General features: G+C 41.4%; 56 protein-coding genes, 1 tRNA gene and 1 pseudogene (1 of these 58 running past the window's edge). 35 read left to right on the forward strand and 23 right to left on the reverse strand.

The genetic code is table 11. The annotated features are described in order from the left end of the window. Positions 1 to 48: 48 nt before the first annotated feature. On the reverse strand, positions 49 to 753 hold the full coding sequence (locus H5180_RS18640) for a 2OG-Fe(II) oxygenase (RefSeq protein WP_145238009.1): 705 nt from the start codon (positions 751 to 753) through the stop codon (positions 49 to 51). A gap of 31 nt (positions 754 to 784) precedes the next feature. Here H5180_RS18640 and H5180_RS18645 point away from each other — a divergent pair, with 31 nt between their 5' ends. Next, the gene (locus tag H5180_RS18645; RefSeq protein WP_145238012.1) at positions 785 to 1,183 is read left to right on the forward strand and encodes a thioesterase family protein; all 399 of its coding nucleotides are present in this window, start codon (positions 785 to 787) and stop codon (positions 1,181 to 1,183) included. A gap of 7 nt (positions 1,184 to 1,190) precedes the next feature. On the opposite strand, the gene glpD is transcribed toward H5180_RS18645, so the two are convergent. The 3 genes and pseudogenes from glpD to H5180_RS18660 form a co-directional block, all read right to left on the reverse strand. Beyond that, positions 1,191 to 2,684, reverse strand: a complete 1,494-nt coding sequence (glpD, locus tag H5180_RS18650; RefSeq protein WP_182758809.1) for a glycerol-3-phosphate dehydrogenase — start codon at positions 2,682 to 2,684, stop codon at positions 1,191 to 1,193. A gap of 47 nt (positions 2,685 to 2,731) precedes the next feature. Next, on the reverse strand, positions 2,732 to 4,234 hold the full coding sequence (gene glpK / locus H5180_RS18655; protein WP_182735544.1) for a glycerol kinase GlpK: 1,503 nt from the start codon (positions 4,232 to 4,234) through the stop codon (positions 2,732 to 2,734). Between the two features lie 175 nt (positions 4,235 to 4,409). Next, a pseudogene (locus H5180_RS18660) lies at positions 4,410 to 4,650 on the reverse strand (YdcH family protein). A 268-nt stretch (positions 4,651 to 4,918) separates the two neighbouring features. Here H5180_RS18660 and H5180_RS18665 point away from each other — a divergent pair. From H5180_RS18665 to H5180_RS18710, 10 genes are all read left to right on the forward strand, one after another. Further along, positions 4,919 to 5,500: an aminodeoxychorismate/anthranilate synthase component II gene (locus H5180_RS18665; RefSeq protein ID WP_145238024.1), complete on the forward strand. Its 582-nt coding sequence runs from the start codon at positions 4,919 to 4,921 to the stop codon at positions 5,498 to 5,500. A 57-nt stretch (positions 5,501 to 5,557) separates the two neighbouring features. Next, positions 5,558 to 6,718, forward strand: a complete 1,161-nt coding sequence (locus tag H5180_RS18670; RefSeq protein WP_145238027.1) for an HDOD domain-containing protein — start codon at positions 5,558 to 5,560, stop codon at positions 6,716 to 6,718. A gap of 649 nt (positions 6,719 to 7,367) precedes the next feature. Beyond that, positions 7,368 to 8,573, forward strand: a complete 1,206-nt coding sequence (locus tag H5180_RS18675; protein WP_145238030.1) for an aspartate aminotransferase family protein — start codon at positions 7,368 to 7,370, stop codon at positions 8,571 to 8,573. A gap of 88 nt (positions 8,574 to 8,661) precedes the next feature. Next, the gene (gene astA / locus H5180_RS18680; RefSeq protein ID WP_145238033.1) at positions 8,662 to 9,678 is read left to right on the forward strand and encodes an arginine N-succinyltransferase; all 1,017 of its coding nucleotides are present in this window, start codon (positions 8,662 to 8,664) and stop codon (positions 9,676 to 9,678) included. Between the two features lie 15 nt (positions 9,679 to 9,693). After that, positions 9,694 to 11,163, forward strand: a complete 1,470-nt coding sequence (gene astD / locus H5180_RS18685) for a succinylglutamate-semialdehyde dehydrogenase (RefSeq protein WP_145238036.1) — start codon at positions 9,694 to 9,696, stop codon at positions 11,161 to 11,163. A 140-nt stretch (positions 11,164 to 11,303) separates the two neighbouring features. Beyond that, a complete protein-coding gene (locus H5180_RS18690; RefSeq protein WP_149980484.1) occupies positions 11,304 to 11,651 on the forward strand; it encodes a DUF3802 family protein in 348 nt (115 codons plus the stop codon). Positions 11,652 to 11,732: 81 nt separating this feature from the next. Then, entirely contained in the window at positions 11,733 to 12,146 is a 414-nt protein-coding gene (locus H5180_RS18695; RefSeq protein ID WP_145238042.1) for an OsmC family protein, read from the forward strand. Between the two features lie 88 nt (positions 12,147 to 12,234). Beyond that, on the forward strand, positions 12,235 to 13,047 hold the full coding sequence (gene speD, locus H5180_RS18700) for an adenosylmethionine decarboxylase (protein WP_145238045.1): 813 nt from the start codon (positions 12,235 to 12,237) through the stop codon (positions 13,045 to 13,047). 220 nt (positions 13,048 to 13,267) lie between these two features. Then, positions 13,268 to 14,758, forward strand: a complete 1,491-nt coding sequence (locus H5180_RS18705; RefSeq protein ID WP_182758810.1) for an NAD(P)H-hydrate dehydratase — start codon at positions 13,268 to 13,270, stop codon at positions 14,756 to 14,758. Between the two features lie 112 nt (positions 14,759 to 14,870). Continuing rightward, positions 14,871 to 16,838 (forward strand): methyl-accepting chemotaxis protein, encoded by a 1,968-nt coding sequence (locus tag H5180_RS18710; RefSeq protein WP_182758811.1) that lies wholly within the window; start codon positions 14,871 to 14,873, stop codon positions 16,836 to 16,838. A gap of 45 nt (positions 16,839 to 16,883) precedes the next feature. Here the strand turns inward: H5180_RS18710 and H5180_RS18715 are convergent, their stop codons facing one another. The 6 genes from H5180_RS18715 to H5180_RS18740 form a co-directional block, all read right to left on the reverse strand. Next, a complete protein-coding gene (locus H5180_RS18715; protein ID WP_182758823.1) occupies positions 16,884 to 17,168 on the reverse strand; it encodes a hypothetical protein in 285 nt (94 codons plus the stop codon). A 928-nt stretch (positions 17,169 to 18,096) separates the two neighbouring features. Next, on the reverse strand, positions 18,097 to 18,243 hold the full coding sequence (locus H5180_RS18720) for an HNH endonuclease (RefSeq protein ID WP_259399592.1): 147 nt from the start codon (positions 18,241 to 18,243) through the stop codon (positions 18,097 to 18,099). 134 nt (positions 18,244 to 18,377) lie between these two features. Further along, entirely contained in the window at positions 18,378 to 18,791 is a 414-nt protein-coding gene (gene rnk / locus H5180_RS18725) for a nucleoside diphosphate kinase regulator (RefSeq protein ID WP_182758812.1), read from the reverse strand. A gap of 178 nt (positions 18,792 to 18,969) precedes the next feature. Further along, entirely contained in the window at positions 18,970 to 20,616 is a 1,647-nt protein-coding gene (gene groL / locus H5180_RS18730) for a chaperonin GroEL (protein WP_145238063.1), read from the reverse strand. Positions 20,617 to 20,663: 47 nt separating this feature from the next. Continuing rightward, a complete protein-coding gene (locus tag H5180_RS18735) occupies positions 20,664 to 20,951 on the reverse strand; it encodes a co-chaperone GroES (protein ID WP_054204533.1) in 288 nt (95 codons plus the stop codon). 153 nt (positions 20,952 to 21,104) lie between these two features. Continuing rightward, a complete protein-coding gene (locus tag H5180_RS18740; RefSeq protein ID WP_149980490.1) occupies positions 21,105 to 21,581 on the reverse strand; it encodes an FxsA family protein in 477 nt (158 codons plus the stop codon). Positions 21,582 to 21,792: 211 nt separating this feature from the next. Here H5180_RS18740 and cutA point away from each other — a divergent pair, with 211 nt between their 5' ends. The 15 genes from cutA to H5180_RS18815 all read left to right on the forward strand — a co-directional run bounded on the left by cutA (position 21,793) and on the right by H5180_RS18815 (position 37,354). After that, positions 21,793 to 22,113, forward strand: coding sequence for a divalent-cation tolerance protein CutA (cutA, locus tag H5180_RS18745; RefSeq protein ID WP_182732161.1), 321 nt, complete (start codon positions 21,793 to 21,795; stop codon positions 22,111 to 22,113). Beyond that, positions 22,113 to 23,942: a protein-disulfide reductase DsbD gene (locus tag H5180_RS18750; protein ID WP_182758813.1), complete on the forward strand. Its 1,830-nt coding sequence runs from the start codon at positions 22,113 to 22,115 to the stop codon at positions 23,940 to 23,942. The genes cutA and H5180_RS18750 overlap by 1 nt, the downstream gene beginning before the upstream one ends. A 227-nt stretch (positions 23,943 to 24,169) precedes the next feature. Further along, entirely contained in the window at positions 24,170 to 24,622 is a 453-nt protein-coding gene (aroQ, locus tag H5180_RS18755; protein WP_145238079.1) for a type II 3-dehydroquinate dehydratase, read from the forward strand. Positions 24,623 to 24,655: 33 nt separating this feature from the next. Beyond that, positions 24,656 to 25,117 (forward strand): acetyl-CoA carboxylase biotin carboxyl carrier protein, encoded by a 462-nt coding sequence (gene accB / locus H5180_RS18760; RefSeq protein ID WP_182735549.1) that lies wholly within the window; start codon positions 24,656 to 24,658, stop codon positions 25,115 to 25,117. A gap of 26 nt (positions 25,118 to 25,143) precedes the next feature. Then, positions 25,144 to 26,484: an acetyl-CoA carboxylase biotin carboxylase subunit gene (gene accC / locus H5180_RS18765; RefSeq protein ID WP_145238085.1), complete on the forward strand. Its 1,341-nt coding sequence runs from the start codon at positions 25,144 to 25,146 to the stop codon at positions 26,482 to 26,484. Positions 26,485 to 26,612: 128 nt separating this feature from the next. After that, entirely contained in the window at positions 26,613 to 27,086 is a 474-nt protein-coding gene (gene tsaE, locus H5180_RS18770) for a tRNA (adenosine(37)-N6)-threonylcarbamoyltransferase complex ATPase subunit type 1 TsaE (RefSeq protein ID WP_145238089.1), read from the forward strand. A 29-nt stretch (positions 27,087 to 27,115) separates the two neighbouring features. Further along, entirely contained in the window at positions 27,116 to 28,459 is a 1,344-nt protein-coding gene (locus tag H5180_RS18775; protein ID WP_182758814.1) for an N-acetylmuramoyl-L-alanine amidase, read from the forward strand. A gap of 16 nt (positions 28,460 to 28,475) precedes the next feature. Then, on the forward strand, positions 28,476 to 30,323 hold the full coding sequence (mutL, locus tag H5180_RS18780) for a DNA mismatch repair endonuclease MutL (protein WP_182758815.1): 1,848 nt from the start codon (positions 28,476 to 28,478) through the stop codon (positions 30,321 to 30,323). Positions 30,324 to 30,333: 10 nt separating this feature from the next. Next, positions 30,334 to 31,251: a tRNA (adenosine(37)-N6)-dimethylallyltransferase MiaA gene (miaA, locus tag H5180_RS18785; RefSeq protein ID WP_182758816.1), complete on the forward strand. Its 918-nt coding sequence runs from the start codon at positions 30,334 to 30,336 to the stop codon at positions 31,249 to 31,251. Between the two features lie 79 nt (positions 31,252 to 31,330). After that, positions 31,331 to 31,594 carry an RNA chaperone Hfq gene (gene hfq, locus H5180_RS18790; RefSeq protein WP_064668197.1) on the forward strand — a complete coding sequence of 88 codons (264 nt, stop codon included), beginning with the start codon at positions 31,331 to 31,333 and terminating at the stop codon, positions 31,592 to 31,594. Positions 31,595 to 31,610: 16 nt separating this feature from the next. Then, positions 31,611 to 32,894: a ribosome rescue GTPase HflX gene (hflX, locus tag H5180_RS18795; protein ID WP_149980498.1), complete on the forward strand. Its 1,284-nt coding sequence runs from the start codon at positions 31,611 to 31,613 to the stop codon at positions 32,892 to 32,894. 106 nt (positions 32,895 to 33,000) lie between these two features. Continuing rightward, on the forward strand, positions 33,001 to 34,167 hold the full coding sequence (hflK, locus tag H5180_RS18800) for an FtsH protease activity modulator HflK (protein ID WP_145238104.1): 1,167 nt from the start codon (positions 33,001 to 33,003) through the stop codon (positions 34,165 to 34,167). A gap of 5 nt (positions 34,168 to 34,172) precedes the next feature. Continuing rightward, positions 34,173 to 35,051: a protease modulator HflC gene (gene hflC, locus H5180_RS18805; RefSeq protein WP_145238107.1), complete on the forward strand. Its 879-nt coding sequence runs from the start codon at positions 34,173 to 34,175 to the stop codon at positions 35,049 to 35,051. Positions 35,052 to 35,268: 217 nt separating this feature from the next. After that, entirely contained in the window at positions 35,269 to 36,582 is a 1,314-nt protein-coding gene (locus H5180_RS18810) for an adenylosuccinate synthase (protein ID WP_145238109.1), read from the forward strand. Between the two features lie 148 nt (positions 36,583 to 36,730). After that, complete coding sequence (locus H5180_RS18815; protein ID WP_145238110.1) at positions 36,731 to 37,354, forward strand: tetratricopeptide repeat protein; 624 nt, start codon at positions 36,731 to 36,733, stop codon at positions 37,352 to 37,354. A gap of 66 nt (positions 37,355 to 37,420) precedes the next feature. Here the strand turns inward: H5180_RS18815 and H5180_RS18820 are convergent, their stop codons facing one another. Further along, entirely contained in the window at positions 37,421 to 39,283 is a 1,863-nt protein-coding gene (locus H5180_RS18820) for a sodium:proton antiporter (RefSeq protein ID WP_145238113.1), read from the reverse strand. 919 nt (positions 39,284 to 40,202) lie between these two features. Here H5180_RS18820 and proB point away from each other — a divergent pair. Together proB and H5180_RS18830 are read left to right on the forward strand one after the other, a co-directional pair. Further along, positions 40,203 to 41,309 carry a glutamate 5-kinase gene (gene proB / locus H5180_RS18825; RefSeq protein ID WP_145238116.1) on the forward strand — a complete coding sequence of 369 codons (1,107 nt, stop codon included), beginning with the start codon at positions 40,203 to 40,205 and terminating at the stop codon, positions 41,307 to 41,309. Beyond that, a complete protein-coding gene (locus H5180_RS18830; RefSeq protein WP_145238119.1) occupies positions 41,306 to 42,553 on the forward strand; it encodes a glutamate-5-semialdehyde dehydrogenase in 1,248 nt (415 codons plus the stop codon). The genes proB and H5180_RS18830 overlap by 4 nt, the downstream gene beginning before the upstream one ends. Before the next feature lie 193 nt (positions 42,554 to 42,746). Here H5180_RS18830 and H5180_RS18835 read toward each other — a convergent pair. Further along, a tRNA-Ala gene (locus H5180_RS18835) sits at positions 42,747 to 42,822 on the reverse strand. Positions 42,823 to 42,997: 175 nt separating this feature from the next. On the opposite strand from H5180_RS18835, the gene H5180_RS18840 reads away from it, so the two are divergent. Together H5180_RS18840 and H5180_RS18845 are read left to right on the forward strand one after the other, a co-directional pair. Continuing rightward, positions 42,998 to 43,387, forward strand: coding sequence for a hypothetical protein (locus H5180_RS18840; protein ID WP_145238122.1), 390 nt, complete (start codon positions 42,998 to 43,000; stop codon positions 43,385 to 43,387). Continuing rightward, positions 43,388 to 43,888 (forward strand): prolyl-tRNA synthetase associated domain-containing protein, encoded by a 501-nt coding sequence (locus H5180_RS18845; RefSeq protein ID WP_145238125.1) that lies wholly within the window; start codon positions 43,388 to 43,390, stop codon positions 43,886 to 43,888. It abuts the gene before it with no gap. Here H5180_RS18845 and H5180_RS18850 read toward each other — a convergent pair. After that, positions 43,855 to 44,997: an MFS transporter gene (locus H5180_RS18850; RefSeq protein WP_182758817.1), complete on the reverse strand. Its 1,143-nt coding sequence runs from the start codon at positions 44,995 to 44,997 to the stop codon at positions 43,855 to 43,857. The genes H5180_RS18845 and H5180_RS18850 overlap by 34 nt on opposite strands. Before the next feature lie 485 nt (positions 44,998 to 45,482). Here H5180_RS18850 and H5180_RS18855 point away from each other — a divergent pair, with 485 nt between their 5' ends. The 4 genes from H5180_RS18855 to H5180_RS18870 all read left to right on the forward strand — a co-directional run bounded on the left by H5180_RS18855 (position 45,483) and on the right by H5180_RS18870 (position 48,620). Then, positions 45,483 to 46,022 carry a DUF2058 domain-containing protein gene (locus tag H5180_RS18855; protein WP_149980503.1) on the forward strand — a complete coding sequence of 180 codons (540 nt, stop codon included), beginning with the start codon at positions 45,483 to 45,485 and terminating at the stop codon, positions 46,020 to 46,022. Positions 46,023 to 46,164: 142 nt separating this feature from the next. Beyond that, positions 46,165 to 46,488 (forward strand): c-type cytochrome, encoded by a 324-nt coding sequence (locus tag H5180_RS18860; protein ID WP_145238134.1) that lies wholly within the window; start codon positions 46,165 to 46,167, stop codon positions 46,486 to 46,488. Positions 46,489 to 46,648: 160 nt separating this feature from the next. Next, a complete protein-coding gene (locus H5180_RS18865) occupies positions 46,649 to 47,416 on the forward strand; it encodes a class II aldolase/adducin family protein (protein ID WP_145238137.1) in 768 nt (255 codons plus the stop codon). A 28-nt stretch (positions 47,417 to 47,444) separates the two neighbouring features. After that, entirely contained in the window at positions 47,445 to 48,620 is a 1,176-nt protein-coding gene (locus tag H5180_RS18870; RefSeq protein ID WP_064668182.1) for a mandelate racemase/muconate lactonizing enzyme family protein, read from the forward strand. 142 nt (positions 48,621 to 48,762) lie between these two features. Here the strand turns inward: H5180_RS18870 and H5180_RS18875 are convergent, their stop codons facing one another. The 9 genes from H5180_RS18875 to zapB all read right to left on the reverse strand — a co-directional run bounded on the left by H5180_RS18875 (position 48,763) and on the right by zapB (position 56,138). Continuing rightward, positions 48,763 to 49,143 (reverse strand): hypothetical protein, encoded by a 381-nt coding sequence (locus H5180_RS18875; protein WP_145238140.1) that lies wholly within the window; start codon positions 49,141 to 49,143, stop codon positions 48,763 to 48,765. A gap of 31 nt (positions 49,144 to 49,174) precedes the next feature. After that, complete coding sequence (locus tag H5180_RS18880; RefSeq protein WP_182758818.1) at positions 49,175 to 50,746, reverse strand: S41 family peptidase; 1,572 nt, start codon at positions 50,744 to 50,746, stop codon at positions 49,175 to 49,177. Positions 50,747 to 50,794: 48 nt separating this feature from the next. Beyond that, positions 50,795 to 51,637: an amidohydrolase gene (locus H5180_RS18885; protein WP_182758819.1), complete on the reverse strand. Its 843-nt coding sequence runs from the start codon at positions 51,635 to 51,637 to the stop codon at positions 50,795 to 50,797. Then, a complete protein-coding gene (locus H5180_RS18890) occupies positions 51,634 to 52,362 on the reverse strand; it encodes an SDR family NAD(P)-dependent oxidoreductase (protein WP_145238150.1) in 729 nt (242 codons plus the stop codon). The genes H5180_RS18885 and H5180_RS18890 overlap by 4 nt, the downstream gene beginning before the upstream one ends. Positions 52,363 to 52,371: 9 nt before the next feature. Further along, positions 52,372 to 52,860 (reverse strand): peptidylprolyl isomerase, encoded by a 489-nt coding sequence (locus H5180_RS18895; RefSeq protein ID WP_182758820.1) that lies wholly within the window; start codon positions 52,858 to 52,860, stop codon positions 52,372 to 52,374. 76 nt (positions 52,861 to 52,936) lie between these two features. Beyond that, positions 52,937 to 54,427 (reverse strand): LysM peptidoglycan-binding domain-containing protein, encoded by a 1,491-nt coding sequence (locus H5180_RS18900; protein ID WP_182758821.1) that lies wholly within the window; start codon positions 54,425 to 54,427, stop codon positions 52,937 to 52,939. A 54-nt stretch (positions 54,428 to 54,481) separates the two neighbouring features. After that, positions 54,482 to 55,501: an MBL fold metallo-hydrolase gene (locus H5180_RS18905; protein ID WP_149980510.1), complete on the reverse strand. Its 1,020-nt coding sequence runs from the start codon at positions 55,499 to 55,501 to the stop codon at positions 54,482 to 54,484. 107 nt (positions 55,502 to 55,608) lie between these two features. Further along, positions 55,609 to 55,908, reverse strand: a complete 300-nt coding sequence (locus H5180_RS18910; protein WP_145238162.1) for a cell division protein ZapA — start codon at positions 55,906 to 55,908, stop codon at positions 55,609 to 55,611. After that, positions 55,908 to 56,138, reverse strand: coding sequence for a cell division protein ZapB (zapB, locus tag H5180_RS18915; protein ID WP_145238165.1), 231 nt, complete (start codon positions 56,136 to 56,138; stop codon positions 55,908 to 55,910). Before zapB ends, H5180_RS18910 begins: the two co-directional genes overlap by 1 nt. Positions 56,139 to 56,372: 234 nt before the next feature. On the opposite strand from zapB, the gene H5180_RS18920 reads away from it, so the two are divergent. Continuing rightward, positions 56,373 to 57,212, forward strand: coding sequence for a 23S rRNA (adenine(2030)-N(6))-methyltransferase RlmJ (locus H5180_RS18920; protein WP_182758822.1), 840 nt, complete (start codon positions 56,373 to 56,375; stop codon positions 57,210 to 57,212). A gap of 51 nt (positions 57,213 to 57,263) precedes the next feature. Here the strand turns inward: H5180_RS18920 and H5180_RS18925 are convergent, their stop codons facing one another. Then, positions 57,264 to 57,671, reverse strand: the final stretch of a protein-coding gene (locus tag H5180_RS18925; RefSeq protein WP_145238168.1) for an META domain-containing protein. 408 nt of this gene lie beyond the right edge of the window; 408 of the gene's 816 nt are visible here — the last part of the coding sequence; its start codon lies beyond the right edge, outside the window; the stop codon is at positions 57,264 to 57,266.

Here is a 57,671-nt window from a genome sequence, read left to right on the forward strand (position 1 = left end):
TTGACATAAACTCTTATTTAAGTAGATTTATGGCTTACCGCTTACCGCTTAGGCCTGTGGCTGCCCGTATATTTGCTCTGCGCGGTTAAATAGCACCCACGACGTTAAAATATATTTATCATTCGATACTGGCTTATTACCGCGATGAGTATGAGTAAAGTAGCCTGGGGCAATCACCATAGTGCCTTTTTTCGGAGCTATCTTACGATTTTGATAATAAAACTCGGTTTCACCGCCTTCTTCAACATCGTTTAAATAAAACATAAATAACAATACTCGATGCAGTGCTTCGTTATGGTGTAACTGTGGGTACACTTCACTATGCCAATACGGGTAGCCGCCTTTGTTAACTTCGTATTTTTGCGCTTGGATATTACCGAGTCGAAAAATTTGCTGTACCAATAAAGGTAATTGCGGTTTACCTACCTCGTCAAAATTAGCTTGCGTTAAATCAACAGGTTGTCCTGTTTGGGGGTGGTACACTTTTAAACCAAACGCCCCAATCATTATAAAAATATGTTCTTCAATGTAGTTAAAAACATATTGTGCAGTAGTTTGTTGAATATGTTTTAATTGCTCAGCGTATTCAGGATGATTGTTTAAGTGTAAGTCGTGGCTATCTTTTTTATTAAGATCTATGCCGCCTGATGTCATCCCTTGTTTTATATGCGGGCTTTGCGAAAAGGTGGTGATAAAGTTATCGCAAAAGTCATTACTGAGCGCGTTGTCATACACGCGGATAAAGTCCGTCATGAGTTACCTGTTTAATTATTATTGGATTATTATGTTTACTGAAAAAGTGATGCCGCGCTTTAGCGAAACGGATGCACTCGGACACATCAACAATACCGTACTCCCTGTTTGGTTTGAAGCCGCACGTGCACCTATTTTTAAATTTTTTACCCCCGATTTAAATCCTCACGATTGGAAGCTTATTATTGCTAAAATTGAGGTGTCGTTTGTAGGTGAGTTGTTTTACTCGCATGAAGTAAGTATTAAAACATCGGTAGAGCATATTGGCAGCAGCTCATTTGTGCTTCGCCAAGAGGCATGGCAGCAAGATAAATGCTGCGCAATCGGTAAAACAGTGCTGGTACGTTACGACTTTGCCGCTAAAGCTAAGCAAGCTTTATCTCGTGTTGAAAAAGCAGCCTTAAATGAGCATTTTATTGCAGCTTCTTAATGTGTAGTTAGTAATTTAAGGTGCGCAAGTAGTTATCTAAAGCGGTGACTTGCGCTTTCCTAAAGCATAGCCCGAGCTTTGTTCTACGCCACAATATGTCATCGCTGGTTTTTGCCCACTCGTTGTTAATTAGGTAATCGACTTCTTGAGCGTATAGACCATGGCCAAAATGACAACCTAAGTCAGCCAATGCACTGCAATTACCTAGCAGTGCATTAGTTAGCGTGCCATAGGAGCGTACCAGCCTATTTAATAATAACTCAGGCAACCAATTATATTTTACTTGTAGTTGCGTTATTAACGTCGCTTTTTCACTAAAATCTCCGCCTGGTAACGGCGCGCTTTTTGTCCACGCTTCAGTCATATGAGGATAAAATAGCGCGAGTTTGTCCACAGCATTTTCTGCCAGTTTTCGATAAGTAGTTATTTTTCCGCCAAACACACTTAACAAAGCAGCCTGATTATCATCATTATTTAATATCAGCTTATAATCGCGGGTTACAGCTTGAGCATCTGCTGAGTGGTCATCGAGTAATGGCCGTACGCCACTGAATGTATGTACTATATCAGTCGCTTCAATCGGAGTTTTAAAGTAATGATTAGTAATATTGATTAAGTAACTAATTTCTTGTTTGCTAATTTTTACATCTTTAATATTGCCGGTATATTCTTCATCAGTAGTGCCAATGAGAGAATAGTCATCTTCAAAGGGAATGACAAAAACAATACGTTGATCTTCATTTTGGAGAATATAGGCACATGGCTCGTCATGAATACGTGGCACCACGATATGGCTGCCTTTGACTAAGCGAATATGCTGTGGTGATGGCTGAATAAATACATTATCAAACAATGAAGCAACCCAAGGGCCTGCGGCATTAACAATGCATTTGGCTTTGATTTGTAGTTGCTGCTGGGTCGTTTGTTGCGCTAGAGTTACATCCCAATGTTCAATATTGCGCTGTGCCTTTATACAACGAGTACGTGTTGCTATGGTTGCTCCGTGTTGTTCGGCGGCAAGGGCGTTTAAGATCACTAAACGCGCGTCATCTACCCAGCCATCAGCATATTCAAACCCTTGTGTAATTGATGCATTTAGCACACTGTCTTTTGTGAAAATAATCGACTTGGAAGCGGGTAGCGTGTCTCGTTTTCCTAGATGGTCGTAAATAAATAATCCTAGGCGGATCATCCATGGCGGCCGCAAATGTGACTGATGAGGAAGCCTAAACGAGAGCGGCCAAATAATATGCGGTGCTTTTTTTAATAACACTTCACGCTCTAGCAATGCTTCTTTTACTAACCTAAATTGATAGTGCTCTAAATAGCGCAGCCCGCCATGAATAAGCTTACTGCTGTTTGATGAGGTGGCTGAGGCTAAATCGTCTTGCTCACACAATAATACTTTCAAGCCTCTACCACTTGCATCTGCTGCAATACCAGCACCATTAATGCCACCGCCAATGACAAGTAAATCATATTCGTTATCGAGTAACTGCACGGGTGAACCTTAAAGTTAGTTGTTAATGCCAGATTATATTAACGCGATTAGCCGTCATTCTGCGGATTATTAGCAAGCGTCACTTGCGCAATACAATGTAGCCATTTTGCATATAAATCGTTACGCTCAAAGCTACTCATAGTTGGCTCAAAGCGGCGGTCACATCGCCACATAGTTGCTAGTTGCGCTGTTGATTCATAAACACCACTTTGCAGGCCTGCTAAATAGGCGACGCCAAGCGAGGTGGTTTCGGTTAAGGTGGGGCGCTCAACACTCGCACCTAAAATATTAGCTAAAAACTCCATAGCCCAATTATTATTAGCCATACCGCCGTCAACGCGCAAGATGCTGGGGCGCAAGCCATCCCCTTCCATCGCTTTTTGTAAATCTTTAGTTTGATAACCCACTGATTGCAAAGCTGCAGCGACAATCGTACTAATACCTGAATCTCGAGTAAGCCCTAAAATAGCACCTCGGGCATTGGCATCCCAATAGGGAGCGCCTAAACCTGTAAAAGAGGGCACTAAAAATACCCCATGATCTAAGGGAACACCTTTGACGAGGGCTTCACTTTCTCCCGCGCTTTCTAATAATTTCAAGCCCTCTACAATCCACTGCATGGTGGCACCTGCCATAAAAATACTGCCTTCAATGGCATACGTAGGTTTGCCGTTAAGTCTATATGCGATGGTGGTTAATAAGCGATTGTTTGACTTTAGTGCTTTATCGCCGGTGTTAAGCATTAAAAAACAGCCTGTTCCGTAGGTGCTTTTTGCCATACCTTCTTCAAAACAAGCTTGGCCAATTAAAGCGGCTTGCTGATCACCCGCTATGCCGCTAATTGGAATTTCACCACCAAATAACTCGCTGCTAGTAACACCAAAGTCAGCCGCTGAGTCCATTACTTCAGGTAGCATCGAGGCTGGAATATCAAATAAGGCGAGTAAGTCTTCATCCCAGCATTGCTGGTGAATGTTAAACAGTAATGTGCGAGAGGCATTGGTTGCATCGGTTTTGTGTACTTTACCATCGGTTAATTGCCATAGTAAGTAGGTGTCTACCGTACCAAACGCCAGCTCACCTGCTTGTGCTTGCTCTTTAGCGCCAGTGACGTTATCTAAGATCCAACGAATTTTGGTGGCAGAAAAGTACGGATCGAGTAATAAGCCGGTTTTATCATTGACGATTTTACTGTGCCCAGCATCGCGCAAACTATCACAGTACTGGCTAGTGCGTCGGTCTTGCCACACAATCGCGTTGTAAATAGGTTGCCCGGTTTTTTTACTCCACACTAAGGTGGTTTCTCGTTGATTAGCAATGCCTATGGCAATAATGTCGGCAGCCGTTACCCGTTGCTGCGCCAATACGTTTTTAACGCTCGCGAATACGGTTTGCCAAATATCTACAGGATCGTGTTCAACCCAACCATTTTGCACAAAGTGCTGCGGGAAGGTTTGTTGGGCTGTGCCAAAAACCTCGGCATCTTTGGTGTATAAGATGGCGCGAGAGCTCGTCGTTCCTTGGTCAATCGAGAGTATGTATTTGCACATAAAATATAATGTTATTTAACTTAGATAAAGATAGCTTGTCTCTAAGCTAAACGAATAGCAATGCTTTTGCACCATAATGGATGTAATTTTAGGCAAATAGGATGAGTGAAAGGGAGTTAAGGCTCAGTGCTGGCGCTTAGTTTTAAATAAGCGCCAGATATATATAATATAATTATTAGTTGGCAGCATCAGCTAATTGCTGATGGAGCCAATCTTTTAATGCCATTCTATCGTGTTTTAATTGATGCATTGCTTCATCATCAATAGGGGCATCTTGTAACTCCAGGACACGGATTTCTTTATCAATTGTATTGCTTTGCCCTTGCCGCGAACTCTTCATTATCAGTGTTGAGCTTAGTGATAGTGCTTTGGTATTCAGGGAAATCTTTAGTTAATGAATGATCTTCGCCTAACATAGGTCGCTCCTTATTAAAGCGTGTTACATATTAATCTCGATAGATAAACACGCATGGGTTTTAGTCAAATTAAATGCTCTGAGGCGTTTTGCCAATACAATAGAGCTTGGGCTGATTTAAAATAAATCAACATCAAGCTCAGTATTATCGTTATTAAAGTAATTTCCCTTTGCCTGAATACAAAACACTGACACTCGTGCGGGCTTAAGTTAGAATATGAACGCAGGCAGTTGCCTGCAAACAATTTCTATTTTGAGTGCTTTATTACATGCTTTTAATGATCGATAACTACGACTCGTTTACCTACAATTTGGTACAGTATTTTCAACGTTTAGATCAAGAGGTGCTAGTAAAGCGCAATGATGAGATCTCGGTTAGTCAAATTGCCCAGTTAAACCCTAAGCATATCGTGATATCTCCCGGCCCATGTTCACCAAATGAAGCGGGTATATCTTTGGAGCTTGTTGAGCAATTAAAAGGTCAATTTCCAATTTTAGGTATTTGTTTAGGTCATCAAACAATAGCACAAGCACTAGGTGCGAACATTGTTAGGGCAAAGCAAGTGATGCATGGTAAAACCTCGCCAATTTATCATGCTAATCAAGGTGTATTTGCCGGCTTACCAAATCCATTAACAGTTTGCCGTTATCATTCGTTGGTTGTTGAACAAGATAGCATTCCTGATGAGTTGCAGATCACCGCTTGGACCGAAACTGAAAGTGGCCAGTTAGATGAAATAATGGGCTTAGTTCATAATAGCTTAGCGTTAGAGGGGGTACAATTTCACCCAGAGGCAATTTTAACGCAGCGAGGACTTGAATTACTTGCTAACTTTTTAACTCGGTTCTAGGCTTATGCTAACAAACGTAGTAGCTTCCCTTAATTTATTTATAAAAGATAACTATTAATGACAGATGAAATACGCCAACAAAGGACAGCTAAGGCATTAGAGCAACGAGCCCATGATTTGTTGCTTGGACATAGCTTTGCGCAACGTCAAATTGGCTATATTCATACTCTAGATATAAATTATGGTGAGGCGATGAAGCAGCGCACCTTACTTGAGGTTGAAGTTGCTGCGCAAAAAATACGTAAACTCTCCAGTACTTCGCATCATAAGTACCGCGCTCAAGCCAGCCAGCAGTTACATCAAGTTATTGATACCGCCATGAACAAGCAGTTAGCCGATATTGATACGGTACTACATGAAACCATTGGTATTGAAGATAATGTCCCCGCGATTTTAGACATACTTGCGGTAAAATCAGCATCGGTAGGGCGCCTTGAGCCATTAGTTAAAGATTTAACTTGGTTAGGACGTGAGTTAGTTGCTTTTGTGAATTTGCCTTATTATCGCGCGCAGCGCAATAAACATACTTCGGTAAAAGTTGATAACCCCTCTTTAGCTCTGCGTTATATTGGTTTAGACAACTTACAGTTTGTAGTGCCTACCTTTGCGGTACGTCATTGGATGCCACACAGCACCGAACCATTTCCATTATTGAAGCGTCGCCTACGCGATAACTCAATGGCTTGCGCGATTGCGGCGCAAGAGTTGGCTAAGCTCAATGGTATTAATGAAGTACATGCATTTACTTTGGGTATGTTACTCGATGTTGGCAAGATAGCTTTGATTCGACTCTATTTACGTACATTCGAACGAGTGTGGCAGCGCAAAGTAACCCTTGCCCGAGAAGACCAACATAAAGATCTTCACACCGCATTGTTAGAGTTAAAACCTGATCCGTTATTTTTAAGTACTTTACTTAATCAGCATGCGCTAAAAGTCACGGCGACGGTGATTGATAAAATGGCGTTTCGGTATTTACCTTTTAATGCTGTGTTATCGCAGTTGATTAATGGTGTGTCCAAAGGGGATTCACTATTGCCATTAGCGATGTTAATGCAAAAGGCACGTTGTTATAGTCAATGTGTTACTTTGAGCGAACATCAGCTGGTGGAAAGTGATGAAAAATCACTCTGGTTTGATTACGTTGGGTTATCAAAACAGGAACTAGAACAGCTTGAAAAAACCAATTTGCAGCACTTTCATATTAAAATTGACTAGGGCGTGTTTATCTTTCGAGGTTGAATTTGCAGCAGTGTGTTTGGTATTTAGGCAAGGCAGAGCCTATGTAGTGTGGTTGTTCCCCATAAATAGGCGATAACGCAGCATCAATGCCAAACACGCGCTGCCCGAAGGGTTCTTCCTAGGGGCGATTAACTCTTTGTTGCTCAATTTTTACTTAGCACACTAGGTTACAAATCTCGCGCCGTGATTAAATCGCCCCTAATTTGAACAAATTTTAATCCTGAAAGGTCAACACGCCCTTATTTCATAAATTTTTTGTTAATTTTTTTACGACTATTCATTCATCATTAATATCTACTCTTACCCATATTTTATCTTGCAAAGCTCTGCCTGGTGGGTGGTGGGGCAGCGATATAGAATAAACAACCCCATAATTCGTTATTCAGATAGTTATTCACTATCTCTGAAATTATATCTCAAAGCCTTTAATAACAAGGGCTACATGAAAGTTTTATAAGAGACAATAACGAAAAACTCTGAAATAATGATTATCTGAAAATTGAACCAGAGAGTATTTTTTGGCGATGTGAGCTATGCTGATTTACGCCAAAGGAGATGGTACAACAGTCTATCATCAAGCCTATTTTTTAAACTTTCTGTAGGATCACAATTAAGAGGATATAAAATGACAGTCAATCGCGAATTATTTGATCAAGTAATGGTTCCTAACTACGCACCTTCAAGCGTTATTCCTGTTCGTGGCGAAGGCTCACGTGTATGGGATCAGCAAGGTCGTGAATATATCGATTTTGCCGGTGGTATCGCTGTTAACTGTCTAGGTCATTGTCATCCAGCATTGGTTAAAGCATTAAAAGAGCAAGGCGAAAAAATCTGGCACCTATCAAATGTAATGACTAATGAGCCAGCACTTCGTTTAGCTAAAAAATTGGTAGATGCTACATTTGCTGAAAAAGTATATTTCGCCAACTCAGGCGCAGAAGCAAATGAAGGCGCACTAAAATTAGCGCGTCGTGTTGCGCTTGAAAATTTTGGTGAACAAAAATCGCAAATCATCGCTTTCAATAAAGGTTTCCATGGCCGTACATTCTTTACTGTAACCGTGGGCGGTCAAGCTGCTTACTCTGATGGTTTTGGTCCTAAGCCGGGAGATATCGTACATTGTGACTATAACGATTTAGCCGCATTTGAAGCATTAATCTCTGATAACACATGTGCGGTAATGATGGAGCCATTACAAGGTGAAGGCGGCATTATCTCTGCTACTGATGAGTTTGCTCAAGGTGTACGCCAGTTATGTACTAAACATAACGCATTGCTTATTTTTGATGAAGTACAAACTGGTGTCGGTCGTACTGGCGATCTTTACGCATACCAAGGGTTAAATGTAGTACCTGATATTTTAACTACTGCAAAAGCACTTGGCGGCGGTTTTCCAATTGGTGCAATGATCACCACGACAGAGATTGCTAAGCACCTTAAAGTCGGTACTCATGGTTCTACTTATGGCGGCAATCCGTTGGCATGTGCTGTTGGTGAAGCAGCCTTTGATACTGTGAATACACCAGAAGTATTAGCTGGTGTTAAAGCTAAAGCTGCATTATTCAATGAACTATTAACTGCAATTAACGATAAGTACAACGTATTTTCGGAAATTCGTGGTCAAGGTTTATTAATTGGTGCCGTGGTTAATGAGCAGTTTAAAGGTCGTGCTAAAGAGTTTTTAGTAGCAGGAACCGCTGAGGGTGTGATGTCGTTAGTCGCGGGTGCCGATGTGGTGCGTTTTACTCCATCTTTAGTGATCCCTGAAGCGGATATCCGTGAAGGGATGGCGCGCTTTGAAAAAGCCGTAGCCAACGTTGTGAACGGTTAATCAACACCTCTAATCATAATAAGGGCAAGTAGCAAGCTTGCCCTAATATTCTTAATTTACCGTTATTTATAAGGGAGCAAGCGGACTCATGATGATCCTTCGCCCAATCCAGCAATGTGATTACCCAGCTTTATTGAAAATTGCCCACGAATCAGGACATGGTTTTACCTCTTTACCTAATAACGAAGAGTTATTACAAAAGAAGATAGCTCATTCAATAAGCTCATTCGCAAAAAGTGCATCTCATCCGGGTGATGAAGGTTACTTGTTTGTTCTTGAAGATAGCGAAACAGGTGAAGTAGTCGGTACCTCAGCAATTGAAGCTGCGGTTGGTTTAGATGATGCGTTTTATCACTATCATTTAAGTAAAGCTATTCATTCATCTCGTACATTGAATGTTTATAAAGCGGTTGATATTTTAACCTTGTGTAATGATTACACTGGAGCAACTGAGCTTTGTACGCTGTTTTTAAAAGATGGTTACCGTAAAAATAATAACGGTAAGCTGCTTTCAAAAGCACGTTTTATGTTTATCAAGCAGCACCAAGAACGCTTTGCTGAAACCGTAATTGCAGAAATGCGCGGTGTTTCTAACGAACACGGCAGTAGTCCATTTTGGCAATGGTTAGAAGAACACTTTTTCTCGATGGATTTTCCAACAGCTGATTACTTAACCGGTATTGGCCAAAAAGTGTTTATTGCTGAACTAATGCCAAAGTACCCAATTTACGTCAACTTATTAAGTAAAGAGGCGCAAGCCGTGATCGGCAAGGTGCACAATAATACGCGCCCTGCGATTGAACTACTGAAAAAAGAAGGCTTCACCTTTAATGGCTACGTTGACATTTTTGATGCTGGCCCAACGGTAGAAGCAAAAGTAGATAATATTGCAACTATTCGTAATGCCAAAAACTTTACCGTAAAAATCGGTGAAAACAGCGGCGAGACGGCTATCATGCTAGCGAATGACAAACTCAATGATTTTAGAGCAACCGTTGCACAACTAAACCTTGATGAAACAAGCTCTGAGTTGACTTTGCCACAGGCAATGGCCGATGCACTGCACTTACAAGCTGGCGATATAGTTACCGCAACACGTATATAATTTAGGAGAAAGTACATGACTCATCCTGCACAATTTATTAATGGTCAATGGTCGCAAGGCCTAGGCGATGCATTTAATTCAGTAAACCCAGCCAATAACGAAATTATTTGGCAAGCAAACTCAGCCACCAGTGAGCAAGTAGACACCGCTGTTAACTCTGCGCGTGCAGCATTTTATAGCTGGGCTGATAAATCATTTGCAGAACGTTTAGCGATTGTAAAAACTTTTGCCGAAACCCTAAAAGAGCACAGCGAAGAGCTTGCTGTTGTAATAGCCCAAGAAACGGGTAAGCCGTTATGGGAAACTCGCACTGAAGCGGGTGCTATGGTCGGTAAAATAGCTATCTCTGAAAAAGCATTTTTAGAGCGCACTGGCGACGTAGAAAACCCAATGCCGCAAGGTCGTGCAATGATCCGCCATAAACCACATGGTGTAGTGGCGGTATTTGGCCCTTATAACTTCCCTGGTCATTTACCTAATGGCCATATTGTGCCTGCACTTTTGGCGGGCAATACCGTGGTGTTTAAACCATCGGAGCTAACTCCAGCTGTTGCTGAGCTAACGCTTAAGTTATGGGAAAAAGCAGGTTTACCAGCAGGGGTTATTAACCTAGTACAAGGCGAAGTAGCCACAGGTAAGGCTCTTGCTGCTCACAAAGGTATTGATGGCTTATTCTTTACCGGTTCATCACGCACAGGCCATATTCTGCATGAGCAGTTTGCCGGTCAACCAGGTAAAATCTTAGCATTAGAAATGGGTGGTAACAATCCACTGATTATTACTGATGTTGCTGATACTAAAGCCGTTATTCACGATATTATTCAATCAGCATTTATCTCAAGTGGCCAACGATGTACCTGTGCACGCAAGCTGTTTTTACCAGCAGGTGAGCAAGGCGATGCAATTTTAGCCGGTTTAATTACCGCGACTAAAGCCATCAAAGTGGGCAACTACGATGATGTAGAGCAACCGTTTATGGGCTCGATGATCTCATCAGCTGCGGCCGCTGGTATGGTAAAAGCACAGCAACAACTCGTTGAGCTTGGTGCTGAAGTATTGGTTGAGCTTAAGCATACTGAAAATACAGGTTTTGTAACGCCTGGTATTATTGAGTGCACAGATGTTGCTAACTTCCCAGATGAAGAGCACTTTGGTCCACTATTAAAAGTATTCCGCTTTACAGATTTTGATAGTGCGATTGATAAAGCCAACGATACCAGCTTTGGTTTGTCTGCGGGTTTACTCAGTGATAATGCGGCAGATTACGACCATTTTTTACGTCGTATCCGTGCTGGTATTGTTAACTGGAACCGCCCAATCACCGGTGCCTCAAGTGCAGCTCCTTTTGGTGGTATTGGTGCATCAGGTAATCATCGTGCAAGTGCTTACTATGCAGCTGATTATTGCGCATACCCAGTTGCCTCTGTTGAACTTGAAAAAGTAGCAATGCCAGCAACATTAAGCCCAGGCTTAAAAATCGATTAATCGATTTTGGTCAAATAGTAATAAATAACTAAAAAAGCAGCCAAGGCTGCTTTTTTTGTATTGGTTAATGCTCAAAGGTAGCAATTAAAAGCGCTTTCTGCTTAAATCAATACAGTCGTTTTAATTAGGTGTGGATAATTATGGTTTTAGATAGGCAAGGATATGATGACCTCATCATGTATCTTACTCAAAATTTAGCATTATTTGAGAAGTCCGGCGAAATAAAACCAGGCGCTCCTACTATTATGGAGCTAATAGAAGATGATATTGCTGAAAATGTTATGTTGTTATGCCAGCAACACACAGAGCTTTCTACTGAACAACGTAGTCAAATCGTGCGTGAAGTAGATGGCATTGTATACGACTTACAAGAAGTCCTCAGCAGCGTCACCAGTAATCAAGTGACAATAGAGCAACATGCATTTATCGATGAATTTGCCGCATTGGTAAAAAACCTCTTTGATAGCGCAGTTGTCGAAAGTGCCTGATCATTCCAATTATCGTTTTTAATTTGCAACTGCGTGTGACTTCCTTACAATCAAGGAAATAACTTCTTTGAGAGTAATAAAATGCAAGCGAATGTGAAATGGGTTGAAGGCGATACTTTTTTAGGGCGTTCTAATTCTGGTCACAATGTTGTGTTTGATGCTGGTAGCGATAGCGCCGCACCAAGCCCAATGGAAATGGTATTAATGTCAGTTGGCTGCTGTTCATCGGTTGATGTAGTCAGTATTCTAAAAAAAGCTAAACAACAGTTTTCAGATGTGCAAGTGCAATTGAGTGCTGAACGCGCAGAGTCCGCTCCGCGAGTATTCACTAAGATTAACTTACACTTTGTTGTGACTGGCGACAACGTTTCAGAAAAGCACCTTGCGCGTGCCGTTCAACTATCTGCAGAGAAGTATTGTTCAGTAGCATTAATGCTTGATAAAACAGTAGAAATTACCCACACACACGAAGTTATACAAGAACAGGGAAAATAACGCTTTTTCCTGAGGTGAAATTCGTATAAAATCCGCGAACTTTTCATTCTGCTCTGGCAGATTTCACTTGTTTATAGGTTGGTTTATCATGAACAAACCCTTCGATAAAATTAAACTTCATGGCTTTAATAACTTAACCAAAAGTTTAAGCTTTAGTATTTACGATATTTGCTATGCAAAGACTGAGCAACAACGTAAAGAATATATTGAATATATCGACGAACAGTACAGTGCTGATCGACTAACCGATATTTTAGGTGAAGTAGTAGACATTATCGGTGCGAATATTTTAAATGTTTCGCGTCAAGATTACGACCCTCAAGGTGCTAGTGTAACAATTCTGATCTCAGAAGAGCCAATTGAGCAGCAGCAAACTTATGAAGTTGATGAAGCACCAGGACCATTACCTGAAACAGTTGTTGCTCATTTAGATAAAAGCCACATCTGCGTTCATACCTATCCTGAAGCTCACCCTGATGATGGTATTTGTACTTTCCGTGCCGATATCGAAGTATCAACCTGTGGCATTATTTCGCCATTAAAAGCGTTAAACTTCCTAATTCATAGCTTAGAGTCAGATGTTGTAACAATTGACTACCGAGTGCGTGGTTTTACCCGTGACGTAGATGGTGTTAAGCACTATATCGATCACGCGATCAACTCAATTCAAAACTACATGACCGAAGATACCAAAGAAGCGTACCAAATGATGGACGTGAATGTGTATCAAGAAAACTTGTTCCACACTAAGATGATGCTAAAAGAAACAGACCTAAATACTTATTTATTTGGTGTTACTACTAGTGATTTATCTGAAGACGAAGAAGAAGCAATTCGTTCTAAATTAACACGTGAAATGCAAGAAATCTTTTACGGCCGTAACCTGCCGGAAGCAGAATAAACTCACTTAATTAGTAAGTTTTAAAAAACGGCGCGCAATGTAAATTGTGCGCCGTTTTTTATTAAAGTTGCTAAATGCAGCAACAAAAGCAAACGAAAAGACCATCCTTCCTAAGTATACCTCCTAAATTAGCCTGAAAATGTTGGTGACGACATTCCTTGACGCTAGCAGCTGTGGCTAATAGTCTAAGTAAACAGCCCGTCTTCTATTATGGATCAATATGCAGAATCAAGGCCTAGCACAGCAACTATTTTTGGCAAAGCAGGTGAGGGAGCACGAAGCAAAAGCAGCGACCTTGGCAGGCGTTAGCATGTTCACTTTGATGGAGCGCGCAGGGCATGCGGTATTCTCGCAGTGTATCGAGCATTTTCCGAATGCTCAGCGCTACTTTATTCTGGTCGGTTATGGTAATAATGCGGGCGATGGCTATATTGTGGCAAGCCTTGCCAAGCAAGCCGGTAAGGAAGTCATTGTACTTGCAGCCGATACCAGTAGACATCTCACCGGGGATGCGCTTACAGCTCAGCAACGTTGGCAAGCATTGGGGGGCGAAGTTGAAAGTTACACGCAAGGTCGCCTCAATAATGCCGATATTATTATTGATGGTTTGTTAGGTACCGGAATTAATAGTCAAGTTCGTCCGCCATTTTTAACGATGATTGAAGATGCCAACGCGCAACCTAGCGCAATAGTGGCAATTGATTTACCTTCAGGCATAGACGCCGACACCGGGCAGCCACTTGGCATCGCTATTCAGGCTACTATTACCGTTACTTTTGTGGGGATTAAACAAGGCTTAGTAACCGGTGCCGGGCGAAGTGCTGCAGGAAAAATCATTTTTAATGATTTAGGGATCGCAGAATCATTTACCAAGTTAGTGGATGCTAGCGCAACACTTATCAATATCACTAGTTTTAAACCACTTGCTGCACGAAGTCGCAATAGCCATAAAGGGAACCACGGCAAGCTGTTATGCGTCGGTGGGAATCAAGGTACTAGCGGGGCCATTCGTTTATCAAGTGAAGCAGCACTTCGTACAGGCGCTGCAATGGTGCGTGTTTATACTCATCAAAGCAGTGTACAAGTCGTTAGTAGTGGTCGCCCTGAATTAATGGTCAGTTGCGACAGTTTATCCGCAGCCCTTGAATGGGCAAATTGTGTCATTATTGGTCCAGGTCTTGGTCAGGATAGTTGGGCGCAAACGACATTTGAGCAGGTTATACAATATTGCTTAGCAAATAATTTACCATTAGTTATTGATGCTGATGGCTTAAATTTGTTGGCTAAGCATGCTTTAGAGTATCGCCTTAAAAATTGCATAATAACCCCGCATGCTGGTGAAGCCTCACGGCTAATGAAAGTTTCAATTGCTGAGATTGAAGCAAATCGCTTTCAATCTGCTACGGATTTAGCTAAACGTTATACCAGTACCAGTGTGCTGAAAGGCGCGGGTAGCCTGATCGCCAACGGGCAGCAAACTTGGTTGTGCGAAAATGGTAATCCAGCGCTTGCCGTTGGTGGCAGTGGTGATGTGCTTACCGGCATCATAGGTGCGTTACTTGCTCAAGGTTTCGCTGTTGATCAAGCCGCATGTTACGGTGTGACATTGCACGCTAAAGCAGCCGATATTTTGGCAGAACGCGAAGGGGAGCGCGGTATGTTGCCAAGTGATTTATTTGCTATTGTTAGGCAGCTCATTAATGGTAAATAGCGGTTAAATATACTTTTTGGTCACTATTTTTAGGAACTCGTTTTGCTAAATACAGCACAGTCCCTATACTCTAATTTGCGCGGCTATTATTTACTACTGAGGTAAAAAGAAGATGTTGATACAAAAAAAAATGTACCTAGGGAGTTTTCTGCTGCTGTTGTTTGCTTTAATTATTCTGTCAGGAATAATGCAGCTAGTTGTTACGCCAATCATTAAAAATGACGCTATATCCAGCGCAAAATTACAAGCAAAGGTGATCGGCGAATCGTTAGCAAAAGATTTAGCTAAAAGTGCCACCTTAACGCAAAGCTTAGCCGTGGTAGCCGAGACTTTGCCATTGCAGCAGGCGGCCTTTATTGAAAATATTGCTCCTTTGATTGCAAGTGGCAAAGGTATTGCGGGTGGTGGTATTTGGCCTGAGCCGAATAAAATGCTGCCTTCAGCAGCAAAGGCATCTCTTTTCTGGGCGAAAACAGGTAATGGCCAATATAAACTTTTAGATGATTATAACCAGCCCGACAGCAGCGCGTATCAACAAGAAACCTGGTATAAAAATGCCATTAACGCTAATCGGGGTGAGTGCGTTTGGTCCGAAGCTTATGTAGACACGGTATCGAATGTACCGATGGTTACCTGTTCCGTGAAAATAATCCGTGATAACCAATTTTGGGGGGTTGCCACCTTAGACGTTGAACTGGCATCTATCGAAAGCTCATTGATCGCAGAGAACAATGCTACGGGCACCTATAACTTTATTTTAGATAGCGCCGAGCAATTAGTATCGATTCCATCGATACGCAATACTAACTTAGCAATGATGAGCCTTACTCAGGTTGCCAGTAAAGACAGTAGCTTAAAGCCGTTGGTCAGCGCCTTGCAAAACAGCAATACAACTGTTGCTGAATTTGCCAGTGGTGTGGTTAATAATGACGAATCTATTTTAGTAACTTACTCATTGGCAGAGCAAAATTGGCGCTCTGGGGTTATTATTCCTGCCGCAATTGCCAAGAAAACCGTTAACACCCTCACTTATTATTTATACAGTTCATTTATCGCCCTTATTCTCGCTTTTGTATCAGTATTACTGATTTTTGGTAATCGCCTGGTGCAGCAAATTAACACCACCACAGAGCAAGTTAGAATGTTGGTGCAAGGTCGCACGAATTCAAAACTGGCGGTGCGTGGAAGTGATGAAATGAGCCACTTATGCGAAGCGATTAATGATTATGGCGATCATCTGATTAAGATTTTAGAACAGATCCAAGCAGAAGCCGCTGCGGTTAAAAACAACGCTGAAGCGATGGATAACTTAAGTAATAACAGCCAAATTCGTACGCAAGAGTTAATGGAAGAAAACAACATGTTGGCTGAGGCAATTCATGAAATGTCGATAGCAGCCTCATCAGCCTCACAAGATGTTTTGAGCGTTGCAGATATTACTACGCAATCCGCTGATTTAGTGAATTCTGGTTTTGATGTTATTGAGAAGAATGCCGAATCAATCCAGTTATTATTTGATAAATTAACGGAATCATCAGATGCCATTTCACGGATTGCACAAGACTCAAAACAAGTGGGCTCGGTGCTTGATGTGATCATGAATATTTCAGAACAAACTAATCTACTTGCGCTTAATGCCGCCATTGAAGCTGCTCGAGCAGGTGAATCAGGGCGTGGTTTCGCGGTAGTGGCTGATGAAGTTAGAACTTTGGCACATCGTACTCAGCAATCGGCTGGCGAGATTGAAACCATGATCAGCCAATTGCAAGAAGCCGCTAGTCGAGGGGTTAACGTTATTGGGCAATGCCGTGAATACTCTGAAGTGGTGAACGAGCGCTCAGCAACGACACGTGCACAGTATGAAAGTATTGTTACCGCGTTTAATGATATTAAAGAGCGTTCATCAAGCATTGCCGTAGCGACTGAAGAGCAATCACAGGTAACCGAAAATGTGAAAAACTTGGCAGAGCGAATTCGTGAGATCTCTGTGCAAAATGCCAGTGATGCTGAAGAATTTCGTAGCGTCAGCAAAGATTCAAATAGCCAAGCACAGCGTTTATATCAAATTAGTCAGCAATAATGTGATTCATTGATAGTGTTTTTCAAGCATCGTTAGCTGAGAATGTCAGCGCGATGCTTTACCTTCGTCCTCTTCTGGTGGATCGCCGGAGTCTTCTTTGCGTTTACGCTGCTCTTGTTTGGCTTTTTGTACATTCTCAAATTGCGGGGGTGGAATAGGGAATAACGAAATAAGCGGAAAGAACGACAAAAATAAAAAAGCCCCTCGTGACATGGTTTTACCCCAAGCGACCATTTTCATCATGGCCCAAAATACAAGCAGCAATAATATGCTTACTACAAGCCAATGCAGCAGTACTGTTCCAAGACCAACCCTAGCTAATAAATCCATTTGTTTTTAATATGGTTACTAATAGTTAGTTAATAAGGGTTAATTGCACAATATCAAGTTAATAGGCGCTGATAACTTCATGTAGGTCGTGAGGTAAAAGTTTTAGATTCCCCTATGATTGAAGAGTTCACATTTATTGTTAATGGTTTAATTGATGCTCAAAGATTATAAGCTTAAATTGTTTATTGAGAAGGGAAGTTAATAACACACCCTAATTTATTATAGAACTTGATTATATTTTTATGATTCATCTTCGTGACTTTCTGCTGTTAAAATTAATACATAGCTGATGTAATTATTGACAATGTGTGAAACTAAAAACCCAGCCGAAGCTGGGTTTTTAATTGAGCTAGGAGGGTAATGATGTCGGGTAAGGAATAGCCATTACTGGCTACCTCTCCTCTAAGAACCGTACGTGCGAGTTTCCCCGCATACGGCTCAAGCCCTTATAAGTCATTACCTAAGTAAAGACCGGCGACTTAACTTACTAATGTATAGAGAATGTCTTTTGGTGTAAGTGTGAATATTACCGCATAGGGATAGAGTGTTAAGATTAGCTTATTGCATGACTTGCTTAACTGTGTCAGCGAGTCTAATAGTATCTTCAACTGTTCTATCTGTTTAGTGGCTGTAATTCCCCAACTTGAACTTATCTTCTTTCGATTCATCCTATAATCCTATGGAGGTTATATGTCAAACGAAAGCAGAAATTGTAAGAGACCCTCCTTTACCTTTTGTATCACCGATACTTCAAGGCACAAACCCTGCTAATTATTGCAATTATAGTCATTATGATTAGTTCACATGTATCAGATTCAGCGCTTTCCTTGACAAGGTTTACGCTGCAACAAGTGAAAGAGTAACACCCTTACTAACTCTAATAACTTTAGGTTATAAGCATATAACCGAATTTATAAAATGACAAATTTTAATTGCAGAAATTGCTGTGCAATTGTCTATGACAGTTAGGATGCAACAACACTAAATTGCTCATTTCATCAGTTCCGCCTTTGACCCTTTCCACGATATGATGAATATTCCATCCTGTTTCTTTGGTAATTTTCTGGTGACACATTGTACAGCATTACTATTTATGAATTGAAATAAAACTGTGGAGCCTATCAACTTGCTAACTTTACTCTCGTAACTCGTAAACTGCCCTTTAAAAACAAAACCCAGCTTTCACTGGGTTTTTAATAACACTAAATATTATCGATGTAACTCACCGGCTCGTTCTGGCTGATAAGTGATTGCTTTTATTTTTACTTTTATGAGACCGCCACTTGGTTTTGGCCATTCAATTTCATCACCTTGGGATAGACCAAGTAAGGCGCTACCAACAGGGGCTAAAATTGATATTTTATCAGCACTTGCATCAGCATTTGTTGGATACACTAAGGTCTTAGTGAATTCTTCTTTAGTTGATTCAACAATAAAGTTTACCGTTGAGTTCATAGTAACCACTGTCGAAGGCACATCTTTTGGCTCAACGATTGTTGCGCGACCAAGTTCAGCTTCAAGTTCTTTTTCGCCAGCAAAGCTTCCTGCTGGTAATGATTCCATTAAATCATACAATCTATCAGCATCGAGTGACGAGATGATCAGTTCAGGCTTTTTATTCATCTTAATATCCTTAATTATGGCTTATAAATAAAATTAACTCTGAGTATGGTTTTGGCATACAGTTAAAAAGCACTGCAATACGCTGGAGTCATTTTATTTGCTACTTTATCGTTGCTCTTAAAGCTAAAAACCCAGCCGAAGCTGGGTTTTTATTTTAGCTAGATGGTTAGGAGATGAATTACATCATGCCGCCCATACCACCCATGCCGCCCATGCCTCCCATGTCAGCGCCGCCAGCTTCATCCTTTGGGATTTCAGCTACCATTGCTTCAGTGGTGATCATAAGGCCAGCAATCGAGCCTGCAAATTGTAGTGCAGAGCGCGTTACTTTTGTTGGATCTAGGATACCCATTTCAATCATGTCGTTGTATTCGCCAGTTGCTGCGTTGTAACCGAAGTTACCCGTGCCGCCTTTAACTGCGTTAATAACAACAGACGCTTCGTCACCTGCGTTGGTAACGATTTGACGAAGTGGTGCTTCCATAGCACGTAGTGCTACTTTAATACCGTGGCTTTGATCTTCGTTGTCACCAACTAAATCAACAAGTTTGCTTGCTGCACGTACTAGTGCAACACCACCACCAGGCACTACGCCTTCTTCAACCGCAGCGCGAGTTGCATGAAGTGCATCTTCAACGCGGTCTTTTTTCTCTTTCATTTCGATTTCAGTAGCAGCACCTACTTTGATTACCGCAACACCGCCGGCAAGTTTAGCCATGCGCTCTTGTAGTTTCTCTTTATCGTAGTCTGATGTTGCTTCTTCGATTTGTGCTTTGATTTGCGCAACGCGACCGTTGATGCCAGCTTCTTCGCCTGCACCATCGATGATAGTTGTATCATCTTTAGTGATAACTACGCGCTTTGCAGTACCTAAATCTTCAACTGTCGCTTTTTCAAGTTCCAGGCCGATTTCTTCAGAGATAACCGTACCGCCAGTTAATACTGCGATATCTTGTAGCATTGCTTTACGACGGTCGCCAAAACCAGGTGCTTTAACTGCTGATACTTTAACGATACCGCGCATGTTGTTAACAACTAGAGTAGCTAGTGCTTCGCCTTCAAGGTCTTCAGCAATGATAAGTAATGGTTTGCTTGCTTTAGCAACGGCTTCTAATGTAGGTAGCAACTCACGAATATTAGAGATTTTTTTATCTACAAGTAGAATAAATGGGTTATCTAATTCAACAGCGCCTTTTTCTGCGTTGTTGATGAAATACGGAGATAAGTAACCACGGTCAAACTGCATGCCTTCAACAACATCTAGTTCGTTTTCAAGTGATTGACCTTCTTCAACAGTGATTACACCTGAATTACGGCCTACTTTTTCCATTGCTTCTGCAATGATGTCGCCAATTTCTTTATCAGAGTTAGCTGAAATAGTACCCACTTGAGCGATTGCTTTTGCATCGGCACATGGTACTGAAAGTTCTTTTAGCTCAGCAACAGCTGCGATGATTGCTTTATCAATACCGCGCTTAAGGTCCATTGGGTTCATGCCCGCAGCAACCGCTTTTAAGCCTTCGTTTACAATTGACTGTGCTAATACTGTTGCAGTAGTTGTACCGTCACCGGCTGCATCGTTTGCTTTAGATGCAACTTCTTTAACCATTTGTGCGCCCATATTTTCAAACTTGTCTTCAAGTTCGATTTCTTTTGCCACTGATACACCATCTTTAGTGATCACTGGAGAGCCAAATGATTTGTCTAGGATTACGTTACGGCCTTTAGGACCTAAAGTTACACGAACTGCGTTTGCTAAGATGTTTACGCCAGCTAGCATTTTAGCGCGTGCGTCACCTGCAAAAAGTACTTCTTTTGCTGCCATGATTAATTTCCTTTGAATTCTGAATGTTTGTTAAACGAAAAGTAGCTTTAGCCTACAATGCCTAAAATATTGTCTTCACGCATGATCAGGTACTCTTGACCTTCGATCTTTTCAGCTTTTTCAACATATGAGCCGAATAACACAGTGTCACCGACTTTAACTTCTAATGCTCTCACATCACCGTTATCTAGAGTACGGCCATTACCCACTGCAACAACTTTACCGCGGGTTGATTTCTCAGCCGCAGAACCAGTTAATACAATACCGCCAGCAGATTTGGTTTCTTCTTCTAGGCGCTCAACGATCACGCGATCATGTAAAGGACGAATGTTCATTTTATTTAGTTCTCCTAACAGTTTCTGAACAGGACAGAAAAAAGCTTTATATGTACCAGTTTGCATTAAACCCTGTGGTTCAAGGCAATTGATTTAGTTGTACTCAGTAATGGGGGTATTGCTTCAAAACCCAAGTGATAAAAATTAAAATTTTTAATCTTTTCTCTCGTACTCACCATCAATAGTGGTCGGCTCGCTCATTTTGCGAGGTTCTGGCTCTGAATGGGTGTGCTGATTAAATGCTGTTGGACCTTGTTGCATGCCTGCACTCATACGCACCGTTGCTTGACTAGCAAGGCCTGCAGCTAGTTTATTGCGAATGGCCGGGGTCAATAATAAAAAACCGAATACGTCGGTCATAATGCCTGGAGTTAGCAATAATATGCCGGCGATAATCACACATAAACCGGTAAATAATTCATTGGCTGGCATTTGCCCTTGCGCCATTTGTGTTTGCACATTTTGCAGTGCGCCCATACCTTGTGTTCTAACTAATTTTGCGCCGAATATTGCGGTTACAATAACCAGTGCAATAGTGGCGAATCCACCAATTACATCAGCTACTTGAATTAACAACGCAATTTCAATAATTGGCACGAGAATAAATAATAAAAACAAAAATCTAAACATAAGGCTCTCTAAATAGTGATCACTCAGTTGAGTTGATGAAATATAAATATGGGTTATCAGGTCTTTTTTCAAGGCTAGTGGTAAAGCAGTGTTGGCTAAATAGCCTGAACTCTGATTAAGCGATTTATTATCCGCAGTTTAGGTTAACTACACTTTGCCTTAGCTATCAGCTACTATGGCATTGGGCAGAGCAATCAATCAAAGGTTCAATATGACGACTCATTTTCGACTTATTTTTACCACTTGCGCAGATGTAAGTGAGGCACGCTCCATAGCTGAGCAATTAGTTAAGCTTAAATTAGCTGCGTGTGTGAACATTCTTCCAAATGTGGAATCTGTTTATATGTGGCAAGGAGAGGTTGCTTATGCAACCGAGTGTAAATTATTAATTAAAACGAAGTCAGAAAAAATGAATGAATTGATTCAAACTATCAAGCAATTACATAGTTATGAAATTCCTGAAATACAGGTTATTGATGTGGCCACTGGCAATTTAGCCTATTTTAATTGGATGGATGAGGTACTTAATTAATGCGTTGTTTTCTTTTATTGCTTTGTGCGCTGTCGTTAATGCCAGCACAGGCTGCAACTAATAATTTATTAAGTGATTTGCTGCAGCCTGCAGAGCAAACATTTTTACCTGTTGATCAGGCATTTTCATTTGATTTTGATCAGCAGGGCAGCACACTTTTTATTGGTTGGGATATTGCGCCGGGATATTACCTATATAAAAAGAAGCTAGAAATTATTGGTAAAGGTGCTGATATTGAAGTGCCTGATCTTGGTAAAGGCGTGATCATTGAAGATGAGTTCTTTGGCAAAACAGCAGTGTTTTTTGATTCACTGAGTGTGATCAGCAAGCTAAGTAATATAGCTGAAGATGGCGTAATTAAAGTTCGCTATCAGGGCTGTGCTGAAGCAGGGCTATGTTACCCGCCAGAGATCATCACCATTCCATTGAGTATGATTGCCGGTGAACCCCCTGCAACTGAGAATGCAACAGCAGGCAATGCATTAGCTGCGCTTAGCGCTGAATCAGCGGCTGCTACAGAAGATGTTGTAACGCAAGAAGATGACTTAGAAAAAGAATTAAACTTTACTGAAAAACTGGCCTCGCAAGGTTTGTTAGCGAACTTAGCGATTTTCTTTTTGGTCGGTATTGGCTTGGCATTTACGCCATGTGTATTTCCGATGTTTCCTATTTTGTCGAGCCTAATTGCAGGACAAAAAAATCTTTCCACTAAAAAAGCTTTTGCGCTTTCTTTTGTTTATGTGCAGGGTATGGCCGTTACGTATGCGGCGCTGGGCCTTGTGGTTGCATCACTTGGTGGTCAAGTGCAAGGTTATTTGCAGCACCCATATGTATTGATTAGTTTCAGTTTATTATTCGTTTTACTCGCTATGTCGATGTTTGGTTGGTACGAAATAAAGCTCCCTAGCGGCATGATGAATAAGCTCACACAAGTAAGTAATAATCAAAAAGGTGGCAACTACATTGGCGTGTTTTTAATGGGGGTTTTATCGGGCTTAATTGCGTCACCTTGTACCACTGCACCATTATCAGCTGCGCTATTGTTTGTTGCGCAAAGCGGCGATTATTTAGTTGGCGGCTTAACTTTGTATGTGCTGAGTTTAGGGATGGGTATTCCGCTGCTGTTATTAGGCACCTCTGGCGGTAAATTATTGCCAAAAGCAGGCGGCTGGATGGAACAAGTTAAAACCCTGTTTGGTTTTATCATGCTGGTAGTGCCATTGATCTTGCTTGAACGTATTGTCGATGCAGACATCATATTACTTATGGCGGGCTTATTAGCATTAGCAACGGCCTTGTATTTACATCATTGGCAGAGCGCTCAAACACAAGGTAAGTTAAAAACTGCATTGTGGTTTGTTGCAACGTTATTAGTTGTTAGTGGTGTGAGCTTAACTAAAAACTATATATGGCCAACAGCGCAAGTTGTTAGTGCCGCAAATGGCGAGCAACAAGAGCGCGGCTTTAAATTAGTTGCTGACTTAGCTGAGCTCAAACAAGCAATAAATGATGCAAACAGTGGTGGTCGTTTAGTGATGGTCGATTTATATGCAGATTGGTGTGTTGCGTGTAAAGAGTTCGAGAAATACACTTTTCCTGACGCTAAAGTACAAGGTGAGTTTGCAAACTTTGAGTTGTTAAAAATTGATTTGACCGAAAGTGATGATAAAACAATTGCTGTAATGGAAGAGTTTTCGGTATTTGGTTTACCCAGTATTTTGTTTTTTGATACACAAGGTGAAGAGCTTGCAGCACAGCGTGTGACGGGCTTTTTAAATGCCAAGGACTTTGCTGAGCATTTAGCTAAAGTGAGAAATAGCGCTAAATAAACGTTTTTCGCACCGCTATTTTAAACGCCACTTTATATGAGTGGCGTTTTTGTTTTTGTGGTGGCTACTAGTGATTAGACCAGTATTTTGCTGCTATTTACATCGAACTGGCTATAATAGGTGGTTAACGTGAGAAATACTTGCTATTTTAGTTTTTCCCCTCTACATTTTGCGGGAATTTCTAATCAAAATGGCTTAACTCATTATTTATAGGATTATCGCGTATTATGGCTGCAAAATTTAAACTTTTAGTTATAAATGGCCCTAACTTAAACATGCTGGGTAAGCGTGAACCAGAAAAATACGGTTTACAAACACTTAGTGAGATTATGAGCGAACTAACTGAGTTTGCGCATGGTCTAGATGTTGAGCTAACGCATTTTCAAAGTAATAGTGAGCAAGCTTTAATTGAGCACATACATAGTGCATGGCAGGTCATTGATTACATTATTATCAACCCAGCGGCATTTACGCATACAAGCGTGGCTTTACGTGATGCGTTACTGGCTGTTGATATCCCGTTTTTTGAAGTGCACTTAACTAATGTGCACACGCGGGAAGCGTTTCGTCATCATTCATATTTTTCTGATGTGGCGCAGGGCGTGATATGTGGATTAGGCGCAATGGGTTATCGCGCAGCACTTGAAGCTGCGGTCAATCGGTTGCAAAACTCGAATTAATTTTAAACTAACAAACTAACAGGCGGGTCGTTCATGGATATTCGCAAGATCAAAAAACTAATTGAACTAGTAGAAGAATCAGGTATTGCTGAATTAGAAATCACCGAAGGTGAAGAATCAGTACGTATCAATCGTAATAATATGAGTGCAGGTCCTGCTTACGCTCCGCATTATGCACCACAGTACGCACCAGCACCAGCTCCAGCCCCTGCAGCTGCACCTGTTGCAAGCGCAGAAGCGGCAGCACCTGCCGGTCCTACTGGCCATCAAGTATTATCGCCAATGGTTGGTTCTTTCTATACAGCAGCTTCTCCTGAAGCGCCTTCATATGTAGAAGTGGGTTCACAAGTTAAAGTAGGTGATACGCTTTGTATCATCGAAGCGATGAAAATGATGAACCAAATTGAGTCAGATAAAGCGGGCACCGTGAAAGCGATTTTAGTTGAAAATGGCGAGCCAGTAGAATTTGATCAACCTTTATTCATCATTGAATAATAGCGCAACCTAAAAGGCCAACTCTAATGTTAGATAAAGTAGTCATTGCAAACCGAGGTGAAATTGCACTTCGTATATTGCGCGCCTGCAAAGAGCTTGGGATCAAAACGGTTGCTGTGCATTCAACGGCGGATCGCGATCTTAAGCATGTATTGCTTGCAGATGAAACAATATGTATTGGTAGACCTTCTGCCACTGAAAGTTACTTAGACATTCCGCGCATTATTGCGGCAGCTGAAGTAACCGATGCAGTTGCTATCCACCCGGGTTATGGTTTCCTTGCAGAAAACGCTGATTTTGCTGATCAAGTTGAACAAAGTGGTTTTGTGTTTATTGGTCCGCGCGGCGACACGATTCGTCTAATGGGCGATAAAGTATCTGCAATCGAAGCAATGCGTAAAGCTGGCGTACCATGTGTACCAGGTTCAGATGGTCCGGTATCGGATGATAAAGACCGCAACATGCAAATCGCTAAACGTATCGGTTACCCAGTGATCATCAAAGCCGCTGGTGGCGGTGGTGGTCGTGGTATGCGGGTTGTTCGCAGTGAAGCTGAGTTAATTGACTCAATCGCTTTAACGCAACAAGAAGCAAAACAGTTCTTTGGTAATAGCATGGTTTACATGGAAAAATTCCTTGAAAACCCACGTCATATCGAAGTTCAAGTATTGGCTGACGGGCAAGGTAATGCTGTTCACTTAGGTGAACGTGATTGTTCTATGCAACGTCGTCATCAAAAAGTAGTCGAAGAAGCGCCAGCACCAGGTATTACTGCTGAAGTGCGTAAGTTTATCGGTGAGCGTTGTACGCGTGCATGTATCGAAATCGGTTATCGTGGTGCGGGTACATTTGAGTTCTTATACGAAAATGGTGAGTTCTATTTCATTGAAATGAACACTCGTATTCAGGTTGAGCATCCAGTGACAGAAATGGTTACCGGTGTTGATTTGATCAAAGAGCAGTTAAAAATTGCAGCGGGCCAACCACTATCATTCACGCAAGACGATGTCGTTATTCGTGGTCATGCAATTGAGTGTCGTATTAATGCTGAAGATCCTGAAACGTTTATCCCGTCACCGGGTAAAATTACGCGTTTCCACCCAGCAGGTGGTTTAGGTATTCGTTGGGACAGCCATATTTATGCTGACTACACAGTGCCACCACACTATGATTCAATGATCGGTAAATTAATTACTTACGGTGAAAACCGTAATGTAGCAATTGCCCGTGCACGTAACGCATTGAATGAGCTTGTGATTGACGGTATTAAAACTAATACGTCATTACATAAGCGCATCTTAGCGGATGAAAACTTCCAAAATGGTGGTACTAATATCCACTATCTTGAGAAAAAATTAGGTCTATAGTCCTAATTACAAAAAAAACCGGCAACTTTGCCGGTTTTTTTGTGTCTATAAGTGTCGATTCTCGCCTTAGTAAAATAATCTGGTATGATTAACAAGTTATCGTTTTTAATACTATCCATGAGGTTAGAATGACGCACTGTGTTGGTTTTCAACTCGCTGATGAAGCTGCAACGGTTAAAATGGGCAATCAACTTGCTATGCTAATGGAGCAAGGTGCAGTTATTTACTTACACGGTGATTTGGGAGCAGGTAAAACCACTTTAACACGTGGTGTGATCCAAGGCTTTGGTCATCAAGGTAAAGTTAAGAGTCCAACTTATACGCTGGTGGAGCCTTATGAGTTGGCAACGGCCAATGTTTATCATTTTGATTTATATCGTTTAGGCGATCCAGAAGAATTAGAATACATGGGTATTCGAGATTATTTTTCGCCAACAGCTATTTGTGTGGTGGAATGGCCTGAAAAAGGCGGCGAGTTTATCCCAACACCAGACTTAGATATTACTTTACGTTATGTCGGCGATGCACGAGCAATTGAGATCCAAAGCATTAGCCCGCGTGGTCACAGTATCGTGGATAAACTCAAAAACCATAGTGAATAACAACAAATAACAAGGGTGTGAAGATACCGATGAGTCGAGTTGTCATAAAGTGGATGGGTGCTTTTTTGCTGTTAGCAATCAGTGCTAATCTCTATGCACAAAATACTATCAATAGTGTACGGGTGTGGCCATCGCCAGATAGTACGCGGGTAGTATTCGACTTAACGGATAAGCCCGACTTCAGTTATTTTATGCTAAAAAATCCACTGCGCTTAGTGGTCGATTTAGAAAATACAGATAAAATAAAAGACCTACCAACTATTCCCAGTAAGCATCAAATCGTCAGTAAACTACGTTACTCGAAAGCGAAAAGCAGCCAGGGGGTACGATTTGTTTTTGAGCTTACAGGGGCCGTTAAACCGGTGATTTTTGCACTGGCGCCAACGGGACCTTATAAAAATCGTTTAGTGGTCGACTTATATGACAAAAATCAACCAGAGCCAGTAGCTGCAACGAGTAATACTGCGGTTAAAAAGCGTGAGCTTAATCAACAACGCGATATTATTATTGCTATTGATGCAGGCCATGGCGGCGAAGACCCTGGGTCAATTGGCCCCTCTGGTACTTATGAAAAAGATATCACACTACAAATTGCCAAACGCTTAGAGCGGATGATTGATGCCGAGCGCGGGATGATTTCGCGAATGGTGCGAAGTGGAGATTACTTTGTCAAACTTAATACCCGCACTAGCCGTGCAAGGCAAAAAAAGGCTGACTTTTTAGTTTCAATTCATGCGGATGCATTTACTAGCCCGCAACCAAATGGCGCCTCTGTTTGGGTGTTATCACTTCGTCGTGCTAATTCAGAAATTGGTAAATGGATAGAAGATAAAGAAAAACATTCAGAGCTACTCGGTGGTGCTGCTGGAGTGATTAAAGACACGGCCAGTGAAAAGTACTTGGCGCAGGCGCTGTTGGATATGTCGATGGATCATTCGATGAAAACCGGTTTCAGCGTTGCTGAAGGCATGGTTCATGAGCTTAAAAAGGTCGCTAAGTTACATAAAAAGGAGCCGCAAGCGGCTAGCCTAGCGGTATTAAAGTCACCAGATATTCCATCTATTTTGGTCGAAACTGGGTTTATTTCAAACCCGCGAGAAGAAAAACTATTAAAAAGTGCTAATCACCAAGAGCGCTTAGCGAAAGCAATATTTACTTCTATCAAAAGTTATTATCTGAAAAATCCTCCGGATGATTCGCTGTTTGCGTCGTTAAAATCGCAATATCCCACTAAACATAAAGTTCGCCCTGGTGAGTCGTTAAGTTTGTTAGCTAGTCGCTATGGGGTATCGGTGGGTAAGCTTAAGCAAGTCAATCAATTAAAATCTAATACCTTGTTTATTGGTCAAGAGTTAGACATTCCGCAAAGTTAAAATCGTTAGGAACAGTATGAGTATTGAAATATTACCCGCGCGATTAGCTAACCAAATTGCTGCGGGCGAAGTGGTTGAGAGACCCGCATCTGTGGTCAAAGAACTCGTTGAAAATAGCCTAGATGCAGGCGCAACACGTATTCAAATTGATATTGAGCGCGGCGGTCATAAGCTTATTCGCATTAGAGATAACGGCTCAGGCATTGATAAAGACGAGCTCACGTTGGCGCTTTCTCGTCATGCTACTAGTAAATTAAAGTCCCTTGATGATTTAGAAAATATTTGTTCTTTGGGCTTTCGCGGCGAAGCATTGGCGTCTATTAGTTCGGTATCGCGTTTGACGCTTAGCTCAAAAACCAAACAGCAAGAGGCGGCTTGGCAAGCATTTGCGCAGGGGCGAGATATGGCGGTGCAGATTAAACCCACTGCTCACCCTGACGGCACCACCATTGAAGTTAAAGACTTATTTTTTAATACGCCCGCTAGACGTAAATTTTTACGCACCGAAAAAACCGAGTTTACTCACATCGATGAGTTAATAAAGCGTATTGCCCTGAGCCGTTTTGATGTGTCAATTACCCTCACCCATAACGATAAAGTTGTGCGTCAATATCGTGCTAAAACCGACCCTGCACAGGCTATTGCTCGGGTCGCTCAGGTTGCAGGTAAAGCCTTTGCTGAGCAGGGGTTATATATTGAGTCAGGCGATACAGGCTTGCAGCTACATGGTTGGGTGCTACCGGTTGGATCGAGTAATACTACGCAATATACCTATGTAAATAATCGTATGATGCGCGATAAGCTTATTTCTCATGCCATTCGCCAAGCGTTCGAAGAAGTCGCAGGCCAAGAAGAGCTACCGGGCTTTGTTATTTATATCGACATTGATCCGCGTCAAGTGGATGTAAACGTGCATCCTGCGAAACACGAAGTGCGTTTTCATCAAGGTCGCTTAGTGCATGACTTTATTCTGCAGGCAATTAAACAAGTCGTGGTGCCGCTTCAAGATGAGTTTGCTGTTGTTAATCAGCATGTTGATTCGCAACACAGTGATGCTAAAGCAGCGCATACAGCAACACCCGCTCACTCCAGCAATACAGCAGGCAGTTTGTTTGATTATCCTAAGTCGCACTTACAACCAGCGGAGCAAGCTCGCTACGGTGCTAATTTAGCACCTAGTGGTGGTGGATATGCAGGTTCAAGCGAGCGAAGCAAGCAAGCGAGCCGGACAAATCATCAAGATGTGAGTGCGTTTTATCAAGGGGTCAATGAGCAACACGCCAGCCATTTTGATCAACCCATTGGCGTTACTCAAGAAGTAGCACCATTGTTACAGACGCAAAGTGCGCAGCCGTTGCTGGTACAAAGTGATGGCGGTTGTGTATTTAGCCTGCAACAGCAATTATATTGCTCACACTTTAAATATTTATTAGTCAATGATTGGCTTGAGCTTATTGCTGAGCAAGGCAGCTTAGAAGGAAAAGCCTTACTATTGCCTGTGCGAGTTAATATCAGTAAAGAAGACAGCCAAAGCTTAACACAGCAACAATCATGGTTTACCTTGCTGGGCTTTGAGTTATTGATTGAAAAGCAATTTGTGATGGTTAAAAAGTTGCCACAGAGTTTGTATCTGCTTGATGTGAGCCAAGCCGTAGATGCGCTATTAAAAGCCACTAAGGCTGAGCTTAATAGTGTGGAGCAATGGCTAAACTGGCAGCTTAGCCAAGTGCCCGAGCGCTTTTTTGCCAGCCAAGCTTTTGCCTTGGCGGTTACGCGAATGCAAAATAATCCGCAAACAATCCAGCGTTTATCTGCAAAAGCAGTTAAAATAGATTTAAGTTATTTTTTAGTACAGTTAGATTAAGGTTATCGAGTTGAGTAATTTACCGGTCATTTTTTTAATGGGCCCAACCGCTGCAGGCAAAACTGCATTAGCAATCGCCTTATGCCAACATTTAAAAACTGAAATAATCAGCGTCGATTCAGCCTTAGTGTATAAAGATATGAATATAGGTACGGCAAAACCTGATCAACATGAGTTAGCGCTTGCGCCACATCATTTAATTGATCTAATCGACCCTAGCGAAAGTTACTCAGTAGCTGATTTTCGTCGTGATGCAATTGAAAAGATTGACCAATTTCACCAACAAGGTAAAGTGCCTGTATTAGTTGGTGGTACAATGATGTACTTTAAAGCATTAATTGATGGATTATCGCCATTACCTGAAGCATGTCCGATAGTACGAGCAGAGCTTGAGCAACAAGCCAAGCAACATGGCTGGCCGGCACTTTATAAAGAGCTTGAGATAATTGATCCGCAAGCGGCACAAAAAATGAGCGAGAATGACTCGCAACGTATTAACCGCGCCCTTGAAGTTTACCGATTAACAGGTAAAACAATGACTGAATTACAAAAAAGTAAGCAGCCGAGTTTACCGTATACTTTTCATCAATTTGCTATTGCGCCTGATGATCGCGCCGATTTACACCAGCGAATTGAACAAAGGTTTAAAATAATGCTTGAGCAGGGGTTTGAAAATGAAGTTTCATCCCTATATCAACGTAAGGATTTACACCCTAACTTACCTTCCATTCGTTGCGTGGGTTATAGACAAATGTGGGATTACATTGCTGGCGAGATTGATTACGATGAAATGGTCTTTCGCGGTATTGCAGCAACACGACAGCTTGCTAAGCGTCAATTGACGTGGCTAAGAGGTTGGCCCGATGTAACGTGGTTAACAACGGGTGATGAAGAAAACTTGCAACGTGTTGTAAGTTCGCTAAGCTAGTAGTAGTTGAAACTTTTTAGCTTTGTTAAATGAGTTCAGCCACTTAATTATAATAACACCTAGAACGAAGGAAAATAACATGGCAAAAGGCCAATCGTTACAAGACCCATTTTTGAATGCGCTACGTCGTGAGCGTATTCCAGTATCAATCTTTTTGGTTAATGGCATCAAACTACAAGGTAAGATCCAGTCATTTGATCAATTTGTTATTTTACTAGAAAACACCGTGAATCAAATGGTGTATAAACATGCGATTTCTACCGTAGTTCCTGCTCGTGCTGTTAACTTCCAAGGTATTCAAGGAAGCGAAGACGGTGAAGAGCCTGAAGCTGGAAATTTTTAAATTAGGAGCATAATGTTTGTTTGACCGTTATGAAGCCGGCGAACAGGCAGTCTTAGTTCATATCGACTTTCCAAAAGAAGGGGATCGTGAAGATCTTCATGAATTGGAAATGTTGGTATCTTCTGCTGGTGTTAGCAGTTTGGCGGTTGTGCAAGGCAGCCGTCAAGCACCACATCCGAAACTATTCGTCGGTACCGGAAAGGCTGAAGAAATCGCTGAGATTGTCAAAATCCACAACGCAGATGTCGTCATTTTTAATCATCAACTCAGACCGTCACAGGAACGCAATTTAGAACGCGTTTGCCAATGTCGTGTGCTTGATAGAACGACGCTTATTCTTGATATTTTTGCGCAACGTGCACGTACCCATGAAGGTAAGTTGCAGGTTGAGCTAGCACAATTGCGTCATATGTCGACGCGTTTGATCCGAGGCTGGACGCATCTTGAACGCCAAAAAGGCGGGATCGGTTTGCGCGGGCCTGGTGAAACTCAGCTAGAAACAGATCGACGTTTATTGCGAGTTCGTATTCAAAGTATTCGCGCGCGTTTAGAGAAAGTGGCAGTGCAGCGTGAGCAAGGTAGACGTGCTCGTAACCGCAATGAAATTCCTACGGTGTCGTTGGTAGGGTATACCAATGCGGGTAAGTCGACGCTATTTAATCGCATTACTAACTCTAATGTGTATGCTGCTGATCAACTGTTCGCGACGCTTGATCCAACTTTACGCAAACTCGAAATAGAAGATGTTGGTTCGATAATTTTAGCCGATACCGTTGGCTTTATTCGCCATTTACCCCATGACTTAGTTGCCGCATTTAAAGCGACGCTAACCGAAACTCGTGAAGCTGATTTACAACTTCATGTGGTCGATGTTGCGGATCATCGTCGTAAAGAGAATATTGAACAGGTACAATCGGTTCTTAAAGAAATAGAAGCTGATGAAGTGCCGCAATTGTTGGTTTACAACAAAATTGATGCGCTTGAAGATATTGAACCACGTATTGACCGTGATGATGAAGGCATGCCTATTAGAGTATGGTTGTCGGCACACAGTGGCGCAGGGTGTGAACTATTGTCTGAAGCTATCAGCGAGCTGTTAGCAAAGAAAATGTTTGTTCATACGCTTAAATTAGCTCCGCAATATGGTCGTTTACGTGCTGCGTTGTTCAATTTAAATGCCGTGCATCAAGAAGACTTTGATGAACAGGGTCATTGGTTACTTGCTACTCGACTGCCTATGGTAGAATGGAATCGTTTAAGAAAAGAGTTTGGTCCTGAAATCGACGCTTTTATTTCGTAATTCGAAAAAACTACTGCACAATGTCATTTTTAGTATGAGAACTGCAGTATTTTTGTTAGATTTAACGTAATTACCTAAATTATTTAGATAACAATGGAGTATAGCTATGGCCTGGAATGAACCGGGTAATAATGGCAATGACAAAGATCCGTGGAACAAAAAAGGCGGACGTGATCAAGGCCCACCTGACTTAGACGAGGTGTTTCGTAAATTCAGCAGCAAGTTTGGTGGCTTATTTGGCGGTAATAAATCCGGCAATGGCGGCGGCGGACTTGGTGGAGCTGGTCTTTCATTTGTACTGATCATTGCTGCAATTGTATGGGCATTGAGCGGTATTTATACCGTGAAAGAAGCAGAGCGCGGCATCGTTTTACATTTTGGTCAATTTGACCGCATTGCAGATCCAGGTCTGCGTTGGAAAATGACGTTTATTGAAACGGTAATTCCGGTAGATATTGAAGCCGTTCGCTCATTATCGACGTCTGGTTTTATGCTCACTGAAGATGAAAACGTGGTAAGCGTTGAGTTTCAGGTGCAATACCGTGTAATTGACCCTTTCCTATACAAATTTAGTGTAACTAATGCTGATTCTAGCTTAGAAGAAGCGCTAGAGAGTGCACTGCGTTATGTTGTTGGTCATTCAAAAATGGACCAAGTATTAACAAATGGCCGTGAGGTTGTGCGTCAAAATACCTGGGATGAACTGAATAAAATCATCGAACCGTATAACTTAGGCTTGATCGTAACTGACGTTAACTTTAAAGACTCACGCCCACCGGCTGAAGTTAAAGACGCGTTTGATGATGCCATTGCCGCACAAGAAGATGAACAACGTTTTATTCGTGAAGCTGAAGCATATGCGCGTGAAATTGAGCCACGTGCTCGTGGTCAAGTTACCCGTATGACGCAAGAAGCTGAAGGTTACGGCGAGCGCATTATTTTAGAAGCACAAGGTGAAGTCGCGCGTTTTGAAAAGCTATTACCTGAATATCAGGCTGCTAAGCGTGTAACCCGTGAGCGTTTATATATTGATGCCATGGAAGAAGTGCTAGGTAACAGTTCAAAAGTGTTAGTTGATGTTAAGGGCGGCAATAATATGATGTATTTACCGCTTGATAAAATCATGGATAAGCAAGGGAACGCAACCCGTGTTGCATTACCTAGCTCAAGTGATATTAACGACTTACGCAATAAAGTTAATACATCGCGCAATAGCACTGTGAACTCAAGTTCAGACCGCTTTGGTGCTGATCGCTTTAACGACGGGAGATAAGCGCAATGAAAAACTTTAGTTTAGTTATATTACTAGCGGCCGTTGTGTTGTCTTTTTCGTCAGTGTTCGTAGTACCTGAAGGGCAAAAAGCAATTGTTATGCTATTCAGCAAAGTGCAAAAAGACAGTGATGATAAAGCAATTGTTTATGGTCCTGGCTTACAATTCAAAGTACCTTTCTTTAGTCAAGTACGCCGTATTGATGCGCGTATTCAGACATTAGATGGTGCACCGGATCGTTTTGTTACTAGCGAGAAAAAAGACTTAATAGTTGATTCGTTTGTAAAATGGCGTGTTAGTGATTTTAGTGCTTTTTACTTACGTGCCCGTGGTGATAAGCAATACGCTGAAGCACTACTTAAGCAAAAAGTAAATAATGGTCTACGTACTAACTTTGGTTCACGTACTATCCGTGAGATTGTTTCCGGTGAACGTAGCGAGTTAATGGAAGAAGCATTAGTTCAAGCTTCTGAAAGTGCTCAAGAGCTAGGTATTGAAGTACTTGATGTACGTGTTAAGCAAATCAATTTACCGTCAGAAGTGAGTAATTCGATTTACCAACGTATGCGTGCAGAGCGTACTGCTGTTGCTAAAGAGCATCGCTCTGAAGGTCAAGAAAAAGCCGAAACGATTCGTGCTGACATTGACCGTCGTGTCACAGTAATGCTGGCTGATGCTGAGCGTAATGCCCGTACCGTTCGCGGTGAAGGCGATGCAAAAGCTGCGGCTATTTATGCCAATGCGTACAATAAAGATGCTGAATTCTTTGGTTTTGTACGTTCATTAGAGGCCTATAAAAAGACCTTTAAAGATAAGCAAGACGTAATGGTATTATCACCAGACAGTGACTTCTTTAGATATATGAAAGGTGCTGCAGCGCAGTAATCTTTTTCTAAATCTAGCACAAATCCAAACCCTGTGTATGCAGGGTTTTTCTTTTAGTAAGATGAATTTTTATGAGTAACTTAATGTTATTCAACCAGTTAATTTTTATTGCAAAGGTCGTTGTACGACTGCGCAGAAAAAATAACCTAAACGGGGGTGATCTTTCCCCTCATTATCTGGTAAAATCTCGTCCTAATTTTTTCTAAGTGAATTTACAATGGGTAAAAACGTTGTTGTATTAGGCACCCAATGGGGTGACGAAGGTAAGGGTAAGGTAGTTGACCTCCTTACAGACAAAGCATCTTTAGTAGTTCGTTACCAAGGTGGCCATAACGCTGGTCATACACTGGTAATCGAAGGTGAAAAGACAGTTTTACACCTTATTCCATCGGGTGTATTACGTGACAATGTTAAGTGTGTGATTGGTAATGGTGTTGTTGTTTCACCAGAAGCGCTAATGAAAGAGATTGGCATGCTTGAAGAACGTGGCGTACCAGTACGTGAACGTTTATTGATCAGTGAAGCATGTCCGCTTATTTTGCCTTTCCACATCGCATTAGATGTAGCTCGTGAAAAAGCACGTGGTAATAAAGCGATTGGTACAACAGGTCGCGGCATAGGTCCTGCTTATGAAGATAAAGTAGCCCGTCGTGGTTTGCGTATCGGTGACTTATTCAACCCTGAATTATTCGCTGCGAAGCTTAAAGAAGTATTGGAATACCATAACTTCACTTTAGTAAATTATTACAAAGTAGATGCGGTAGATTTCCAACAGACGTTTGATGATGCAATGGCTGTTGCAGATATCCTTAAAGCAATGGTTGTTGACGTAACTGAGTTACTTGATCAAACGCGTCTAGCGGGCGACAACATCTTGTTTGAAGGCGCGCAAGGTACATTACTTGATATCGATCACGGTACTTACCCATATGTAACGTCTTCAAATACTACTGCTGGTGGCGTTGCTACAGGTGCTGGTTTTGGTCCGTTAAATCTTGATTATGTACTAGGTATTATCAAAGCTTACACCACGCGTGTTGGTTCTGGTCCTTTCCCTACCGAGCTTTACGACGGTTTAGAAAAACAAGACCCAGTTGGTAAGCACTTAGGTACCGTAGGTCATGAGTTTGGTGCAACGACTGGTCGCTTACGTCGTACTGGTTGGTTAGATGCTGTGGCTATGCGCCGTGCAGTACAAATTAACTCTATCTCAGGTTTTTGTTTAACTAAACTAGACGTGTTAGATGGTCTAGAAACACTAAAAATCTGTACTGGTTATCAGTTAGAAGATGGCACTATCACTAATGTGACGCCACTTGCTGCTGAAGGTTATGATAAAGTAACGCCAGTTTATGAAGAGATGCCTGGTTGGACTGAAAATACAGTGGGTGCTACTACTGTTGAGCAGCTACCAAAAGCGGCACTTGATTACATCAAACGCATTGAAGAAATCACCGGTGTACCTGTTGATATTATTTCTACAGGTCCTGACCGTGTAGAAACTATGGTATTACGCAGTCCGTTTGCATAATTACTAATAGTACTAAAAAAGCTGCCTTGTGCAGCTTTTTTTGTGTCTGGGGATAGTGTTTATAATAAATAAGCTATTTATAAATTTCATTATGGAACGATCTTTGTATAAACTTTAGCAAGATGGTTTTTAATTTAAAGTGACCTAAATGCGTTTGTTAACTTGTTTATCATTAGTGCCGTTATCGTTTTTACTGGCAAGCCACGCTAAGTCTGAAGAGACCATAGCTGCCGTGCCACTATATACAGAAACTGAGCTGCTCGCTTTGATCAATAGTAATACACACCTTGCACGAGTAAAAGCAGATGACTGTCAGTTAGTACAAGATATCGAAGCACGAGCCAATAAAATGGCACTGCCTTCTTATCAATTTTTATATGGCGATATGCTGGCGTATGCGGTGTGTGTTGATCGTAATGTAGAGCTTGGTGTGTATTATATGCGTCAAGCAGCGCAGCAAGGCTTAGCGGCGGCATTAGAGCAACTCGGGCGATACTATGACACGGGTCGATTGGTGCAAAAGGATAAAGCGCTTGCTGTGACTTACCTACGTGAAGCTTCATCACAAGGTAATTTAAAAGCACAATTGCGGTTAGTTAATTTATTTAATCAAGGCTATGGCAGTCCACGTGATTACGAAGACGCATATCGTTGGTTATTTCATAGTATGGTTGCAGATAAAGCAACCCATAAAAAGATTGAACGCTCGCTAGCCCAATTGGCGCAAAAAATGCCCGATAGTGTTGTCGCGCGAGCACGCTTGCCGATGTAGGTATGAGCTGATCAGTTAGCAAGTTGAAAGTAAAAGGGCTAGGTGTGATACCTAGCCCTTTTCGTTTTACTCTTTTATTTCTTTCGGTTCTTTGTTTTTGCCATTATTAGGATCTTTCAATACCGACATTTTTGGTGGCAGCATCGCGACGACACGTTCACCTTCTTGCGGCGGTTTTTCCATATTAATAGTAAACGGACGCAGTTTGATAGGGCTATCATCATCACTGTCTTTGTCACCATTGAGGATGAATAACGGAATTGCATCGCTGTTCATCTCTTGGTATTTGCCCCAGTTAAACTCTTCAGAAATTCGCGTTACACTGACCTTGCCGCCTTTGGCAATTAAGCTACTTAAACGTGCATAAGAGCCGCTGTCACCAAACAAAATTTGCCGAGATAGAAACGTCGCGCTGTCTTTGTTTGCTTTGGCGTGAGAGGTAGAAGAACGCAATGAAAAGACGTTCTTTTCATTCAATAAATGTGAAAAATACTGCACGCCTAGCGCGTTATGATGGCGGTTTGGCGAAAGCGCCATTACGCTGCGTAGAGTTGTCAGGGGTAAGTAACGTTCAGCATGTTCTGATTGCGGGTTACCATAATAACAAGGCAGCCCATCCATACGTGCCATGCGGCAGTTTTCCCAAGCTGGATCTGATAAGTGTACTTGAATATTTTGCTCTTTTAGCCCACAAGCAATGGCACGAGCGACATGGTTTGCACCAATGATCAAAATAGTATTAGGTGAAGGCTGACGAACACCTAATAGCTTCGCAATCGGAATCGCAGTTAAGCTTTGCAGAACTACTGTGATAATGATAACGGTAAAAATCAGTGGCACCATTTTCTCGGCGTCAGCAACACCAGCTTCCATCATACTAATAGCAAAAACAGAGCCTACCGCTGCTGCGACAATACCGCGCGGAGCAATCCACGCGAGTACTAAGCGAGATTTAATTGGTAGCTCAGTGCCGAAAGTGGAGATCGCAATACACAATGGGCGAGCGATAAATAATACGATAGCCAAAAAGATAAACACATCGGCATCAAGCATCATTAAATCAGCTAATTCTAAACGCGCAGCAAGCAAAATGAATAAGGTTGAAATTAAGATCATAGACAGATCTTCTTTAAACTCTAAAACAGAATCAATTTCTAAATCGTCTTGGTTCGCTAACCAAATACCAAATACAGTAACCGCTAATAGACCTGACTCATGGCTCAAATGATTTGAGACTGTAAAGCTAATAAGTACCAGAGCTAAGATGCCGAATTTATGTAATTCAAATGGTAGCCATTCGCGGCGGATCAGTAACGTTGTAAGCCAACCTGCGACCACACCAATAGATAAACCGACTCCTAAGGTTTTAAACAAGGCGATTACGGTATGGATAAACACTTCACCTTGACCAACTAGCATTACCGCTTCAAATACTAAAACCGCAAATAAAGCACCAATTGGGTCAATAACAATGCCCTCCCAGCGTAGTATGCGATCAATGTCTTGGGTTGGCCGCATTGAGTTTAATAGCGGTGCAATAACTGTTGGGCCAGTAACAACCAATACCGCACCGAGCACCGCTGCTACACGCCAGTTGAGTTCTAAAATCCAATAGGCACTTAGGCTTATCACTATACAAGTCGTAATCATGCCAATAGAGCACAAGTTACGGACTACCTTGCCAATACCTTTGAGTTCTCGAAAGTGTAGAGTTAAAGAACCTTCAAATAAGATCACCGCAACACTGAGCGAGACCACAGGAAAGAGTAAATCACCAAGCAGTGCATCTGGATCAAGTAAACCCGTAGCAGGGCCAAGCAATAGGCCTGTAAGTAACAAAAATAAAATAGCTGGGACACGAAAACCCCATGCTATCCATTGGGCGAGAACCGAACATAGAGCGATCCCTGCGATATAAATAGCTGACATAGATGAAGTATTCCTTATTTATTACAACAGTTAGGAGTAAACCTTTCGATACTTATAATACAGGGGTATACACGTGTATGTTAATTTTTCCTAATAGAATTTTAGCTGTTTACGAACTTATTTGTAGAAGAAATGATAATTTATTGGTTTTGAAATATTTGAAACAAATTAAACTCTGTTTAACTAACTGAATCTTATAGACTTTAAAATTTATTAGCTGCAATAGTAAGCCGAGTGAATAAAATATAGTCTTGATCTTTAGGCTAAAAGTAGCGTAATATAGTTAGTGTTCAAACAATTAGTCATCTAATTAGTTACTTGTTAGGTCTAAGCGAATACATATAGTTATTTTTAAGTTGCTTTAAATTACAACAACTTAGATTGAGGTCACTATATTTATATGCTTAAAAATCAATTTGTTAATTGTTTTGAATGCAGTTTGTACAATTTTACTCATTTTTAGTAATTAGTTAATTTGAACATAAATTACATTTTATTGTGATTCATATTGTTTGAGTTGAACTGTTACTTACTCAATATTTGACACCCATCGTGGTGAGCAAATCTCGGTCCTTGAGTCATCACCCTATCTGTTGGTGTACCAGACTTTAGAGGCTCTATGTATGTTGTTAATAAAAAAGCTTCACACAGCTTTTTACAGCGATGCATAAACAACACTTTTTATTTACTTTATAACTGTTCAGTCTTAATGATTGAGCCAAAGTTATGCTATATCTAACGCACTTTGTTAATTAACTAAGTGAGCGTTTCCGGCTGAGTATTAAAAAGTGATGGCTAAAGAAAGTGAGCAAAAGCAAGTGCAAATTGTTAACTCGTAACCTAGGTAAACACTAGGTGGTTGTTTTCAGATTTATCCAAACTAGGGTAAGTCACAGTTAAAATGGAAAGTTGAACATTTATGCAAAAGTTAAATTGGCGACGTATCGTATTAAAAGTAGGTAGCGCATTGATTGCACCTGATCAAGATGGTTGTCGCTCACGCTATTTATTAACCATCGCTCAGTTTATTGTTCGTTGTCGTAGTCAAGGAATTGAAGTTATTTTAGTTTCGTCAGGCTCAGTTGCCGCTGGCGCGCATTTATTTCCGAAGACACAAGAGCGCACTGTGGCAATGAAAAAAGCCATGGCAGCAGCAGGGCAAACCGAAATGATGGCTATGTGGGACCGCTTTTTTGATTTCCCATCGGCGCAGATTTTATTAACTCATGGTGACTTACGTGACCGTGAGCGTTATGAGAGTATTAGAGAAACTGTTTTCACTTTGTTGGATCATGGTGTGCTGCCAATCATGAATGAAAATGATACGGTGACAACTGATGATTTAAAAGTCGGTGATAATGATAACTTATCGGCAATGGTCGCTGCAGCAGCTGATGCTGATGCATTGATGATTTTTTCAGATGTGGATGGGCTTTATGATAAAAACCCTAATCTGCACGATGATGCAATATTACTGCCTGAAATTAAATCAATTGATGAATCAATCTATGCTATGGCAGGATCTGCTACCAGTGCGGTTGGTACAGGTGGTATGAAAACTAAAATTGAAGCAGCTGAAAAAGCGACTTCACATGGTATTACTACTTATATAATTAATGGTTTTAAAGAGCAGACATTTACAAAACTGCTGGAAGGTGAGAACCCAGGTACTATTTTCTTACCATACGAAAAACCGATGCAAGAAGCTGTTCACTGGATGACTCATACTGCAAGTGAGCAAGGTGAAGTCGTTGTCGCAGGTTCATACGATGAATCTTTAGAAGGTGAAACTGGCTGTATCCGTGGCGATGAAATTGTCGCAGTGCATGGTGAGTTTGCAATTGGCGATACCATTTTGGTACGTAGCAGCGACGGCACTCGATTAGCCAAAGCAACTGCAAATTACAGTAGTTGTTTATTGAATTTTATAGCTGATAACGAACAAAGCGAATTTAGCGACAAGATGCAAGATTCGATTGGTCCCGTTATTTCAGAGAAAGATATCGCATTATTGGAGAAGTCATGAGTTTAATTACAGATATTTCACGTCAGGCAGCAAAAGCGGCACATCAGTTAGCCTTACTCGATACCGAGACTAAAAATCAGGTGCTACTGGATATGGCTGCAGCATTACGCCAACAAAAAGCATTTATTATTAAAGAAAACGAAAGTGATTTAGCCGCAGCCCGTGATAACAATCTAGCAGCCGCTATGATTGACCGTTTAACGCTTAATGACGAACGTATTGAAGCGATGGCTGAAGGCATTGAAGTGATAGTAAGCCTTGATGATCCGGTGGGTCAATTACGCGATATTACTGAACGTCCTAACGGGATTAAAATTCGTAAAATGCGCGTACCACTTGGTGTGGTATGTATGATTTATGAAGCGCGTCCAAATGTAACCGCTGATGCTGGAGCGTTATGCTTCAAATCAGGTAATGGGGTTATTTTACGTGGTGGTAAAGAGGCGCTTAAAAGCTCGCAAGCAATTGCTAGTGTTATGCATCAAGTATTAGAGCAGCATAATTTACCGGCAGCGTTAATCTCCGTTATTCCAGATCCAGACCGCGGATTATTAATGGAATTGATGCAGCAACGTGACAGCATTGACTTAATTATTCCACGCGGCGGCGAAGGGCTAATTAACTTTGTAACAGATAACAGTACAATTCCTGTGATCCAGCATTTTAAAGGTGTATGTCATTTATACGTGGATAAAGACGCTGACTTAGAAGTGGCGATTAACTTGCTACTGAACGGTAAAACTCAGCGTACTGGCGTATGTAATGCATTAGAAGGACTTGTCGTTCATCAGGATGTTGCCGATGAGTTTTTAAATTTATGTGCTGTTGTATTACGCCAAGAAGGTGTAAAAATAAATGCAGATAGCCAAGCCGCACAATATTTTGATGATGCAACAGTGCTTGCGCCAGAGGAATTTGGCGAAGAATATTTAGATTTAGAAATCGCGATTCGTGTAGTACCGGATTTTGCTGGTGCAATTGAGCATATTGCGCAATTTGGTTCAAACCATACGGAAGTTATTTGCACTAAAAACCAAGCCGCGGCTGAATTGTTCCAGCGCAGTGTTGATGCCTCAGTAGTGATGGTTAATACCTCATCACGCTTCTCTGATGGTTCACAGTTAGGTTTAGGTGCAGAGATTGGTATCGCAACGTCAAAACTACACGCTTACGGTCCAATGGGCTTAGAATCATTAACGACGGAGAAATACCTCGTCAATGGTGTAGGTCAAATTCGCGAATAATTGGTGGTCGAATAACCAAATTAAAATGCCGAGTTTATGCTCGGCATTTTTGATCGTAAATACCATGCAGCGCACAACTGATAGCTAAAAAATAACTAACATAAAATAAACAGTTTTTTGATTAAAATGACAAAGATTTAAAAATTGAATTTGGCATGAGAGGCATAGTGATAAAAATTGAAGAGTAGGAAAGTGGTGGAGCTAAGCAGGATCGAACTGCTGACCTCCTGCGTGCAAGGCAGGCGCTCTCCCAGCTGAGCTATAGCCCCACATTCCTAAAGTTACGAATTTCGTAACCTACTTGAGGTTCCGTTTCAAGCGGGACGAACTTTAATGAGATTTCTAAATTTGGTCAAGTATTATTTATATATTTTTTGAATTTTTACGCAAACAATGAATTTTTGGTAGACTAACGGTCACTGGATAACAGGAATGATACTAATAATGAAAAAATACGCGTTGATGTTACTCGTTTTACTCTGTGGTTGTGCTAGCCAAAGTGATGAGCCGCCTTTTGAAATTAATAATAAACAGTTACACACTAAATTAGATGAGCAAGGTAATAAGATTTTTGCTTATGTGGTATCGGTTAAAGCCAATAGTCGCGCAAATTTAAACTTAGATCGACCACTGACACGCCAGCAATTTAAAAACTTTGCAGAGCAAGAATATTTTGAAGAATCAAATAGCTTAAAATTAGAATTAGAAGATCAAGCCGTGCACTTATTAAAACAAGAGTTGCATGACAAAAAATATTGTCGCAACGATAAATATGAGATAAATGAAGTATTGTGGCGAGATTTAAGTGTACGCTTGATGGGGCGTTGTTTATAAATGTTAGCGGATAAAAGTAAATTAGCGGCGCTGTTAGCGCATTTAAATATCAATTATGACGTTATCGAACACCCTGCATTACATAGTAGTCTTGCTGCAGATGAATTAATGGTGGAACGGCCCGGAACGCGATTAAAAAACTTATTTTTGCGTGATAACGAAGGTAAAAAGCATTTTTTGGTGATCACCGCACATGACAAGCAGTTAGACTTAAAATCACTGGCTAAATATCAAGGCTTGTCACGCTTAGGGTTTGCCTCTGATGAGCGCTTAGCACGCTTTTTAAAAGTCGCACCTGGATGTGTATCTATGCTTGCTCTGATGAATGATAAGCAAAATGATGTCACTTTATGGCTTGACCAAGACATATGGTTTGGTGATCTATTTCATTGTCATCCATTTGAGAACACCCAAACATGGTTATTAAAAAAAGCCGATTTAGACGCTTTTTTTGCCACCACAGGGCATCAACCTAAAGTGGTTTTTTTACCCGCTAGATAAGCCGAACTTACTAAAATTAATCCGCATATACAGACTGATAATAACGAGGCCATAAATGCGATATGGCCAAGTTGTTGATATACCAAGCCAGGTACAAAAGAGCCTAAAGCCCCGCCACTATAATAAAACGACACATAAGCACCATTAGTGACACTCGGTGGTGCACTGCTTATTTTATTAACCAGCGGCGCTGCGGTTGAATGAATAATAAACATCGCGCCGCAAAAACCAGTGAATGCCAGTAAAAAAATCACTAATTGTGAGCTCATCAAAAATACTAGTGTAGTGCTGTAAAAAGCAAATATAGCAGACAATAAATGCCACGGTGAAATACTCTTTTTTAATAACCAAGGAGTCGCAATAGAGGCGAGGGCGCCAATCAAGTAACCGCTATAAACTAAGCCAATATCACGGGTATTAGTAATTAAAAAAGTGTCTTGTAAAATGAACGGTAAATAATTTAATAACGCAGCAAAGCAAAAAAACATACAAAACACCGCACCATATAATTTTAATACCGCAGCATTCGCGAGCTGTTTTAAATAATTTAATGGGGAAAGAGTGCTGTTAACAATGGCTGTTTGATTACGTGGAATACTCAATGCAAAGCTAATTAAACCTGCGGCAATAACAAAATAGAAGCTTTGCCAAGTCCATAAATCAGCAAAAATAGCCGCTAACACTCGGCCAAAGTAACCCCCAGCAATTGTACTACCAATATAGAAGGTCATATTCTTTTGCAAACTATCAGCTTGATAAGTGCTGCCTATGTAAGTGGTCATTGCTGTGAGTGCGGCAGGCAAGGTTAAACCTTGTAAAAATCGTAGTAACAGTAATAACTTAAAACTGGGAGCGTAGGCAAAAGCAACACAGGTAACAGCTAGTACTAGCATCGCGTAGCGAAGAATTGTTAAAGGGTTACGTTTAGCTAGTAATAAGCCGTATACCAAAGGAGCAATCGCCAAAGGGAGCATAGTTGCCGTCATCAAGCTACCTGCGGTTGCAGGACTAACTGAAAATTGCTCTGCAAATAAACTTAATAATGGCTGCGGTGCATAGAGCACGAAAAAGATAAACAGCGAGCAAACTAATAAATGACCGAAACGCATTTTATTGGCCCTACTACAAAAACCACAGCTTAACCTGATTGATATTAAATTCAACCTCAACGCGTTCTTTAAGTGGTTACTTTTATTCTAGAAATAAGTATTTATTGCGCTAAATCAGGTTTTCAATCACAACACTTTGCTAGATTAATGGTCACAGCACTATGATTTGTTTTAATTGGTGATTATACCCAAGCCACCTCAAGATGCAGAATTCAGCGTTTCACAGGGGCTTAATATCAAGGCGTTACTTTGCAAGAATGGCAGTCCCTTTTAAGAAGTAACAACGCTGAGAGTAAGTTCCTGTGAAACGCCCAACGGGTTGGTTTAAAAGCGATTTATACTGCGTTATTGATTTTAGCAATAGACCCACTATTACTTGCAATCAATGCCTTGCCTAAATCGCTTTTAATTCCAACTGAAACTCGCATCTTGAGGTGGTTTGGGTATAAAATAAAGCTAATATCAGTTTTTAATGGAACAAAGCTATGGGTTCATTACAAGACCAATTGCTACAAGCAGGATTAACCACATCACATAAAGCTAAAGTTGCTAAAAGTGAAAAGCGTAAGCAACAAAAAAAGCCAAAAAAAGGGGCGACCAGTAACCCTAGTGATCTGCAAAAGCATATTCAGCAAACAAAGTTAGAACAGCAGAAAAAAGCAGAAGAATTAAATCAAGCTCGCCAAGGTGAGTTAAAGCAACGTGAGCAAGTTGCCCGCGTAAAGCAGATATTAGAACATCATAATCAAGATTCGATTCGTGGTGAGCGGACTTTCAATTTTACTTACGAAAATAAAGTCAAAGAGCTCGACGTAAATGAACAAACGCAAAAAGCCTTGTCAGGTGGCCGACTGGCAATTTGTGTATTGGAAGGGCAGTTTTTTGTACTTGAAGATGAGCCAGCCCGTAAAGTGGCAGAAGTTGATGAAAAGTACATCGTGTTTCATGTAGAGCCTGAAGACAAAGGCAAAGATGCTGATGACCCATACGCTGATTTTGAAGTACCAGATGATTTAGTGTGGTAGCCTAAGAGATGACTTGAACAGCGTGTTTGGTGATCTACTTGGTGTATAAATTACGTACATATGTGATGTACAAAGATCCATTATTATGGTCTACAATTAAGCTAATAATTTTTATAAACCGTCAAAAAGAAGAGAAAATACAATGAGCAAGATAACAAAATTACTCTTAGGTGCAAGCCTCTCTATGGTTGCTAGTATGTCATTTAACAGCATGGCTGCCGATGGTGCTGCGCTTTATACAGCAAAAATGTGCCAAACATGTCATGGCCCTGAAGGTAAGGCACCGATCATGGCAATGTATCCTAAACTAAATGGTCAGAATAAAGACTACTTAGTGGCGCAAATGAAAGACATTAAATCAGGTGCGCGCAACAATGGCATGACTGCAGCGATGAAAGCGATGGTTGCGACTGTTACTGAAGAAGAAATGGTCGCTATTGCCGATTACTTAGCAAACGTAAAATAATTTTTGCTGAGTGTGAGTTATCACTGGGCTCACAGAAAACAGCCACACCAATTTGGTGTGGCTGTTTTGTTTTAAATATTGATCATCCACGCACACTACTTTAGACTTCTATCCATCTATATCGTGTTTTGCTTTTAACGTGTTTAAATAAGGCCCCATAATGTTTGATTTACCACAACTTGATTTAAAAAATAAAGTCTCTGCACAAGAATGGCAGTTACGAGTTGATTTAGCCGCCTGTTATCGGTTGGTTGAGCATTTTCGTTGGGGTGATTTGATTTACACACATTTATCGGCGCGTTTGCCGGGGACTGACCATTATTTAGTGAATGCGTTTGGCCTCACATTTGATGAAGTAACAGCTTCTAACCTAGTCAAAGTGGACTTGGCCGGAAATATTTTGGATGACACGCCATTTGCAATCAACCCTGCTGGTTTTACGATTCACAGCGCGATTCACGAAGTGCGTGATGACGCTCATTGTGTTATTCACTTACATACTAAAGAAACGATTGCCGTTGCCACGCAGCAAAATGGTCTGCTGCCACTTAGTCAGTATTCAATGTTTTCACTGCCGTCATTGTCTTATCACGGCTATGAAGGCTTAGCAGTTAATAGCGATGAGAAAAAACGTTTACAAGATGATCTCGCTAATACTAATCATATGTTGTTAGTAAACCATGGTGGTTTAACTGTGGGGCCAACGGTGGGTGATGCATTTATGCGTTTTTATGATTTACAGCGTGCTTGTGAAATACAGCTGGCTTTACAAGCCAGTGGCCAAGCTGTTACACCAGTACCTCAAGCCATAATCGATAATATTTATAATCAAGCGAATGTAGTGCACAGCGGAAGTACCGGTGGGCAATTAGCTTGGCCTGCGATGTTACGTAAGGCCCATCGTCTTGATCCTAGTTTTGCAAAATAACCTAAGCCTTGGTTAATAAGGAATTGTCATGAAAGTTAATCGCGTTGAAGTTTTTGATATCCACTGTCCAGACAGACCTGCTTGGACTCCTGTATTTGTCCGTATTCATACTGACGAAGGTATTAGCGGGGTTGGCGAAGCTGGCCTTGCTTATGATTTAGGACACAGTGCTGCCGCTGCTATGATCAAAGAAATGGCTGATGCTTTCTTAATTGGTCATGACCCATTTCAAACCGAAAAGTTATGGTCGCGTATGTTGCGTGAAAGCTTTTGGGGTTTAGGTGGGGGCCCAGTAGTCTATGCAGCAATGAGCGCGATAGACACCGCTTTATGGGACATTAAGGGTAAAGCATTAGGTTTACCTGTGTATCAGTTGTTAGGCGGTAAAGTTAACGACAAGCTGCGTACTTATGCTTCGCAATTACAGTTTGACTGGGACACTGAGTTTAAAGCTCTGGTACATCCACAAGAATACGCAGAAGCGGCGTTAAAAGCAGTGGCTGAAGGCTACGATGCCGTTAAAGTTGATCCGATCCAATATGATAAAGACGGCAATACCTATTACGACCGCACTAACATTATTTCACGTGCTGAAATGAAGCTATATCGCGCCCGTATGCAGGCAATTCGTGAAGCTGTTGGTGATGAAGTCGATATCATTTTTGAATGCCACAGTTTACCGGGTGTTACCTCTGCTATTCAAATCGGTGAAATCGCTAAAGAATTTGACTGTATGTTTTATGAAGAACCAGTTAACTACTTAAATCATTCGTTACATGCCAAAGTGGCAGATAAAGTATCAGTGCCAATTGCCGGTGGCGAGCGTTTATATAATCGTTGGGGTGTGCGCCCTTACTTAGAAGATCAAAGTATTAATGTATTACAGCCAGATATCGGTTTATGTGGTGGTTTTACTGAAACTAAAAAAGTGTGTGATTACGCTGATATTTTTGATGTGCGTATTCAGGCTCACGTCTGTGGCGGCCCCGTTGCAACCGCAGCATCATTACATTTAGAAACGGCTATTCCAAATTTCTTAATTCATGAGCATCACACTTATGCAATTAAAAAGTGGAACCGTGAGTTATGCTTGCAAGATCCACAGCCTAAAAATGGTTTCTTTGAAGTGTCTGAAGAGCCGGGTATTGGTATTGAACTTAACGACGAAATAGTGATGCGCTCTCAGCGTGTTGAGATCAAATAAAATCATAGGCTACGAGCTATGAATAGCGAGCTAATTCCTGCTCGCTATTCATTAAGTTTATCTACTTTGACCTTTGCAAATTTAAAACTATTTCTTACTAATTCAAAGCGTTAAAATTTTCCTAGCACCTAGCACCTAGCACCTAGATATCATTCACCTTACATTGTACATCCGGTAGCGGCTCGGTGGCTTTGCTATCGAGATGACGTACAAAGCATAGGTTGTTTTTTATCAGTAATTCAAAACGGTCTGGCATGTTTAGCTGTTTACCCATAATAGGGTTGCCAAGTTCGTCGGTTTTAGTGACGTTATCAACGACCATCAAGCTGCGCTTCATAAACACATCATTAGCTACTGCAATCTTCTCTGAGCGCATTAGGCGAGCAATTCCTTGAGCAATCAGTTCGCCTTGTGGCTCTGTTAGTAATGCATGCTGTAATTTTGGTGTTGGTTTTTCACTTTGTACAGAGCAGCCGCAGATCAAGAGCGCGGTTAGTATTGATGATGAACATTCTTTTAGCATAACAATTCTGCCTTGAGTTTAATGCTAACGCTTAATGCGAAGGCAGTATTTTATTTTGCTCAGCAAGAGATCCAGCCCGCGTATCTAATACTGCTGGGGTGTCACCAAAGCGTGCAGGTGCAAAACCTTGCTTACTGGCTATTGAACTGGCTGCTGGACAACTACCATTATCACGATAACCCAACGCGGCTTTTAGTACCGCTTCTTCAGGGTCGCCTAACTGGTGGCTAAAGTCATCAGCAACGGCGCAACCGGCTATGCGTACTGGTAAGCGGGCATTATCAGTGGTGTTTTGCGGCGCAAAACCATCTGAATATTCACCAAAACCTTTATTGTTTTCGCCAGTAAATTGAATGCTAAAGTAAGTCGTATCGCAGTTATCGGTGGGATAAAAACCGTATGGTTTACCGCAGGTACCAGAGCCAATTTGAATTACCTCAATATCTGCACCGCGTAAGCCATTTATTATCGCTTCGCTGGCAGAGCAAGTGCTGGCGGTAGTTAACAAGTACACGCGTTCTAAATTTAAGGTTGGTAATGGCGTGCCAACAACTAGAGCAGGGTTATCAGCAAAACCAACAAACTCATTGGTAAACATGACGGGTTTTAAGCGTTGTCCTGTTACTGGATTAAATGTTGGGTGTTGATCGTTAAAAATGGTTTTTTCGAAAATTTTACCGTTGGTGTTCGCGGGGCCTGCGATCATATAAGAAACTTGACTAGCCATTTGTAAAAAACCACCGCCATTGTAACGAATATCAATAATTAGGTCAGTGACATTACTTGCTTTGAGATTATTAAAGGCATCATAAAGCGGTTTTTCAGCAATTGCATTGTGGCTATTAAATTGAAAGTAACCAACAGTGCCATCAGCTAAGGTCTTCACGTTTGTGACTGGCCTAGAAGTAATCGTTTGCGAGTTTAAAATAACTTCGCGGGTTTCATCGGTATTTATATCTTTGAATACAAAGCTGGTGCTTTTACCAACTTTAGTTGGATATAAACCTGCGTTGAGGGTATCTACTTCAGCTTGCGTATTGGCATTGATAAAATCAACACCATCGATTTCTAAAATCTCAAAGCCGCGGGCAAGATTTTGCGCACTTGCAGGTGAGTTAGGTTCTGTATAGCTGATCACACCTTGGCGTGGTGCTGTAGGGCTTATTAATTTAACGTTAAAACCATAGCCGAAGGTTACCCCTGATTGGCTTTGGGCTCTCCATTGTGCGGTCGGCAGACTGGAGTGAAAGTTATCTTTGTTTGCGCCTGACTCGGTAATTTGCTCGGTTTTTAGTAATTTAAAATATTCACTTACAGCAGGGGTCAGCGCTGGATCACGATCGATAATTTCGTCATACCAAAGATAGGTTTCGTTACTCCATGATCGCAGCCAGTGCTTTTCGTTTAATACTTGGCATTGTTGATAAAAGTTACTAGAGGGCTGAAATACACCTTGCGTCCAATTGATACTGCTACCAGTGTCGCCACCACCATTGCTGTTGTTGTCGGTCATTGTACTACCGCCACCACAGCCAGAAAGAAACGCTAGAAAAGAAACATTGAAAAACCCAATAGTGAGCTTTTGAATAGAAGAGATAGCCATGATGATGCTCTGTTTTTATACAATATAACTCAATATAGCGGTTTTTTATTAAACTTGGTAGCAGTGCTGAGCATTTTTGTAGCTGAGTTTTTGCCATAAATTATGAGTGTTACAAAGCTCAAAATGGTTTGACCAACGCTGTTGATAACTCGCGTTGATTTGACATACAGGGAAATTACTAGCAAACATAACGCGGTGCTGGCCAAAGTGCTGCAGGATAAAGTTAAAACACTGCTGTTGCTGAGCTTGCATCTGCGCAGTGAGTAGCTCAAAGCCTGAAAATTTAATCCAGCAGTTAGGTAGTTGCGCTAATTGGCTGATCCCATGCTGCCAAATTGACAGATTATTAGGTAAACCCGCATGGTTTATTATTAATTGTAAATGCTGAAGTTGTTGGCAGTAGTTGATTAGCTGTTGGGTAATTGTAAGCTTTTCAACTTCAAATTGAGCTTCAAATATCAGCTGCTTACTGGCTAATAGCGCTAAGTTATCATGGCATGTAGCATCGCTTAAGCGCATGGCATCAGCGCCTTCGGTGATATCTCTAATGCCCACTAAGCTTGGGTGTGATAAAGCGGTAATTGCATTATTAAAATCGTCGGGATGACTGTTAATATTGGCAAAGCTGATAGCTTTATAATTGTGGCCACTTAAGTGCTCAGCTAGCCAGTGCAGTTCATTGATGGGGTGCTGGTTATCAAAGCCTGCTTCAATGTGTACTAGGCCAGCAATTTCAAACTGACTTATATGCTGTAATTGCTTAACACTTATGGGCGCTTTAATCGTATCTAAATTTGGCCAAGGCACAGGGTTGTTACCTTGTAGCCAATCATATTGCCCTTGGACTAAATTAAAAAAGTGTACGTGGGGGTCAATAATACGTTCACTCATTGCGCGGTGTAACCACCGTCAATGGTTTGCAAACTGCCGGTAATAAAGCTGGCATCATCACTGGCTAAAAACGTAACCAATGCTGCGACTTCATCAGCTTGGCCTAATCGTCCGAGTGGCTGTAATGCGCCTTCTTCGGCAACTATAGTGGCTTTGTCGGCGCCACTACGAGCACAATATGCGTCGATAGCATTATGAAAAAGCGGTGTTTCTATGGTGCCTGGGCACACTGCATTGGTGCGAATATTAAACTGGGCATAATCCAATGCGGTGGTTTTTGCCATTGAGGCTAACGCATGTTTGGTCAGGTTATACGCAAACGAGTTGTTTTTAGCTATGATGGCTTGATCTGAGGCAATTAAAATAATTGCCCCATTTTGTTGCGCTTTCATGCTTGGTAACACGCTTTGAATTGCCGCGTAGGCACCTTTTACATTAAGTGCAAACAAGCTATCGAAGGTTGCTTCGTCAGTGTCTTCAATTGTCGCGCTTAGATGACGGCCGGCATTCGATACCAACACATCTATACATTTGCCATTACTGGCAATTTTTGCAATAACCGTTTTTACTGCGCTAACATCACTCACATCGCAGTGGTGCCAAGTGCCTAAATTTGCAGGTTCTAGATCAAGGTTATGTACTTGGTAACCATTATTTAGAAAACGCTTTACAACAGCAAGACCTATACCTTTACTGCCGCCTGTAACGATAGCAACCTTTGACATGTAATTTCCTTAGTGGTTGTGACCACAACCGCCTTCGCTATGGACATGGCCGTGTGATACTTCTTCGCTGGTTGCTTCACGTACGCTAAGTACTTGCACATCAAACGTTAGAGTTTTGCCTGCAAATGGGTGGTTTAAATCACAATCAGCATTGAAACGACCTACTTTCACGATCGTTACTTGATGACGGCCTTGATTAGAGCTAACCATTGCTGTCATACCTGGCTTCCATATTTTAGTGTCACCTTGAAGGTGTTTAAGAGGAATACGTTGAATAAGATCATCAACACGTTCACCGTAAGATTCACTCGGTGTAAGTGTCACGCTGAAGCTATCGCCAGCAGCCTTGCCTTCAAGAGCCGTTTCAAGACCTGGAAGCATACCTTCCAAACCATGAATATAGGTTAGCGGCTCACTGCCAGTACTTGTTTCTAGTTGCTCGCCCGCTTCACTTAATGTGTAGTGAAATTCAACTGCCGAGTTTTTGCTAATTTGCATGCCGATCTCTTTAATTTAACTGTAATGAAAAGCTAATTTTACGCTAAATAAGCCGGATTATAAACTACTGGTTCGGTTAGTGTGGTTGCTTTAAGGTTCTTGCAAGCTCTGAAAGTAAACCTTCGTCATGCAATTGTGACACGGCCTTTGTTGCTTGCGGCAAATGTAGCACCAGCTGCGTGCCAGGCGTTAAAATACTCGAGGCACTAAGTTTATTCCACCGGGCTAAATCACTATGCGGCACATCATAAAGTTGGCTAATTCCCCAGATAGTATCACCAGGCTTTACCTGATATTGAATAGCGATAGTGGGGATCGCTATTTCAGTTTGTTCAAGGTAAGGACTGATTTTATAATTGATAGTTAACGAGTCTGGCATGGTGCGAGGTTGGCCAACCATCAATGCTTCACCAATACCAATTAAATTAGAGGTTTTGTTATTCATCGCTTTTAGTTTGTTAACTGATAATCCAAAACGACGAGCAATCGAGTACAAAGTATCATTTTTTTTCACTGTATATTCGCCAGTGAAATTATTTTTAAAGAACTGGCTGCTTAATAAGCTTTGCTGTTGCAGTGGTAGTAATAAAGTATGGGGACCATTAGGTGAGCTTTGGTTTTTTAAATAGCCAGGGTTGAGTTTGTGTAGTTGGCTGCGACCAATACCAGATAAATTGGCAATCACCGAAAAATCAAATTGCTGGCCAACGTTAAGCTCAGTTGTAAGGGCTTTGTTGGCAAGTTTAGGGCGGTATAGTCCGTGCTGAGGGTTTTGTATTAAGTAGCTTAATGCCATTAGCTTTGGCACGTATTCAGAGGTTTCTTTGGGTAATTTCAACGACCAGTAATCAGTGCTTTTGCCGCGCTTTTTATTTTCTGCGATGGCGCGCTTTACACGTCCTTCGCCACTATTATAAGCCGCTAATGCATGTAGCCAGTCGCCATCAAAGCGCTTATGTAAATACTCTAAATAGGCCAAAGCTGCATCTGTTGAAGCGAGAACATCTTTGCGCCCGTCATACCATTGATCTGATTTTATGCCGAAATGATGAGCCGTCGCACCGACTAATTGCCATACCCCAACAGCTTGTTCTGATGAGCTAACAGTCGGACGAAAATCACTTTCCACAAAGGGCAATAAGGCTAATTCCATGGGTAACTTACGTTGTTCTATTTTACTAACAATATGATAAAGATAAGGCGCAGCCCGGGCACTGACAATCTGTAAGTATTTGGGTTGCTTGGTATACCAGAGAATCCGTTTATTTAGTGCTTTGTTTAAGTATATGTTAATGGTTAAATTGTTGGCTATATGTTGCCATAAATCTTCATTACGAGTGTGCGCTTGAGGTGATCTAGTGGCTTGTTTTGCAGAAGCTGTTAATGTTATTTTTTGTTTTTTATGCTTGGCATCTGTGGGCTGTGCCGAGTTATTCGATGACGGTTTAACGTGATTAAAAATAACCGGAGTTTGCATAGTATCATTTGGCGCTGAATGCGGTTCAGTTGTTTGGCAACCAGATAGTAAGATTAAAGTCACAAACAGGGCAAAGAGGTAACAGCGCATAAAAATCACTAAATTAATATCCTTTTAAAAGTCTAGCACATCCGTGTGCGAGCGCTATTTTGACTGTTTAACTCGTTTAAGTCCAGCCTCTAGAAACAACGGGTAAGCTTTTCGTGCTATCTCATCAACTTGGTAGTCTTTCGCAAACTGCTGATTAAAGCTTTGCTGTAATTGCACTAAATCTTGCTCTGGGTAGTTTGTTACATGCTGTTGTATCGCGTGCAAAAAGTTTAATGGTTGCTGTAAATCGTCTCGTTTTAGTACGCTTCCGTGGCCAGGAAGGATTATCTTGATGCGCTGATCTGAGTGAAGTTGCGTGAGTATTTGCAACCAGTTATTAAAATTACCATGGCCGGGATAAGGTAGCCAATCAACCACATCAGCACCGACTAAAATGCGATGATTTTCGGCGCTGAGAGTTAAATCACCATTAGTATGGGCTTGGTGTGCGTTAATAGTGACCGGGTAGTTGCCAAGTTCAATGGTTAAGCTATCAACAACGTAAGTTTGTGGTGGTTGTAGTTGATATTGGCGCCATCGTAATAATCGCTGCTTAGCTAAGTTGAGTTTGTTTTGCCAGTGCTGTTGTTGCGCTTCGGGCTGCTGGGCTAAACGCTGTAAACTCAATTCTATACTTTTTTCATAACTATCAAGTTTATTAGTATAGGTTTGTTGGAGTTGACTAAATTCAGTAGCAAGTTGTTGATGGACAATTAATTGAGCATCAGGGAAATGATGCTGCAAAATAGCCATGCCCAGTAAATGGTCGTCGTGGAAGTGACTAGCAACTAAGTAACACAAAGGGGTTTTTAAGGTGCTTTTTAGTTGCTTAACGGTTGCTTCAACAGCGGCAAAGTCGCCACTGGCATCAAACATTAGCGCGCATTTATCACCTTCAATGAGCACTTGGTTTGAGTCATAAAAGCGTAGGGCTCGTTGCTGCTCTAAAAATTGTACGTTAGGGGAGATTGTTTGCCACTGTGTTGCTGCAACAGCAGAGCGGGGTGCAACAAGACTAAAGCTTAGCAATAAAAGTGCAGTTAACTGAGTGGGGATATAAAAAGGGTGAGTCATAACCGTATTGCCAAAATAGAGAAAATAAAATAGGCAAGTTAGCTGATTTTGTTTTTAATTGATACTGGAATCCGCGAGATAATAAAAAAAGCGCGAGTGCGCTTTTTTTATTCGGCTGACGATTGCCCTAAGTAAGCACTGAGCTTATCGATGAGTTGATCCTGCTGCTGTTGGGTAACGCTTTGCTGTGTTTTTGCTTCGAGTAACTCATGGCTAATATTCAAGGCCGCCATTAATAAGGCTTTTTGATCATTGCGCACTGTTGAGCGCTGCTTCATTTTATCAACCAAATCATTTAAGTATTTGGCTGATGCAATGAGTGCATCCTCTTGCCCAGCTGGGCAAGCAAATTGCTGCTCTTTACCAAGCAACTCAACTGTGACTCGCTGGTTTTGCAGCTCAGACATTAGTTAGCCTGTTGGGCGCTTTGTAGCTTCTCAAGTAAACCCGTTAAAGTTGTGCTGGTGTCTTTTTGTTTTTCTTCACTTTCAAGTACTTCAAGTTGAAGAATTTCATTTTCATCGATTAGCTTACTATTTTTATCTTTAAGCTCGCTAACCTGAGTTTGTAGCTGAGAATTTTGGCTAATTAATTGGTCGATCAATTGTTCTAGTTGAGAAAGGGTATCGTTATTCATAAAGGCGCTCATAAAACTGTGATTATTGTCATGCAAATGTAAAGCAAAGTTGCTTTATATGCCAGCATTTACGTGTGTTTTGACTGATTTTTATTTAATGTTAATAAGCTGTTCAGGCTAGCGACTAATTTGTTCATAAGTGGTTCACTTAATGGCCAGCAATTTATGACCCTTGGCGTTTTATGTTGTAGAATATAACTAACTTCAATGAGTTTATTTAAGCGAAATTATATTATGCTCAGTTACAGACACTCATTTCATGCTGGAAACCCAGCCGATGTCGTTAAACATTTGGTATTAGCTCAGGTATTAAGTTACCAGACGCTCAAAGATAAGCCATTGGACTATATCGATACTCACTCAGGAGCTGGCTTTTTTGAATTAGCCAGTGCTGATGCACAAAAAACGCAAGAATACCTAAATGGCATTGCTAAGCTTTATCAACATCACAGTGAGCATCAGGAACTAAATGATTATATTGATTTAATTAAATCATTTAATGACACAGAACAATTAGCTTTTTATCCGGGCTCGCCGAAAATTGCTGAGCATTTCTTGCGTCGCCAAGACAAAGGTTGGTTTTTTGAGCTACATCCGCGAGATTTGGCATTACTACAAGAAAACATGAGCGGTAAGCGCTCAATTCGTGTCCGCGGCGAGGATGGCTTTACGGGTCTAGTGGGGTTATTACCCCCCGCTTCGCGCAGAGCATGTGTACTCATTGATCCACCTTATGAAATTAAAGACGATTACGACACTGTGGTAAAAACATTAACGAAGGCTTATCAACGCTTTGCTACTGGCACTTACATGATTTGGTATCCGGTGGTCGACAGAGAAAGAATTGAGCGTATGGAAGAGGAATTGATTGCTTCAGGTATGCGTAATATTCAGTTATTTGAATTGGCGACTGAAGCCGATACTGACGTGCATGGCATGACTGCATCGGGGATGATAGTGATTAATCCACCGTGGAAGTTAAAACAAACTATGGATAAGGTATTACCTGAACTAGTTAACTTATTAAGCGATTCATCAGGCTTTTATCGCAGCGAGCAATTAGTTGCCGAATAAACATTGAAACGCCCAGTTCACTGGGCGTTTAATTACAGAGAGTGATTAGAGTTAATTAAAATACACGGCTTTAAAGGTTGCCAGTACTTTACCTTGCTTATCTTTTAAGGTGAGTGATTCACCATTAATATTCCACGTCGCAGTATTTTCTAGTACGCCAGACATTGCAGTTTCTTGTTCCATACCTTGAGAGCACATTTTTCTAGTACTAGCTTGCGGGCTGAATGTCAGTGCTTGTTGATCTACTTGATAACTACCAGCAAAATTATTGCAGCCTAAAAAGCCATGGCTTTTGTTATCTTTACTAAATTGAATAAAGGGTTCTTTTGTTTCAACAGTGACTTGCACGCCATTTATAGTAACAGCTTTAAAATACGTATTTACTAAATCGACATTAGGCTTTTGCGGCGCAACTTTAGACACGACTACTTCATAAGGTGCTTGTTGTGATTGCTCAAA

Source organism: Pseudoalteromonas sp. SR41-4, from assembly GCF_014163985.1.
GTDB classification, from domain to species: domain Bacteria; phylum Pseudomonadota; class Gammaproteobacteria; order Enterobacterales; family Alteromonadaceae; genus Pseudoalteromonas; species Pseudoalteromonas rhizosphaerae.

Excerpts from the sequence above, each read along its gene's own strand:
- H5180_RS18720 (WP_259399592.1), bottom strand. The coding sequence starts at position 18,243 with ATGTGTCACCAGAAAATTACCAAAGAAACAGGATGGAATATTCATCAT.
- H5180_RS18820 (WP_145238113.1), bottom strand. The coding sequence starts at position 39,283 with ATGTCAGCTATTTATATCGCAGGGATCGCTCTATGTTCGGTTCTCGCC.
- astA (WP_145238033.1), top strand. The coding sequence starts at position 8,662 with ATGATGATCCTTCGCCCAATCCAGCAATGTGATTACCCAGCTTTATTG.
- H5180_RS18840 (WP_145238122.1), top strand. The coding sequence starts at position 42,998 with ATGAAAAAATACGCGTTGATGTTACTCGTTTTACTCTGTGGTTGTGCT.
- H5180_RS18670 (WP_145238027.1), top strand. The coding sequence starts at position 5,558 with ATGACAGATGAAATACGCCAACAAAGGACAGCTAAGGCATTAGAGCAA.
- speD (WP_145238045.1), top strand. The coding sequence starts at position 12,235 with ATGAACAAACCCTTCGATAAAATTAAACTTCATGGCTTTAATAACTTA.
- H5180_RS18830 (WP_145238119.1), top strand. The coding sequence starts at position 41,306 with ATGAGTTTAATTACAGATATTTCACGTCAGGCAGCAAAAGCGGCACAT.
- glpK (WP_182735544.1), bottom strand. The coding sequence starts at position 4,234 with ATGTGCAAATACATACTCTCGATTGACCAAGGAACGACGAGCTCTCGC.
- groL (WP_145238063.1), bottom strand. The coding sequence starts at position 20,616 with ATGGCAGCAAAAGAAGTACTTTTTGCAGGTGACGCACGCGCTAAAATG.
- H5180_RS18900 (WP_182758821.1), bottom strand. The coding sequence starts at position 54,427 with ATGCGCTGTTACCTCTTTGCCCTGTTTGTGACTTTAATCTTACTATCT.
- H5180_RS18810 (WP_145238109.1), top strand. The coding sequence starts at position 35,269 with ATGGGTAAAAACGTTGTTGTATTAGGCACCCAATGGGGTGACGAAGGT.
- H5180_RS18880 (WP_182758818.1), bottom strand. The coding sequence starts at position 50,746 with ATGGCTATCTCTTCTATTCAAAAGCTCACTATTGGGTTTTTCAATGTT.
- H5180_RS18865 (WP_145238137.1), top strand. The coding sequence starts at position 46,649 with ATGTTTGATTTACCACAACTTGATTTAAAAAATAAAGTCTCTGCACAA.
- H5180_RS18775 (WP_182758814.1), top strand. The coding sequence starts at position 27,116 with ATGAGTCGAGTTGTCATAAAGTGGATGGGTGCTTTTTTGCTGTTAGCA.
- H5180_RS18845 (WP_145238125.1), top strand. The coding sequence starts at position 43,388 with ATGTTAGCGGATAAAAGTAAATTAGCGGCGCTGTTAGCGCATTTAAAT.
- H5180_RS18640 (WP_145238009.1), bottom strand. The coding sequence starts at position 753 with ATGACGGACTTTATCCGCGTGTATGACAACGCGCTCAGTAATGACTTT.
- H5180_RS18875 (WP_145238140.1), bottom strand. The coding sequence starts at position 49,143 with ATGCTAAAAGAATGTTCATCATCAATACTAACCGCGCTCTTGATCTGC.
- H5180_RS18750 (WP_182758813.1), top strand. The coding sequence starts at position 22,113 with ATGCGTTGTTTTCTTTTATTGCTTTGTGCGCTGTCGTTAATGCCAGCA.
- accB (WP_182735549.1), top strand. The coding sequence starts at position 24,656 with ATGGATATTCGCAAGATCAAAAAACTAATTGAACTAGTAGAAGAATCA.
- hflC (WP_145238107.1), top strand. The coding sequence starts at position 34,173 with ATGAAAAACTTTAGTTTAGTTATATTACTAGCGGCCGTTGTGTTGTCT.
- H5180_RS18860 (WP_145238134.1), top strand. The coding sequence starts at position 46,165 with ATGAGCAAGATAACAAAATTACTCTTAGGTGCAAGCCTCTCTATGGTT.
- cutA (WP_182732161.1), top strand. The coding sequence starts at position 21,793 with ATGACGACTCATTTTCGACTTATTTTTACCACTTGCGCAGATGTAAGT.
- mutL (WP_182758815.1), top strand. The coding sequence starts at position 28,476 with ATGAGTATTGAAATATTACCCGCGCGATTAGCTAACCAAATTGCTGCG.
- astD (WP_145238036.1), top strand. The coding sequence starts at position 9,694 with ATGACTCATCCTGCACAATTTATTAATGGTCAATGGTCGCAAGGCCTA.
- H5180_RS18905 (WP_149980510.1), bottom strand. The coding sequence starts at position 55,501 with ATGACTCACCCTTTTTATATCCCCACTCAGTTAACTGCACTTTTATTG.
- H5180_RS18895 (WP_182758820.1), bottom strand. The coding sequence starts at position 52,860 with ATGCAAATTAGCAAAAACTCGGCAGTTGAATTTCACTACACATTAAGT.
- H5180_RS18735 (WP_054204533.1), bottom strand. The coding sequence starts at position 20,951 with ATGAACATTCGTCCTTTACATGATCGCGTGATCGTTGAGCGCCTAGAA.
- H5180_RS18850 (WP_182758817.1), bottom strand. The coding sequence starts at position 44,997 with ATGCGTTTCGGTCATTTATTAGTTTGCTCGCTGTTTATCTTTTTCGTG.
- H5180_RS18710 (WP_182758811.1), top strand. The coding sequence starts at position 14,871 with ATGTTGATACAAAAAAAAATGTACCTAGGGAGTTTTCTGCTGCTGTTG.
- H5180_RS18740 (WP_149980490.1), bottom strand. The coding sequence starts at position 21,581 with ATGTTTAGATTTTTGTTTTTATTATTTATTCTCGTGCCAATTATTGAA.
- H5180_RS18695 (WP_145238042.1), top strand. The coding sequence starts at position 11,733 with ATGCAAGCGAATGTGAAATGGGTTGAAGGCGATACTTTTTTAGGGCGT.
- H5180_RS18855 (WP_149980503.1), top strand. The coding sequence starts at position 45,483 with ATGGGTTCATTACAAGACCAATTGCTACAAGCAGGATTAACCACATCA.
- rnk (WP_182758812.1), bottom strand. The coding sequence starts at position 18,791 with ATGAATAAAAAGCCTGAACTGATCATCTCGTCACTCGATGCTGATAGA.
- H5180_RS18870 (WP_064668182.1), top strand. The coding sequence starts at position 47,445 with ATGAAAGTTAATCGCGTTGAAGTTTTTGATATCCACTGTCCAGACAGA.
- accC (WP_145238085.1), top strand. The coding sequence starts at position 25,144 with ATGTTAGATAAAGTAGTCATTGCAAACCGAGGTGAAATTGCACTTCGT.
- H5180_RS18705 (WP_182758810.1), top strand. The coding sequence starts at position 13,268 with ATGCAGAATCAAGGCCTAGCACAGCAACTATTTTTGGCAAAGCAGGTG.
- H5180_RS18675 (WP_145238030.1), top strand. The coding sequence starts at position 7,368 with ATGACAGTCAATCGCGAATTATTTGATCAAGTAATGGTTCCTAACTAC.
- H5180_RS18815 (WP_145238110.1), top strand. The coding sequence starts at position 36,731 with ATGCGTTTGTTAACTTGTTTATCATTAGTGCCGTTATCGTTTTTACTG.
- tsaE (WP_145238089.1), top strand. The coding sequence starts at position 26,613 with ATGACGCACTGTGTTGGTTTTCAACTCGCTGATGAAGCTGCAACGGTT.
- H5180_RS18645 (WP_145238012.1), top strand. The coding sequence starts at position 785 with ATGTTTACTGAAAAAGTGATGCCGCGCTTTAGCGAAACGGATGCACTC.
- H5180_RS18690 (WP_149980484.1), top strand. The coding sequence starts at position 11,304 with ATGGTTTTAGATAGGCAAGGATATGATGACCTCATCATGTATCTTACT.
- hfq (WP_064668197.1), top strand. The coding sequence starts at position 31,331 with ATGGCAAAAGGCCAATCGTTACAAGACCCATTTTTGAATGCGCTACGT.
- H5180_RS18910 (WP_145238162.1), bottom strand. The coding sequence starts at position 55,908 with ATGTCTGAGCTGCAAAACCAGCGAGTCACAGTTGAGTTGCTTGGTAAA.
- aroQ (WP_145238079.1), top strand. The coding sequence starts at position 24,170 with ATGGCTGCAAAATTTAAACTTTTAGTTATAAATGGCCCTAACTTAAAC.
- H5180_RS18890 (WP_145238150.1), bottom strand. The coding sequence starts at position 52,362 with ATGTCAAAGGTTGCTATCGTTACAGGCGGCAGTAAAGGTATAGGTCTT.
- H5180_RS18885 (WP_182758819.1), bottom strand. The coding sequence starts at position 51,637 with ATGAGTGAACGTATTATTGACCCCCACGTACACTTTTTTAATTTAGTC.
- H5180_RS18715 (WP_182758823.1), bottom strand. The coding sequence starts at position 17,168 with ATGGATTTATTAGCTAGGGTTGGTCTTGGAACAGTACTGCTGCATTGG.
- H5180_RS18665 (WP_145238024.1), top strand. The coding sequence starts at position 4,919 with ATGCTTTTAATGATCGATAACTACGACTCGTTTACCTACAATTTGGTA.
- hflK (WP_145238104.1), top strand. The coding sequence starts at position 33,001 with ATGGCCTGGAATGAACCGGGTAATAATGGCAATGACAAAGATCCGTGG.
- zapB (WP_145238165.1), bottom strand. The coding sequence starts at position 56,138 with ATGAATAACGATACCCTTTCTCAACTAGAACAATTGATCGACCAATTA.
- H5180_RS18920 (WP_182758822.1), top strand. The coding sequence starts at position 56,373 with ATGCTCAGTTACAGACACTCATTTCATGCTGGAAACCCAGCCGATGTC.
- proB (WP_145238116.1), top strand. The coding sequence starts at position 40,203 with ATGCAAAAGTTAAATTGGCGACGTATCGTATTAAAAGTAGGTAGCGCA.